Annotated in this window: 41 protein-coding genes and 6 pseudogenes; 23 read left to right on the forward strand and 24 right to left on the reverse strand. The window is 67.6% G+C overall.

The genetic code is table 11. The features are described 5' to 3' along the window. Positions 1–66: 66 nt before the first annotated feature. A pseudogene (locus AB0D14_RS38365) lies at positions 67–791 on the forward strand (IS5 family transposase); the annotation flags it as partial. Between the two features lie 766 nt (positions 792–1557). On the opposite strand, the gene AB0D14_RS38370 reads toward AB0D14_RS38365, so the two are convergent. After that, positions 1558–2181 (reverse strand): 2'-5' RNA ligase family protein, encoded by a 624-nt coding sequence (locus AB0D14_RS38370; protein WP_362788076.1) that lies wholly within the window; start codon positions 2179–2181, stop codon positions 1558–1560. A 14-nt stretch (positions 2182–2195) separates the two neighbouring features. Next, positions 2196–3677 (reverse strand): helix-turn-helix transcriptional regulator, encoded by a 1482-nt coding sequence (locus tag AB0D14_RS38375; protein WP_362788079.1) that lies wholly within the window; start codon positions 3675–3677, stop codon positions 2196–2198. Between the two features lie 270 nt (positions 3678–3947). Between AB0D14_RS38375 and AB0D14_RS38380 the strand changes: the two genes are divergently transcribed. The 8 genes from AB0D14_RS38380 (at position 3948) to AB0D14_RS38415 (ending at position 11806) form a co-directional block, all read left to right on the forward strand. Further along, complete coding sequence (locus AB0D14_RS38380) at positions 3948–4424, forward strand: ATP-binding protein (protein WP_362788081.1); 477 nt, start codon at positions 3948–3950, stop codon at positions 4422–4424. A 108-nt stretch (positions 4425–4532) separates the two neighbouring features. After that, on the forward strand, positions 4533–5078 hold the full coding sequence (locus tag AB0D14_RS38385) for a DUF6624 domain-containing protein (RefSeq protein WP_362788083.1): 546 nt from the start codon (positions 4533–4535) through the stop codon (positions 5076–5078). 144 nt (positions 5079–5222) lie between these two features. Then, entirely contained in the window at positions 5223–6224 is a 1002-nt protein-coding gene (locus AB0D14_RS38390) for a hypothetical protein (protein WP_362788087.1), read from the forward strand. Between the two features lie 178 nt (positions 6225–6402). Further along, complete coding sequence (locus tag AB0D14_RS38395) at positions 6403–7920, forward strand: amino acid permease (RefSeq protein WP_362788090.1); 1518 nt, start codon at positions 6403–6405, stop codon at positions 7918–7920. After that, entirely contained in the window at positions 7920–9296 is a 1377-nt protein-coding gene (locus tag AB0D14_RS38400; RefSeq protein ID WP_362788093.1) for a glutamine synthetase family protein, read from the forward strand. The genes AB0D14_RS38395 and AB0D14_RS38400 overlap by 1 nt, the downstream gene beginning before the upstream one ends. Next, positions 9289–10122, forward strand: coding sequence for an SAM-dependent methyltransferase (locus AB0D14_RS38405; RefSeq protein WP_362788096.1), 834 nt, complete (start codon positions 9289–9291; stop codon positions 10120–10122). Before AB0D14_RS38400 ends, AB0D14_RS38405 begins: the two co-directional genes overlap by 8 nt. 181 nt (positions 10123–10303) lie before the next feature. After that, entirely contained in the window at positions 10304–11005 is a 702-nt protein-coding gene (locus AB0D14_RS38410; protein ID WP_362788098.1) for a hypothetical protein, read from the forward strand. Between the two features lie 303 nt (positions 11006–11308). Next, positions 11309–11806, forward strand: coding sequence for a hypothetical protein (locus AB0D14_RS38415; RefSeq protein ID WP_362788101.1), 498 nt, complete (start codon positions 11309–11311; stop codon positions 11804–11806). A 69-nt stretch (positions 11807–11875) separates the two neighbouring features. Here AB0D14_RS38415 and AB0D14_RS38420 read toward each other — a convergent pair whose 3' ends face one another. From AB0D14_RS38420 to AB0D14_RS38445, 6 genes and pseudogenes are all read right to left on the reverse strand, one after another. Then, on the reverse strand, positions 11876–13078 hold the full coding sequence (locus AB0D14_RS38420) for an ISKra4 family transposase (protein ID WP_362788104.1): 1203 nt from the start codon (positions 13076–13078) through the stop codon (positions 11876–11878). Between the two features lie 370 nt (positions 13079–13448). Continuing rightward, entirely contained in the window at positions 13449–14024 is a 576-nt protein-coding gene (locus AB0D14_RS38425) for a hypothetical protein (RefSeq protein ID WP_362788107.1), read from the reverse strand. A gap of 193 nt (positions 14025–14217) precedes the next feature. Beyond that, positions 14218–15048 carry a M55 family metallopeptidase gene (locus tag AB0D14_RS38430; protein WP_362788110.1) on the reverse strand — a complete coding sequence of 277 codons (831 nt, stop codon included), beginning with the start codon at positions 15046–15048 and terminating at the stop codon, positions 14218–14220. A 148-nt stretch (positions 15049–15196) separates the two neighbouring features. Further along, on the reverse strand, positions 15197–15748 hold the full coding sequence (locus AB0D14_RS38435; protein ID WP_362788113.1) for a GNAT family N-acetyltransferase: 552 nt from the start codon (positions 15746–15748) through the stop codon (positions 15197–15199). Positions 15749–15992: 244 nt separating this feature from the next. Continuing rightward, a pseudogene (locus AB0D14_RS38440) lies at positions 15993–16319 on the reverse strand (aminoglycoside phosphotransferase family protein); the annotation flags it as partial. A 293-nt stretch (positions 16320–16612) separates the two neighbouring features. Continuing rightward, positions 16613–18421, reverse strand: a complete 1809-nt coding sequence (locus AB0D14_RS38445) for an IS481 family transposase (protein WP_362788115.1) — start codon at positions 18419–18421, stop codon at positions 16613–16615. Between the two features lie 129 nt (positions 18422–18550). Between AB0D14_RS38445 and AB0D14_RS38450 the strand changes: the two genes are divergently transcribed. Continuing rightward, entirely contained in the window at positions 18551–18982 is a 432-nt protein-coding gene (locus AB0D14_RS38450; RefSeq protein ID WP_362788118.1) for a hypothetical protein, read from the forward strand. A gap of 832 nt (positions 18983–19814) precedes the next feature. Then, positions 19815–20297 (forward strand): lamin tail domain-containing protein, encoded by a 483-nt coding sequence (locus tag AB0D14_RS38455; RefSeq protein ID WP_362788121.1) that lies wholly within the window; start codon positions 19815–19817, stop codon positions 20295–20297. Between the two features lie 233 nt (positions 20298–20530). Here the strand turns inward: AB0D14_RS38455 and AB0D14_RS38460 are convergent. Further along, a pseudogene (locus AB0D14_RS38460) lies at positions 20531–20833 on the reverse strand (transposase); the annotation flags it as partial. Positions 20834–20883: 50 nt separating this feature from the next. Here AB0D14_RS38460 and AB0D14_RS38465 point away from each other — a divergent pair. Beyond that, a pseudogene (locus AB0D14_RS38465) lies at positions 20884–21324 on the forward strand (helicase associated domain-containing protein); the annotation flags it as partial. A gap of 227 nt (positions 21325–21551) precedes the next feature. Further along, positions 21552–22736: a pentapeptide repeat-containing protein gene (locus AB0D14_RS38470; RefSeq protein ID WP_362788124.1), complete on the forward strand. Its 1185-nt coding sequence runs from the start codon at positions 21552–21554 to the stop codon at positions 22734–22736. A gap of 181 nt (positions 22737–22917) precedes the next feature. Here the strand turns inward: AB0D14_RS38470 and AB0D14_RS38475 are convergent, their stop codons facing one another. Continuing rightward, positions 22918–24237: an ATP-binding protein gene (locus AB0D14_RS38475; protein ID WP_362788126.1), complete on the reverse strand. Its 1320-nt coding sequence runs from the start codon at positions 24235–24237 to the stop codon at positions 22918–22920. Between the two features lie 164 nt (positions 24238–24401). Between AB0D14_RS38475 and AB0D14_RS38480 the strand changes: the two genes are divergently transcribed. Together AB0D14_RS38480 and AB0D14_RS38485 are read left to right on the forward strand one after the other, a co-directional pair. Then, positions 24402–24932, forward strand: a complete 531-nt coding sequence (locus AB0D14_RS38480; RefSeq protein WP_362788129.1) for a hypothetical protein — start codon at positions 24402–24404, stop codon at positions 24930–24932. Positions 24933–25040: 108 nt separating this feature from the next. Then, positions 25041–26603 carry a PIN domain-containing protein gene (locus tag AB0D14_RS38485; RefSeq protein ID WP_362788131.1) on the forward strand — a complete coding sequence of 521 codons (1563 nt, stop codon included), beginning with the start codon at positions 25041–25043 and terminating at the stop codon, positions 26601–26603. Between the two features lie 99 nt (positions 26604–26702). Here AB0D14_RS38485 and AB0D14_RS38490 read toward each other — a convergent pair whose 3' ends face one another. From AB0D14_RS38490 to AB0D14_RS38500, 3 genes are all read right to left on the reverse strand, one after another. Further along, the gene (locus AB0D14_RS38490) at positions 26703–27767 is read right to left on the reverse strand and encodes a PIN domain-containing protein (protein ID WP_362788134.1); all 1065 of its coding nucleotides are present in this window, start codon (positions 27765–27767) and stop codon (positions 26703–26705) included. A gap of 213 nt (positions 27768–27980) precedes the next feature. Beyond that, a complete protein-coding gene (locus AB0D14_RS38495; protein ID WP_362788137.1) occupies positions 27981–30026 on the reverse strand; it encodes an ATP-binding protein in 2046 nt (681 codons plus the stop codon). Between the two features lie 127 nt (positions 30027–30153). Next, positions 30154–31050 carry a hypothetical protein gene (locus AB0D14_RS38500; protein ID WP_362788140.1) on the reverse strand — a complete coding sequence of 299 codons (897 nt, stop codon included), beginning with the start codon at positions 31048–31050 and terminating at the stop codon, positions 30154–30156. Positions 31051–31113: 63 nt separating this feature from the next. On the opposite strand from AB0D14_RS38500, the gene AB0D14_RS38505 reads away from it, so the two are divergent. Next, positions 31114–32250, forward strand: a complete 1137-nt coding sequence (locus AB0D14_RS38505; protein WP_362788142.1) for an ATP-dependent DNA ligase — start codon at positions 31114–31116, stop codon at positions 32248–32250. Positions 32251–32627: 377 nt separating this feature from the next. Beyond that, positions 32628–34085 carry an NF041680 family putative transposase gene (locus AB0D14_RS38510; RefSeq protein WP_362788189.1) on the forward strand — a complete coding sequence of 486 codons (1458 nt, stop codon included), beginning with the start codon at positions 32628–32630 and terminating at the stop codon, positions 34083–34085. Positions 34086–34094: 9 nt separating this feature from the next. On the opposite strand, the pseudogene AB0D14_RS38515 reads toward AB0D14_RS38510, so the two are convergent. The 10 genes and pseudogenes from AB0D14_RS38515 to AB0D14_RS38560 form a co-directional block, all read right to left on the reverse strand. Next, positions 34095–34331 (reverse strand): annotated as a pseudogene (locus AB0D14_RS38515) (hypothetical protein). Between the two features lie 100 nt (positions 34332–34431). Beyond that, complete coding sequence (locus tag AB0D14_RS38520; RefSeq protein ID WP_362788145.1) at positions 34432–36396, reverse strand: pentapeptide repeat-containing protein; 1965 nt, start codon at positions 36394–36396, stop codon at positions 34432–34434. A gap of 242 nt (positions 36397–36638) precedes the next feature. After that, the gene (locus tag AB0D14_RS38525; protein ID WP_362788148.1) at positions 36639–37163 is read right to left on the reverse strand and encodes a hypothetical protein; all 525 of its coding nucleotides are present in this window, start codon (positions 37161–37163) and stop codon (positions 36639–36641) included. Between the two features lie 239 nt (positions 37164–37402). After that, the gene (locus tag AB0D14_RS38530; RefSeq protein ID WP_362788151.1) at positions 37403–38143 is read right to left on the reverse strand and encodes a GNAT family N-acetyltransferase; all 741 of its coding nucleotides are present in this window, start codon (positions 38141–38143) and stop codon (positions 37403–37405) included. Positions 38144–38323: 180 nt separating this feature from the next. After that, positions 38324–38542: a hypothetical protein gene (locus tag AB0D14_RS38535; protein ID WP_362788154.1), complete on the reverse strand. Its 219-nt coding sequence runs from the start codon at positions 38540–38542 to the stop codon at positions 38324–38326. A 62-nt stretch (positions 38543–38604) separates the two neighbouring features. Then, positions 38605–39111, reverse strand: a complete 507-nt coding sequence (locus tag AB0D14_RS38540; RefSeq protein ID WP_362788157.1) for a hypothetical protein — start codon at positions 39109–39111, stop codon at positions 38605–38607. Between the two features lie 47 nt (positions 39112–39158). After that, entirely contained in the window at positions 39159–39647 is a 489-nt protein-coding gene (locus AB0D14_RS38545) for a DUF6082 family protein (protein ID WP_362788159.1), read from the reverse strand. Between the two features lie 183 nt (positions 39648–39830). Further along, complete coding sequence (locus AB0D14_RS38550; protein WP_362788162.1) at positions 39831–40622, reverse strand: tetratricopeptide repeat protein; 792 nt, start codon at positions 40620–40622, stop codon at positions 39831–39833. Positions 40623–40847: 225 nt separating this feature from the next. Continuing rightward, positions 40848–41408 carry a GNAT family protein gene (locus AB0D14_RS38555; protein ID WP_362788165.1) on the reverse strand — a complete coding sequence of 187 codons (561 nt, stop codon included), beginning with the start codon at positions 41406–41408 and terminating at the stop codon, positions 40848–40850. Positions 41409–41418: 10 nt separating this feature from the next. Beyond that, positions 41419–42753 carry a hypothetical protein gene (locus AB0D14_RS38560; RefSeq protein ID WP_362788168.1) on the reverse strand — a complete coding sequence of 445 codons (1335 nt, stop codon included), beginning with the start codon at positions 42751–42753 and terminating at the stop codon, positions 41419–41421. A gap of 252 nt (positions 42754–43005) precedes the next feature. Here AB0D14_RS38560 and AB0D14_RS38565 point away from each other — a divergent pair, with 252 nt between their 5' ends. The 6 genes and pseudogenes from AB0D14_RS38565 to AB0D14_RS38590 form a co-directional block, all read left to right on the forward strand. After that, on the forward strand, positions 43006–43521 hold the full coding sequence (locus tag AB0D14_RS38565; protein ID WP_362788171.1) for an ATP-binding protein: 516 nt from the start codon (positions 43006–43008) through the stop codon (positions 43519–43521). 100 nt (positions 43522–43621) lie between these two features. Then, positions 43622–43843 (forward strand): hypothetical protein, encoded by a 222-nt coding sequence (locus AB0D14_RS38570; RefSeq protein ID WP_362788174.1) that lies wholly within the window; start codon positions 43622–43624, stop codon positions 43841–43843. Beyond that, complete coding sequence (locus tag AB0D14_RS38575) at positions 43840–45021, forward strand: phosphotransferase (RefSeq protein ID WP_362788177.1); 1182 nt, start codon at positions 43840–43842, stop codon at positions 45019–45021. Before AB0D14_RS38570 ends, AB0D14_RS38575 begins: the two co-directional genes overlap by 4 nt. Next, positions 45018–45920: an NAD(P)-binding domain-containing protein gene (locus AB0D14_RS38580; protein WP_362788180.1), complete on the forward strand. Its 903-nt coding sequence runs from the start codon at positions 45018–45020 to the stop codon at positions 45918–45920. The genes AB0D14_RS38575 and AB0D14_RS38580 overlap by 4 nt, the downstream gene beginning before the upstream one ends. Beyond that, entirely contained in the window at positions 45914–47050 is a 1137-nt protein-coding gene (locus AB0D14_RS38585) for a hypothetical protein (protein WP_362788183.1), read from the forward strand. The genes AB0D14_RS38580 and AB0D14_RS38585 overlap by 7 nt, the downstream gene beginning before the upstream one ends. 77 nt (positions 47051–47127) lie before the next feature. Beyond that, a pseudogene (locus tag AB0D14_RS38590) lies at positions 47128–47340 on the forward strand (radical SAM protein); the annotation flags it as partial. 74 nt (positions 47341–47414) lie between these two features. On the opposite strand, the gene AB0D14_RS38595 reads toward AB0D14_RS38590, so the two are convergent. Next, complete coding sequence (locus tag AB0D14_RS38595) at positions 47415–48878, reverse strand: transposase (RefSeq protein WP_362788186.1); 1464 nt, start codon at positions 48876–48878, stop codon at positions 47415–47417. Between the last annotated feature and the right edge of the window lie 129 nt (positions 48879–49007).

The following is a 49007-nucleotide window of genomic DNA, read 5'->3' on the forward strand; positions in this document are numbered from 1 at the left end:
GCGGAGTGACGAGAGATTGTCACGCTCCGTTCTGTGAGAGCCGAGGGGTGAGATTCCCCTCGGCTACTCGGCAGCGTGGACTCCACCACCGCCCGGGCCCACCACGACGCCGCCGGAATGCACCTCGACGAGGACACCATGCTCGCCCTGGAGAAGGCCACGGCTGAGGAGGAGAAAGCCCGTCAAAAGGGGGCAGCCCGCAGGAACAAGACAGGCAAGCCCCCGGAAACGACCCCGAGCAGGAGGAACGGCGACGCGTCCGGCACCGGCGCAGACTCCGGCTGAAGGCTGCCCTGCTCGGCCGGTCCAGGGGCGGGCAGACCAGCAAGGTCCACCTCGCCGCCGATCGGAAGTGCCGCCCCCTGGCCCTCCTCCTGACCGCGGGCCAGGCCGCAGACAGCCCGCAGTTCATCCCCGTCCTGGAAAAGGTACGGGTGCGCGGGCCTGTCGGCCGTCCCCGCACCCGGCCCGACTCGGTCGCCGGAGATAAGGCTTACTCGTCCCGCGGTAACCGCGCGTACCTGCGTAAACGCCGCATCAAGGCGGTGATCCCGGAGAAGAAGGACCAGACCGCCAACCGGAAGAAGAAGGGCAGCAGGGGCGGCAGGCCCCTCAGCCACGACACCGGGCTCTACAAGGAACGGAACACCGTCGAACGCGCGATCAACAGAATGAAGGCATGGCGGGGAATCGCAACCCGCTACGACAAGACCCCGGGAAGCTACCTCGCCGGCCTCCACCTTCGCGCCTCGATGATCTGGATCAAGGACCTCACACGAGCCACCCCTTGATCACAACCAAATACGCTCCCTAGCACACCGATCGTCGAGGACCAGGAGCCGGACACGCTCGCCTAGTTCCTGGCACACTCGGATGCCATGACGAACTGCTCCACTTGCCGCAAGGAATACGACGAGGCCGATACCGAGGCCGTCAAGCAGCACACGGAGGGGGTCGACTGCGGCCAGTCTTGTCGATGCAAAGGCAAGCCCCGTTGCAAGATGTGCTTCGGCTCCTTCTGCTTCTGCACTGTGCATTGATCCCAGGAGCCGCAACGCGGGCGCGGATCCCCGGACGGTAGAGACGGTGCTGTCCCTCCCCTCGTAGCGCGAAGACCGTGACTGCAGAGGAAGTGGGGGGTCATGGCGGAGAAGCGACGGAAGTTCGATCCGGAATCAGCCCGACAAGGCCGCCCGACGGCGCCACGGCAAGACCGACGCCATCGATGCCGAAGCAGCTGCCCGTGCCGTGTTGTCCGGTCGTGCCACCGCCGCGGCGAAGACTAGCGATGGACCGGTGGAGATGCTGCGTCTCTTCAAGCTGGCGAAGGGATCCGCGATCAAGTCCAAAACTCAGGCCATCAACCAGCTCAAGAGCGTCCTGGTCTACGCCGACGCCGAACTTCGCGAGTCCCTGGCAGGGCTGAGTAACCCGAAGCTGTTCCAACAGTGCGCCGCACCCGCGAAGCCGGATATTTCCGGGCCGGCTGACGCCACGCGTCACGCCACGGGGGCCTCACGGCCGCTGGGCGCAAGACCCGGCTTGGCAGAGGAACCCTCAGCCGAGGGGGACCTTTGCGAAGGACTCCCACTCGTACATCTGGTTGTCCCGGTGGATCACGATGAGCTCTGCGCTGGAGATGCGAGCCTGCGCCGGAGTGAGGTTGCGGTCGGCTAGGACTTGCGCGATCGGCTCTGCGGTCCCGTTTCCGGCGCTGTAGGCCACGGAGATGTGCGGGGTGAAGCCCTCAGCCTCTTCCGGGACCTCATCGAGGACGTCCCCGATGGCATCCCGGATAGCGTTCCGGACGGCTCGGACGGGGCCGTCAGGGTGGACCTGCAGGAGCACTGCCTCCGGGTCCAGCACTTCAGGCCCGATCTGGAGATCGAACGCTGGGATGGTGGCCAGCCGCGCGTGGGCTGCATCCACGATGGCGTGGATGTCCTGCTCTTTGGTTTCACCTACGAAGCCGATGCCCTGCATGGTCAGATGCAGCCACCGGTCGGGGATCGGGGTGAGGATGTCTCCGAGAGGTGCGAGCGCGGACCGGTACTCGGCGGCGAGCCGGTGCACATCGTCCTGGCTCTCGAACGTCAGATGCCACGTGTAGAAGCGGCGGCCGACACTCCAGCCGGGCCGCCACCACCAGTGGTTCCGCATGGTCTCGGGTTGCGTCGTCATAGCCAGGGATCAAATCAGGCCGAGCCCTCCCCTGGCGAGAGTGCGAGATGCCGCGGAGCGGAGTCCACGCAGAACTCTTCGATGGCTTGCCGCAGCCCAACGGCCGTGGTGCCGCTGACGTAGGGGCGGCCGATGCCGGCGCGCAGGTCGCTGAGGCGGCGGGTGACGGGCTCCAGACGGTGGTCAGGCGGAAGCGCGAGTACGGGTGCGAGGGCTTCGAGGGCGCCCTCCGTTTCGCCGGTGGCGAGATGGGCCGCGGCCTGGCTGATGTGGATCTGCGCCTCGGTACCGTAGGCCCTGACCGGCTGAACAGCCAGGAGCGCGAGGGCGTTGTCTGCGGCTCCCAAGGCATCGGCGGAGCGACCGATACGCAGTTGGACGGCCGCCGCGTAATTCTCCTGCCGCGCGGGCTGACAGGCGAAAATGCCCCCGATTTCGTCTTCGCCACTCATTGCGACACGCGCGTCTTCGGCATGGGCGAGCGCCGCCGAGGCCTCGTCATGAGCACCTAGTTCGGACCAGGCATCGGCTTCCTGGCAGGCGAGGAGTACTGCAACCGTGCCCGTTGTGTGGTACGAGGCGCCGTGCCGGGCGAAGTTGATTGCCTCTCGAAGGCGTCCATCCCAGAACGCCACCTTGGAGCGAGTTGAAAGCACCCAGGCACGTAGATTGTTGTGCCGGGCCAGCTCGGCGCACAGCCATGCCGTCCGGCCCTGGGTGTCTGCATCGCGCAGCTGTCCCAAGTCGGAGGACATCCACGTCAGGAGCCCACACAGATAGCCGGCCGCGACGTACAGGTCGGTCGACTGACGGGGGTACTGATGGCCTTCGAGGAGAGCGAAGACACGGTCGCGTAGTGCTCGGGTTCGGACGAAGAGCGCGACGGGGTCTGACGTGAGGTAGTCCGATGCGAGCGACCGAGTCTCAGCCATCAGTTGTTCCAGGGCGATATCGCCGACGTTTGAGGCCTCCGCCCATTGCGCCCAGGTTGCGGACTCGTCGGCGGCGAGACGCACGAGGTTGAAGCCGACCGGTTTAGGCACGGGATTGATGGGCGGCGACGTGGTTGGCGTGCTTGATGGTTCGGCGGCCGACGGGTGACGGGCGAGCAGATGCAGGTCTGCCTCGGGAAGCGCACGTCGGTCCTCCAAGTCCAGCAGGTCCTCCACGCGGCATGAGAGGGCCTCGGCCATGGAAAACAGGACCGGGAGGCTGGGACGACGCGATGAAGGGCCTGGCCATTTCTCCCACTTGCCCAGGAGAGAGGCGTCGGCGGCGACGGACTCGCCTAGGCGTCTGACACTGGCTTGGGTTATGCGGTCTGCTGTCTCCTGGAGTGTCCAGCCGTGGGCATGTCGCCAAGCTTCCCTGGGACGCATCTTGAAGCGGGTGCGCATCTCGACGGCGACATCCGCCAGTGCGCATCCTGCGTTGGCCATGTCCTGCCGGAGAGCTTCCCGGTCTGCCTTGGAACCGGGCTTCGACGGGGCGTTCATGGGCGTGCTCCCTGAGAGGTGTCGTGGACTCAAGGTAGCTGTGTCATTGCTCGACTAGGCAGGTGTGACCCGGGATACCGGGGAGATGCAGCCCAACCGGTCGTCCAAAAGAGAGATTGTTCCTGGTCAGTGCGCCGGTGCGTGTCCAGAAAACTTGGTCACGGTTGCCCGTGACGGCAACTGCCGGAATTGAAAGCGTAGGAGCTCCGTAGCCAGCACTCCGATGACACAGATGCTGATCGCCAACTGAGGACGCATGGAGAAAACCGCATGACACCGACTGCGACCATCGCGCGGACGCCCCCCAGCGCCTCCTTTGAGCTTATTCCGCGTAAAGGTTTTGACGTGGCTTTCGCTCGCAGTAACGGTTCCGGAAACGGCACCGTCGATCCTGCGGACGCGGCCTGGCCGCGAGAAATGCGTCGTACCGTACGGGCTGGGCTGGACCGCTGGCCGCCGCATCTCGTTGCGGCTGCTGAGCTCCTTGTTTCGGAGTTGGTCACCAACGCATTCAGACATGGCCGCGGCGATGTCCGTGTGCGCATGCTCTTCGACGACGGTCGCATGCAGTTGGAAGTTCGGGACGGCTCGCACGAGTTTCCCATACCACGCACTGCAACCGACTTGGACGAGGGCGGCCGCGGCCTCGCCATCGTCCAAGCCGTCGCTGACGACTGGGGCGTCAAGAACAACGGCACGACGACCTGGTGCTCCCTCGTCCTGCCGCCGCTCGACGGTACCCCCTAAACGCCGCCGGCCCGCAGCCATCAGCCCTGGCTCCCCCACAGGAACAGGTCCACGTCTGGCTGCGGGTCGGCGGCCCTCACCTCCCGGCCCTTGAGGATTCGACCCTCCATGACCAAGCAACCTCAGCCCTCCCGCCCGGACCTCGGTACGGATCTCTTGCGCTGCATGTGGCGTGCGGCGGAGGCCGAGTCGAGCATGCCCAAAACGGGCGCCGCGGCGCGCGTCATCGCCGACATATTCGCCAAGGAGGTAGCGCTTCTGCGGACGGTGCTGGAAGAGCACGGATGGCCGGGCTACCGGCTCGTGGGCGCGCGGGGCTCACGGGCCGCCTGGCAGATCGCCACGTACTGCGGGGATGGCGCGTTGCAGGCCCGTGCGTTCGGCCTGCTGGAGAAGGCGGTACGCGAACAGGACGCCGACCCCGAGCACTACGCCCTGCTGGCTGACCGCCTGTGCCTCAACCGTGGTGAGCCGCAGCGGTTCGGGACGCTGTACATCCCGACGCACAACGGCTCCCTGGTCCTCTACCGCGTCAGGGAACCCAGACAGCTCGACGACCGCCGTCACGCCCTGGGCCTTGGACCGCACGCCGAGTATGCGCGCAGGCTCCGCGCGGACGTGTTGCCGCTCGACGTCACAGCACCCCTCAGCTGACCTGCCCCCCATAGACACTGCCGGGCTGTGGCCCGGCGGCCCTCACCCCCTGCCTTGAGGATTTGACCCCCATGCTCCCCTTACGCGCACCAGGCCAGTGCGCTCCCGCGACCCGCCCAGCCCGTTCGATGCGGGGGTGCACCGATGTCCAGAAGTGACATGACCTTGACGATTCCTCACCCGGCCGGCCGGGACGAGGACTTGCGCCGCGCCTTGGAGGATCTGCGGCTGGGCCGGTGGCTCGAAACGAAGACGCTGCTCGACGCGACAGACACCTGGGAGCTGCGGTGCAGCCGCAGCCAGGCCCTGGGCCGCGGCGCAGTCGACACCCAGGCGATCGAGGCGTGGTGCGAGGAGGAGCCGGACAACTGGAACGCGTCGATGATGCGGGCCCGTGTGCTGGCCGAACGCGTGATCGTCGCCCATCACCGCGGAGTGCCGCAGCAGGAACTCATACAGGCCATCCTCAGGGCCCGGCACGCGTGCGGTATCGCCGCGCAGTGGTGGCCGCACGATCCGGTACCGCACCTGTGCCGTCTGGCTCTCGCGCAGGTCGACACCGACCAGGCGGCTCCGCACAGCAGGGTGAACTGGCTGGCGCGCAGGGACTTGCTGCCGCCGGGGCCCTGGAGGCTGCTGGAGGAGGTGCACCAGCGGGATCCGCACAACCGTGAGGCGTTCCACCGGATGCTCGCCGTCATTCACGCCCGTGGCATGGAGGGGATCACCTACGCGCAGTACGTGGCGTCCATCGTTCCCGGCGGCTCGCCGCTGAAGGTGTTGCCGCAGTACGCCTACGTCGAGCAGTACCGCAAGCGGTGGGCCACGAGGCAGACCACCAGCGTGCTCGCGTACTGGGTCACCGAGGACAAAGCCCACTACGCGCGTCGGGCCTTGTACGACTGGTTCGAGCAGACCCGGCCTGCGGACGGGCAACTCGACACTCGCTCGCTGCTCGATCTCAACTACCTCGCGCACGCACTCGTAGCCACCGGCGTGGGCCATGCGACCGCAGTGTTCGAGGCGATCGGCCCGCACGCGACCACCGCACCGTGGGCCCACGTCGCTCAGGAGCCGGCGTGGTGGCAGGAGGAGTTCCTCAAGTCCCGGCGTCCCGCGCTGAGCACCGGAGGCCGCCGCCGATGACCATCCGAGGCCCCCACCACACCAGCCGTCGTGTCCCCCTTCGATCCGGTCAAAGGACCCCCCTTGCATTTACCACGCGCCTTACGCCAGCCGACCAGCCCCCCGCCCCGCGCGCTCCCTGACAACGCTGCCGCGGCACCGCACCCGCTCACCCCTTCCTTCTCTCGCGAGGTATCCGATGTTGCACAGACGATCAACTAACGGCGTGTTGGACGACGACGAAACGCTGCGCCAACACGGATACAAGCCCGAGCTGACCCGCCGCATGGGCGCCTTCGGCAACTTTGCGATCAGCTTCTCCGTGATCTGCATCCTGGCCGGCGGAACGACGATGTACGGCTTCGGCCTGAACGCCGGTGGACCCGCCGTCATCATGGGCGGTTGGTTCGGCATCGGCTTCATGACGCTGATCCTCGCCCTGTGCCTGGCCGAGGTCACCTCCGCGTACCCCACCTCCGGCGGCCTCTACTACATGGCCTACCGGCTCGGCGGTGAGCGCGGCCAGGCCTGGTCATGGGTGACGGGCTGGCTCAACCTGCTGGGCCTCGTCGGAGCGATCTGCGGTATCGACTACGGGTGCGCCCTGGTCGTCGGGGCGTTCGCGAACCTCCAGTGGGGCCTGGTGCCCACGCCCGAGACGACGATGCTGATATTCGTCGGCATTCTGCTGCTGCACGGCACGCTCAACTCATTCAAGATAAGCCTGGTCAACGTGCTCAACTCGATCTCGGTGTGGTGGCAGCTCTTCGGCGTGGCGGGGATCGTCGGACTGCTCTTCTTCGCTCCTGGCGAGCGGCAGAACGCGGACTTTGTGTTCACGCACTTCAACAACGGCACGGGCTTCGACAGTCTCGTGTACGTGGTCGCTCTGGGCTGTCTGCCGGCCATGTACACGTTCTGTGGTTACGACGCCTCCTCCCACCTGTCGGAGGAGACCAAGCAGGCACAGATCGCGGCGCCGCTGGGCATGGTCCGCGCCGTCGCCTGGTCGCTGGTGGCCGGGGCCGTTCTGCTGGCCGGACTGTCGTCCGGCATCGTGGACTACGCGGGCACCCTGGCCACCAGCACCGGCTTCCCTCCGGCGCAGATCTTCATCGATGTCCTGGGCACGGGCGTGGCGAAGGTACTCCTGCTGGTCATCATCGTGGCGCAGGTGCTGTGTGGGAACGCCGAGACGGCCGCCGCGTCCCGCATGGCGTACGCGTTCTCACGGGACGGGGCGCTGCCGTTCTCCGCGACCTGGCGGCGCGTCAGCAGCCGTAACACCCCCGTTCCCGCGGTGTGGCTGTGCGTGGGCATCGCGCTGGTCCTGGCGCTGCCCAGCCTGTACTCACCGACCGCGTACGCAGCGGTCACCGCCATCAACGTCGTCGGGATCACACCCGCGTACGTGATCCCGGTCTACCTGCGGCGGCGGCACTCCGACAGGTTCGTGCCCGGGCCGTGGAGCCTCGGCCGCTGGAGCAAGCCGCTGGGCTGGATATCCGTCGGCTACGTGTGCGTCCTGACCGTCGTTGTCTGCCTGCCGCAGGCGTCACCGGTCACCGTGGTGACGTTCAACTACGCCCTTATCACCCTGGCAGCCGTCCTGCTCCTCGCATGGCTCATGTGGATCACCAAGGGCCGGCGCTCCTACAAGATCCCGACGCTCGGCACTGAAGCCGAGACGATCGCAATGTCCGAGGGAGTGGTGTGATGAGCGAGGAGACCATGACGCCCCCGCCCCGCCTGACGCCACCTGCTCTCAGCAAGCTCGTACAGGACGGCGAGATCCACTCGGTACTGGTCGGCGTCCCCGACATGCGGGGCGCGCTGAAGGGCAAAATCGTCAACGCCGCGCACTTCTTGGCCCAGCAGGGGTTCGGGCTGGAGATGTGCAAGTACGTCCTGGCCACGGACGTGGACATGAATCCGCAGCGGGGATACCCCCTCACGGGCTGGCATGAGGGATTCAGCGACCTGCGCGTCACACCTGACATGAGCACCCTTCGCCGCCTGAGCTACCTGCCGGGCACCGTCCTCGCGCTCGGCGACGCCTTCCACCCCGACGGGCGGCCTGTCGAGGTCGCACCGCGGCAGATTCTCAGCGATCAGCTCCAGCAGCTCGCCGACCTCGGACTGACGGCGAAAGTCGGCGTGGAGAGCGAGTTCATGCTCTACCAGGGCACCCCGGCGCAGGCCCGCCGCAGCGGATACCGGGAGCTGACGCCGGTGTCCCCCTACAACCTCGACTATGCGCTCGACCATCCGCCGGTGCTGAGCGCGTTCTTCAACGACCTTCAACGGGCCATGACCGTGGCCGACTGCCCGGTCGAGGCCATCAAAACGGAAGGGGCAGCCGGGCAGGTCGAGGTGACGTGGCCGTACGGCGACCCGGTGCGGGCCTGCGACACCTACGCCTTCCACAAACACGCCGTCCGTCCGCTCGCCGAGCAGCACGGCCTCGCCCCCACGTTCATGGCCGCCCCGCAGACCGGTGTGGGCAGCGGCATGCACCTCCACGTGTCCCTGTGGCGCGACGAGCAGCCGGTGTTTGCCGCACGGCGGCACGGTGAGCTGTCCGAGCTGATGCAGCACTCCATTGCCGGACTGCTCTGCGGGCTGCCGTTCATGGCCCCGCTGTACGCGCCCACCCGCAACTCGTACAGGCGCTTCACCCCGCACTCGTTTGCCCCCACGAGTTTCCTGTGGGGGCGGGACAACCGCAGCTGCGCCATCCGAGTCGCCGGCCACCATGCGAACACGCACCTGGAATCACGGCTCGCGGGCGCCGACGCCAACCCCTATCTCGCTCTGGCCGCGACGATCGCCTCCATCATCTATGGCATCCGCAACAAGCCGAAGCTGCCTTCGCCCTGCACAGGCGACGCCTACGAAACACTCGCCCCGCACAGGCGGATACCCAGCAGCCTCGACGAGGCACTGACCCCCTTCGTCGATAGTCCCATCGTGCGCGCGGCATTCGGATCCGATGTGGCAGGCCACTACTTGCACGCCGGTGAGATCGAATGCGCCGCGGCGGCAGACGAGGTCACGGACGTAGAGCTGCGGCGGGGGTTCGACCGTGCCTGAAAACCTGGGTTCTCCGAGCCCCCCGCACGGGATCGACTCGACGGTGCCGCACTCGGCCCGTATCTGGAACTACTGGCTGGGCGGGAAGGACAACTACGAGGTCGACCGGGTGGCGGGCGACGCTTACCGCGAGATCGCGCCGAACATCGAGACGATGGCCCGCGCCTCCCGCGCTTTTCTGGTCCGCGCGGTGGCGTTCGTCGCGAGTGAGCTGGGTGTCCGTCAGTTCCTGGACATCGGCACCGGCCTGCCTGCGGAGGACAACACTCATCAGGTCGCCCAGCGCGTGGCACCACGGTCGCGGATCGTGTATGTGGACAATGACCCGCTCGTCCTGAGCCATGCTGCCGCCCTGCTCAGGGGCGGGTCTGAGGGCGTCACCGACTACGTTGCCGCGGATCTGCACGAGCCCGAGAAGATCATCGAGGCGGCGCGCAAGATCCTCGACTTCGACAAGCCCGTCGCGCTGATGCTGATGGGCATCCTGGGCCACATCCAGGACTACGACGAGGCCAGGTCGATCGTGCGCCGCCTCCTGGCAGCCCTGCCGTCGGGCAGCTACTTCGTGCACTACGACGGCACCGACACCGACGCCGACCTCAAAAAGGCCCAGCAGGGCTACGACGACACCGGCGCCGTCCCGTACGTACTGCGCAGCCCTCAGCAGATCGAAGCCTTTTACCAGGGGCTCTACCTGATGGAGCCGGGCCTCGTCTCCTGCCCCCTGTGGCGCCCCGAACCGGGCACCAACCCGCAGCCGACGGACGTATACGGAGGCGTCGCCCGTCTACCGCCCGCGATCAAGGACACCGACGGTGCGCCCTGACCATCCCGCGTTCCTCCACCATCTTGGAGCTGTCGAGCCCATGTACCACCTTGTACTCCAGGACGCCGGCCCCGAATTCGGCGACCTCGGGAACCGTCTGTCGGCCATTGCCGAGGTGACCGGTCCCCTGGTCGAGACAGTCACGGGGTTACGGCTGCCCCATCGCGCAGTCATCCGCCTCATGGCGGTCGACGACTGGAAGAAGGCGCATAAAAAGCGCTCACTGCAGCGGCTCCGCGACGAAGTCGAACAGCTCAGTATCTTCCCCTGGGGCAGCGTGAAAGCCCGAGGCAAGCGCAAGGTCATACTCTCCACGCGGTTCGCGTTCTGGCCGATGATGCTCGGCGAGGCCGTCGACCTCGTCGCCGGCCATCCCGAGCTGGTCATCGTGCCTGAAGCACTCCGGCACGCGGGTGTACTCGGCAACGGGCCCCTCCTGCACAAGCTGTTGGCCCACGAGATGACGCATCTGGCGCAGTACGCGGCCAACGGCAAGCTGTGGGACGACCAAGAGACCTTTTTCCCGATGCGGCGCGGAGTCGCAGACCGGGCCTACAGCTTCCTGCTCGAAGGGCACGCCTACTGGGCAGACCGGCAGATCACGACCGAGATCTTCGGTGCGCCGGTGACGACCGACGAGACATCCCCGGACGCCTCCGAGCTGTGGCGCAAACTCGCCAGCTCCCCTGTACCGAAGAAGATCAAACCGGTCCTTAAACGAAGCACCGACGCCGTGACGCAGCTCATCGGCGACGTAGGGCTCCACGTGTTCAACGAGGTATGGACCCGGCCCGATCTCATGCCGACGACGGCGGAGAGCGAGCAGCCGGAAATTTGGCGTCGACGCTTCGAAGACAGCCCCCGGCAGGCCTCGTCCCCGTAGACCACGGTGCGGCGGCTCGTGGCCACCGCACCCCACAAGCACCCCCGCGTCACCTGTCGGCAGGTGACGCGGGGCCCCGGCAGCCGACCGGCCGCCGGGACCACCCAGAGATCCGACACCATCGGAGGGCACCACGGATGACCTGCTTCTGAAGCCACCGAACCATCAGGCGGGAGCTCAGCGCCTTCCCGCCTGACCCGGTCGGGCCGCTCTGCGGAGAGGAGGCTCCGACCACCCTGGTGGGCCCATGACTGGGAGGGTGCGGGCCCGCCCACTGCCTCGTCAAGGCGAAGGGAAAGCACCATGCACGAGCTTGTTGCCACTCCGTACCGCGACCGGCACCTGGTCCTGCGGCCCGGAAGTCCGAAGGCCGTTCAACTGTCCGCGGCCAGGTTTGCCGAGCTGCAGGCCGCCGCCGCTGACGATCAGCAAGTGCCCGTATGGCTAAGGAACGCTGCCCGACAGCAATGGAGCATCAACCTGAGCGGCACGTCGGCCGCAGCCGCGGTGCTGCTGCGCGAGGCGGGCCCCTACGAGTTCAGCCGCGCCACATACGAGATCAACCTCGGCTGTGACTTCGACTGCGAGATGTGCTATCTCGGGGAGAAGCGGTTCGAGGGTCTGGACCTGACCGGCAAGCGGCAGCTGCTGCACGTGATGCGGGACGCCGGTGTGATCTGGCTGCAGATCACGGGCGGTTGTCGCCGCGAACTCCGTGTCCCTCGCAGGTCACGTCTCTTTGGCGGCGGGCGGAACCGTCAGCCCGTGCCGCTGTTCGCAGGGTGCTCGGTGTCGCTTTGAGTGCCGGGCGGGAGCGTATCAGGTGATGAGAGTCACATGGGTGCGGCTCTTCTGGAGTGAGCCCGTCGGTCAGGCCAGGAGTTCGTAGTTGTGCTGGTCGGGCCGGGGGTAGAGGCGTTCGCGCTCTCTGCGGGTGTGGAAGATCCAGTACTGCGGGAAGTCGCCGTTGCTGATGAGGGCCCGGAGGGTCAGGACGGCTTCGGCTCCGGGGACGGTCCACCTGCTGCCGGTGATATCGAGTTGGTCGGCCACCAGATGACGTGCGGCGCCTTCGACGATGCCGCTGGCGATTGGCCATCCGGCCGCGAGTGCCTTGTCGTAGTGGAGATAGGCGGCGTTGTTCTCCAGGTAGCGGCAGGCCCTGTTCGCTGCGGCCCGCTGGTCTGCGGACAGGCCCAGCCGGTCGGCTTGTGCACGGATGCTGCTGACGGCGCCGAGGGCGTCGCCGGCCAGGATCCGGGCGGCCTTGGCCCCGACCCATGTCTCGGCGTCCGGATCGGTGGCGGTGTGGAAACACCGCGAGGCCGCCCACAACTTCTCGATCACGTGGACGACGTCGAGAACGACATGGATGGTGACGCCCCGTCGGGCGGCCTCCACATGGATCAACTCGAGCTGATACTCAGCGCCGTCGACCAGGACCACCCAGCACCGGTGGTGCTGCGGGTCACGGGCTTGTGCCTCGTCGAACGCGGCGGCAATGACCTGGTCCGCGCCGTGTTGAACCGAGGCGGTTAGCCATTTCGCGCGGGCCTTGGGCCCCTTGCGCGGAGCGCGGCGGGTGGTGCGGCCGCCGGGCGGGGCAATGATGTCGTGCGGCCGGCGCACAGCCGGATCTGCGTCGTGGACGACAGCCAGCGTGGCCATCCGCTTGCGGCAGGTCTTCTCTCCGGTGGACAGACGGGTCCGGAACGTGCGCGTCGCCCGTTCCGCCGCCTTCCGCGTCGCCTCCCGCAGATGCCCCGGGCGCATCACGATCCCCTTGCCGTCGACACTGAGCACCAGCAGCGTCGTGCTCGCTGCCGGGTCAGGGGTGCGGGCGGCATAGAAAGCCGCGATGTCCACCGCGGCTGCGCGCACGAGCTGTTCGGCCTGGCGTTTGCCCACGGCCCGCGCCCCGCAACGGCGTTCGATCGCCTCCAGGGCGTGATCGTAGGAGCCGCGGACCGCTTCCAGCACGACCAGACGCCGAAGTCCCAGGCTGTGCCGCTCGCGCGGCAGCCCCAGCACCTGGTCGGCCGGATAGCAATTGGGCAGTCCCGCAGCGCGCACCGGGTGACGGTCACCGGCCCGACCACGGTCACCAGTTGGCGCCGGTGCTCCTTCTCCAGCCGGGTCCGGCCCGCGGCGAGTGCGGCCCGCCCGCCCGCGTCGAGGGCCGCCAGTTCGGCCTCCTCCCGGCGGGCGCGCAGGTCGAAGTGGCCCTGCAGGAGGAGACGGGCCAGCTCCCTTGCCCCGTTCTCGGCGTCTTCCTCCACCCGTTCATGGGACAGGAGCAGAGCTTCGGGACGGGAGAGGGAATCTATGAGACAAGTGAGGAAAGAAGCGGCTTGGTCAAAGGGGTCAGCCGACGCGGCGTCCGCATAGCCTGCGGTCATCGGGCTCTCGCTTCCGGGCAGACGAATGGGTGGCACCTTCGACGCTAGGGACGAGAGCCCGACCCCACATCGGCGCGGCGGCGCACGGCCGAAGCCCCGGCCTGCTCCGGCGCATCCCCGGCCGCCGCCAGACCTTGGCACAGCGTGAACAGTCCCGGTTCCTCCTCCACCAACCAGCCCCGCTCGACCAGCCGTTTCAGCTTCGCCCGGAAACCTTCCACCTTGCTCTTGTCCGTCGACAGACCCAGCGCGGCACACAGGTGGTGCGCCCGCATCGGATGCACCGCGTCCTGGAGGACCTCGACGACGTCCCGGTACGAACCCGGCAGCACCTCCACGGCCAGCTCGGGCGTCCAGTGCGGAACCAGCCGCACCCCGACCGGCGATCTCGCCGGCAACCGGTGCTTCTCCATCTCCGCCTCGCCCGCGTCCGCTTCCGCCCCGGCGACCGAGACCGCCTCGTCGCCGGACAGGATCTCGGTCATCGTCTCCCGCGTGATCTGCAGCCGGGACAACACGTCCTCCCGCTCAGCGAGACGCCTGGTCAACTCCTCAATCTGGTCCCGCAGTTCGGCGATCTCCACCCGCGCGGCAGCCTCTCGCCGATCGAGCTCCTCCAACCACGACACCATCGCCGCCTCCAAGACCACGTCCTGAGACACGACGATCCGCCGTCCGACCACGAACGGCAACGGCGCACGGCATCACCAGCTCACTGCAGAAGAGCCGCACCCGAGTCACATCCGGGGCATGGCTCCGAACGAGCCTCGACGAGGGTGAGACTCAATAGCCGCCCAGCGGTTGTCGTGGCGGTCAGCAATACGGTTGCTGGTTGGTCAGGGAGGCAGCCACTCGCGTCCACACGCCGAAGAGCCGATAGAGGCTGGGCAGGGCGCCCTGCGCCTGGACGGTCCGCGTGTCTGCCAATGTGACCCCCGGAATTCCCAGGAGCGTCGAGGCCACTGAAGCCGACTGCCAGCGGACTGTGAGGACGGACAGGTCCCCAGAGACCTCTGACGCCTTCGGCACTGTGGAGAGACTGACAGCGACCGCTTTCTCGATTGCCGCACGTGCTTCTTCCGCTGGCCGTAGATCTGCCGCGAATCGGTCCCGCGCGTACTTCACGGCCACGGTCGTCACCGACGCGTCCCATTCCGTCATCTCTGCGCAGGCACAGTCGTCACCGGTGAGGACTGCCACCGGAACGCCGATGGCGGCCGCGGTGGCGTGGGCCAGGCCGATCTCGCCCACGGGCCGGCCGTCCAGCCACATGTCCTCGATCTCGTGCCCCATGAAGCTGTGACTCAGCACACCGAGCTCGCCGGCCCGCGAGTGGTAGCCGACGCAGATCACGGCGTCGTGCTCGAAGGTGAGGCCTTCGAGCATAAGCATCTGCTTGGGCTTGCCACGGATGAGGCGGGCTGCCGGATGCAGCGACTCGGGCACGATGTTGCGCATCGGACCATGTGCATCGTTGACGGTGATCTCTGTGGCACCGGCCGCGACGGCGCCACGAACGGCGGCGTTGACGTCCTCCGCCATCATCAGCCGTCCACGCTCATAGTCCCGGCCGCCGGGCTGGACATCATCAGCGTCCACGAGCCCTGTGATGCCTTCCATATCCACACTGATGTAGATCCGCACTGCACAGTCTCCTCAAGCTTGATCGCTTAGGAGATGTCCGCCGCCCCTCCTCCGGTTCCTTCACCAGCTTGCGACCAACTACTTCCGGCCGAGGCTTTCCAAGCTCATGGCCTGGCACTGAAGTGCTAGTCGATGTGTCAAGCGAGACTCAGACACAGCGTCTCAGCTCAGGCGTGACCGGGGATCGCAGGCCGAGCCATTGCTCGGCGTCCCAGGCATGGAACCGCTCCACCTCGGTGAACCCCAGCTTTGCCGCGAGGCGCATCGAGCCGATGTTGGCGGTCTGGGTGGCGAGGACCACCGGCTCGCCGGGAAGGACGCCGTCGAACCAGTCGAGTGCGGCCGTGCACGCCTCGGCGGCGTATCCGAATCCCCACGCTCGCGGCAGGAACAGGTAGCCGAGATCGGCCTTCCCGGCGGCAGCCGGGAGATGGTGCTCCGGTGCTCTCCTGAGCAGGATCTGGCCGATCATCGCCCCGTCGAGATCAACGGCGAAACTCCCGGGCCACCGCTCGGGCGCCCCGGGCATCTCGCGCTCAAGCTCGTCACGCGGCCGGGGGCCGCCGAGGTAGGTGTGCACCTCTGGCGACGCCAGCAGCTCGATGAACGCCGCCCGGTCCCGGGCCTCGGGCTCACGGAGTACGAGCCTCTCGGTCCTGATCGGGGCAGGGGGCCAGGCAACGGGTCCGAGCTCAGTCATGCCGGCCAGCCAATCAGCCGGCTCGGCAGCGATCAAGAATCGCGGACCGATCAACCCACCGGCCCGGGCCCCACCTTCGCCGACACGACAGTGCCATCCGCACTCAACGACAAACGACATCGCGACTCGGGTCTGGCACAGATCTTGGGGAGTGGTCACGGCGGGTGATGCCGCTGTTCGAATCGAGGTAGGGCACGGGCAGCGGCGGCTCGCTGCCCGTGCCCGCGCCCCGGCCCGCCTTGGCTCAGCCCAGCGCGTCCATCAGGGCGGTGACGTAGGCATCCAGCCGCTCCTCCACGGCTCGCGTCGTCAGTTCTGTCCTCCCTGCCTCCCGCCATGGCTGCGCCACCAACTGCACTTCTTCTGAGAACGCCAGCCCGTCCCGAACCTGCCAGTACAGCCGCTCGCTCGCGGCCGCTGCCAGCACCCCGCCGGCCTCCTCATACGCCTCAGCGAACCGCAGACCCCACGCCGGGCCGTGCAGCAGTGCGAGATTGGTGGAGCAGTGCGCGACATCGAGGTCCGCTGGGCCCCAGGATGTCGCCGCCCAGTCAACGACGCCGGTGATCCGGGGACCTGCCGAACACGATGCTGACCCGCCGTGACCACTCCCCAAGATCTGTGCCAGACCCCGCGACTCACCGACAGAGCCACATCGGGCTGCCGCCTGGGCCAAGCATCGGCAATGACCGGATACCTACCGCCTGTCGCGGCCGCAAAACCGAACAGCCAGTCATCGGAAGTGCACGCCCAATTCACCCAAAGCACCCCGCGTCACCTGTCGGCAGGTGGCGCGGGGTCCCGGCAGCCGACCGGCCGCCGGGGTGTGATGTGAGGTCTCACGAGTTCATTGACGTGATGTTCTCAGGACTTCGTTGACGCCCCGTTGGTGCTGTCCCTGGCTGCGTAGGCTCGGAAGCGGGTGACGGGCTGCTTGCTGTCGCGGGGGTGGAGGCAGAGTTCCTCGCCGTCGAGCAGGACGCGGAAGTGCGTGTCCTCGACGATGACGTGCACGGTCTTCCCGGCGTGGGTGCGGCCGATCCGGAGCCGCTGGCGTGTGATCATGACGACGCCGTCGCGGGGAACGCGGCGCGTGACGCTGATCGGCCCGGGGGCCGGAGCGGGCAGCGGGTCGGCGGCGGTACGGGCGCCACGCAGGCGGGTGCGTTCCTCGGGAGCGATAGGCGAGGGCAGAGTCTTGGCGAGAACGCCGTCGGCGACGATGTGGGCCAGGTGTCCGTCCAGGCGGATCGTGACCTGGCGGCGGGCCAGCGGGGTGCCGACTTTCAGGGCCTGGCCGCCGAGTTGGCAGAAGCCGGCGCCGTCGACGGCGCGGGTCAGCTCCACCACTGCGTCGGCGGCGGGCTTCTTGCCGCGTGCCGCGCTGGTCGCGGCCGGGGGCGGTCCCGCCGGGTGGGCTCCGCGCAGGCGAAGTTCTTCCAAGTCGGTGGCGGTCAGGTTGGACGCGGCAGTGCGGACGTGTTCGCCGCCGATCTGCACGTGGATGCTGAACTCGTCGGCCCACACGTGCGCGGGGTGTCCTGCGTACTTCGGGGCCATGCGCAGGCGTTGGATGCGGGGCAGGACGTTGAGGACACCGGTGGAGGCGATCACGGTGTCGAACTCCACCGCGTTCTGGCTGAAGGGCAGCACCGCCTTGGCGGCCGGTAGTGCTGCCGGGGCCGGCTCGGCGGGGGCTGTCGGCGTGACCTGGGGCACGGCCGGAGCACCGACCGAGGGCGCGGGATCACCGGGCTGGCGCCGGATGGGGCGGAACAGGCTGGCCGGGGTGGCCATGTTCAGGGCCTGGTGGGGCCGCCTGTGGTTATAGGCGTGAACCCAGGATTCGATGGCCGCCTGGGCGGCGGGAAGATCAGCGAACGGCCCTGAATCGTCGAGGAGTTCGCGCCGCAGGGTGGCATGGAACCGTTCGATTTTCCCGGTCGTGGTGGGTGAACGGGGCTTCGTCAGCCTTGCGGTGATGCCGTTCTCCCGGCAGATGCGTTCGAAGAGGACCTCGGCCGGCCGCGGCTTGGTGAACCGTCCGGTGAACTGCTTTCCGTTGTCCGTGAGCACTTCGGACGGGATCCCGTACCGGCGCATCGCCGCGGCGAACGCTTCACAGACCGCCCGTCCCGACGGGGCGGCGGACACGACCAGGAACCGTGAGTGGTCGTCGATACCGGTGAGCATCTTGCACTCGCGCCCGTCGGCCAGGAAGATCCCGCCGACCAGATCCATCTGCCACAGGTGCATCGGGGCCTCGCGCTGCCAGCGCCGGTACTTGCGGCGGTGGTTCTGATCTTGAGGAACGATCAGGCTGTTGCGTGTCAACACCCGGTGCACGGTGGCCTTCGAGGGCACCAGCTTCACACCGCGCTCTCCCAACTCGAAGGAGATCCGGCGAGCACCCCAGCGCGGATGGGCCCGCCGGAGCCCGCATATCTCGGCCTCGACCTCGGCCGCCACCCGATGCGGACTGCGATGCGGGCGGCGCGAGACCTCGTCCAGGCCGGGCATGCCGCCTGCTTCATAGCGGCGCCGCCAGTTGTGCACGGTCTGCCGCGAAACTCCGTAACGGACCGCGACCTCCGTGATCGGCGAGCCTGCCCGCACCTCGCGCACCGCCTGGAACCGCTGCTCAGCCAGCCATGCCCGATCGGATCCCCCCATGCCCCCACCGAAGATCGACAACAGGGAGGAGGAGATCACCAACAGGCCGCCAGCGTCAAGGATGTACTGAATACACCACGTCAAAGATCTCCCGAGACCTCACAAAACCCGCCCCACCTGGGGAATTTCATGATCGCTCACAGGCCCGACGAGATCCGCTCCCCCAAGGAGCTGGCCCCCGGCGCCGTGGACGTGTCGGACGATGAGATCGAGGGCGCCCGCGCGCTCATCGACCACATGAGCTGCGACAGCCTGGAAGGCAGCGAGTTCGAGGACCACTACACGGACGCCCTCGCCGAAGTCATCAAAGCCAAGCGGGAAGGAACCGCCCCTCCCCAGATGCCGGAGCAGGAGGCATCGGCCGGGAAAGTCGTCGACCTGATGGCCGCGCTGGAAGCGTCCGTGAAGAAGGCCAAGTCCTCCTGCGGCGAGGACGACGCCGCCGTCCATGAACTCCCGAAGAAGAAGGCCACGTCCAAGAGCACAGCAAAGAAGACACCCGCCAAGACCACTACGAAGAAGACCGCCAAGAAGACAGCGACGAGGAAACGCAGCGCGTGACGGGTGACCGAGGCCTGGCCGGTTGTCGGACAGCCAGGCCTTCATCGCGCGGCGGTCGGCACGCTCAGGGCCGCCCGCCCCGTAGGCGAGCGAGGCGTGGGGGCAGTAGCCGTCGGCGGGGATCCGTGGGAAGCGCCCGCCGGTGACGTCGGCGTCGACGCGGGTGGTCAGCTCCCACAGACGGCGGGCCGGCACGCCGGGCCGCGCCGCGCACTCCACCGCGACCGAGCCGACCGACGGCCGGTCGTAGAGCAGATCGAACGGCGCGATCGTGACACAGGCCCCGCCGACCCGGTCGACGACGGCGGTGATCTCCGCGTCCGTGGACTGGTCGACCGGGCCGCCGTGCATGACCGTGGTGTGGACCCACCGGGCGGCAACCGGCCCGAGGCACGGGCGGCGGGTCAACTTCCGGTACGGGAGTACGAGCTGTTCCTCCACCAGCGCGGTGTCGGGAATCGAACCTTCCGCGCGTGGTGGAACAGCAGAGCGAAGCCGCGGGCCCCTGCCCTGTTACGAGTCCGCGAGAACTTTGCCCAGGGGCGCGAAGGGAGCGCGGTGAAGGCGCGGCGGGAGCTGGAAACCGCTTTCACGGCACTCTCCGGGCGTGGATGCACCGGACACCGAACTGCCCGCGCCCGTCCGCCGGATAGATGAGGGTCTCATCTGACAGTCACTGAAATGTCCACATACAGCAACATCAAGCGGGACACCTGCCGTGTGGGGTGGGGCGCGGCCAAGCTGTGGGTCCTCGGCACTCGCCGGGAACGCAACACCGTCTTCGGTGGCCGGTCAGGGCCGGCCAACGGGGGCTCACAGTTGGGGGACGTCCATGCCTTCTCGCTCCACCCGCCGTATCACCGCGGCAGTACTCACTGTCGGCGCCGCGCTCGGCGCGACCGCCCTGCCCGCCACCGCGGACAGCAGTCACCAGCAGGCCCGACGCTCCCACGTCGAAATCAGCGCCGTGCAGTACGACTCGCCGGGCTACGACAGCCGCTCCAACCGCTCCCTGAACAAGGAATGGGTCGACATCACCAACACCGGCCGGCGCGCCGTCAACCTCCAGGGCTGGACGCTGTCGGATGAGGACGGCCGCACCTACACCTTCCGCCACTACCGCCTGGACGGCCACGCAACCGTGCGTGTCCACACCGGTGAAGGCCGCGACAACCACCACCACCTCTACCAGGACCGCAGTCACTACGTGTGGGACAACCGCTCCGACACCGCCACCCTGCGCAACGACAACGGCCGCCGCATCGACGACGAGTCCTGGGGCCGGGGCCACGGCGGCGGCCACCACCACCGCTGACCCCACCCCACCGGGCCGAGACCATAAACCTCATCGGCACGGCCTGGCATGACCCGCGGCGGCGTCCCGGCGGCTTCACCAAGCCCCCGGGACGCCGCCAGTCTTCTGCGCCAGGAACACTGTTCCGAAAACTGACGACGCGTTCAAGGATCTCGTCTGACGGTCTTCGCCCAGACCTGCTGTCTGACGGTGTTCCGGGGGGCGGGGCCGCTAGGGCGCATATTGAGTCGTGATCAATTGGTGGTCCGGGTGAGGTCTTCGATCCAGATGATCGAGGCTCGTAGGTGGAGGCCGGCGAGGTAGCTGTCCGGGGTCTTGTCGTATCGGGTAGCGATGCCTCGCCAGGCCTTGAGCCTGTTGATCAGGCGCTCGGCGGTGTTCCTCTCCTTGTAGAGGGCGGCGTCGTGGCTGACGGGGCGACCGCCCCCGGAGCCCTTCTTCTTCTTCCGGTTGGAGGCCTGGTCCTTCTTCTCGGGAATCACTGCCTTGATGCCGCGTTGACGCAGGTGGGCCCGGTTGCCGCGGGACGAGTAGGCCTAATGGGAAGCGAAGGCCCGCAGAAGTTGGCCTTCTGGGCGCGGGGGCGGCCGACGGGGTCCTGCCCTACATCGCCCCGGGTGTCGTGTTCGAGGGTGATGACGTGGGCAAGTGGCGTTGGCGGCAGCAGGAGCCGGGCACCTGGAAGCAGCTGTCCACCGAACAGCAGGAGCGGCTGGCCGCACTGGGCGTGCAGCCCGCTGAGACTCCGTCTCCCGCCCCAGCGGCGGCGGTCGGTGCGGCGAAGGGGTCCGCCAAGGCGCAGCAGGCGTTCCAGCGGGGCCTGGCGGCCCTCGCGCAGTGGGTGGAGCGGGAGGGCGCCGACCGGCCGGTGCCGAGGGGGCACGGCGAAGAGACCGTGGTCGACGGCGAGGCGGAGCCGGTGACCGTGAAGCTGGGTGTGTGGATTTCGAACACCAAATCGAGGCGGGACAAACTCACCGCCGACCAGCAGGACGCGCTGCGGGAGCTGGGGGTTGCGTGGGCGTGACGCCGGTCGTCCGCAGGCGTTGCTGTGCACGACGTCGCGCACCACCGGCATCCCACACGCTGATCACTGGGGTCCAACCCGTACAACAGGGGCCCGCCGGGGCCCGCCATCTGCCGAGCCTGCCCCTTCCCGCAGTCGGCTGCGCGCACAGGGCACGCTACTCAACTCCACCTCTGAAACGGGCAATCACTGCATGCCGCTACGACGGCACGGACATCATGCCGAGCATGAACCCCGCAAGCCTCGTCGGCTGGATCGAGTCGCGCGACCTGCCCGCCACCGCGCTCACAGTCGCGGCTGCAGTCCTCATCGCCGACCTCGCCTGGGCCTACCTCGACCGAGCCAAGCCCGATGCGGACAACGAAGACGCAGTGAAAGTCCACGCCCAGCACCGCCGCGCCCGCTTCGTCGTGGGCGGAACAGCTGGCTCCATCGCCTTCACCGTGCTCCTCATCTGGGGACCCTGGTGGATCGAAGGCCACCACCTGCGAGACAAGAACCACGAGCTCGTCTCCAGCGCCGGCATCATCATCACCGGCTTCCGAACCATGCTCATCGCTCTCGCCGCAGGCGGCTTCACCGCAGCAGGCCTCTACTACACCCGCGAAAAGCACCGGCTTGAACGCGACCAGTTCAAACACACCCAAGAGCAGTTCACCGAGAACCAAAAGCAGTTCGAGACCATTCTGCGAGAGACGCAGCAACGAGACCAGGAACAGGTCGAACTCGCACGCGAAGGCCAAGTCACGGGACGCTACGTCGAAGCAATCAAGCTCATGGCGTCGAAGGAACTCGCCGAACGACTCGGCGGCATCTACGCCCTCGAACGCATCATGAAGGACAGCGAAAAAGACCACGAGGCGATCGTTGAAGTACTTGCCGCCTTCATCCGGCTCATGCCGAAGGAAGACAGAACAGGCCAGCCTGAAGCCCGCATCAGGGACGACGCGCAAGCCGCCCTGTCAGTCCTAGGTCGACGCCCAGAAAGACCTGAGCGCATCAGGATTGATCTTAGCGGCGCCAACCTCAAGCATGCGAACCTCGAAAGAGCCTGCCTCTCGAGGGCGGACTTTTCTAACGCCGACCTGAGCAACGCTAGGGCAGATGGGGCTAACTTCGACAAAGCTTACTGCGTCAAAGCTAATCTCACCCACATACTCCTCCGAGACGCATCCGTGCAGGAGGTGAATTTTCTCGGAAGCAACCTGACCCAAGCCAAGCTCAGCCGGACAGACCTACGGAAATCCGGATTCATTACGGCCAAACTTCAGAGCACCAACCTCGAAGGATCGAACCTCATAGGAGCTGTATACCTAACAGTCGACATGCTGCTCGATTGCAATATAACCGAAAGGACACAGCTTCCCGACAGACTGGCAAGCGACCCGGAAATCCAGCACCGCCAAAGCTGACCCGAGACTCATCCTGCAGGCCACGGCCGCCAAATCGAGGCGGGACAGGCTCACCCCGGAACAGCTCGACGCCCTACGGGAACTGGGCCTGAAGTGGGCGTGAAGTAGTTGTGGTGAGCCGCTGAGCCGGATCCTGCAAAGTCCGGGGACGGACGGGTCCCGGGACTTTGTGCTGTCGGCGTTAGCTGATCCAGCCAGTGAGCTGATGGCGGAAGTCACCAAGCCGGTCGAGCAGGACATCGCCGTCGGGGGTCAGGGCATGAGGCTGGTGGGTGCCCATGTCCGCCAGCAGGTCGGAGGCGAGGGCATAGGCCGCGACGACAGCTTCTCGTTTGTCATTGATGATCGCTGCGAGATTCGCTGTGGTCTGGGCTGGGGTCGCCGGGAGCGGTGTCGGGAGGCCGTGGTGGAAGGCGTGCTCCGACACCAGCAGGTGTACCGGAGCGTTGTTGTCGTCGAAGCGGTGGAAGGCCGCTGAGACAATGAGGTCCCCGGCTGCGCCGGTCTCCGCTGCCCAGGCCGCCGATGTCTGCACTAGGGCTACGAGATCGAGTTCCAGGCCGCGCTGGTACAGAATTTCGGGGCCGTCGGGGTCCTGCCGGCTGCTTCGGATGTTGAGGGGCCGTGCCGCGAAGAAGCTGCCGTCCTGGTGGAGCTGGCCGGTCGGGACGCCCTCGAAGCGGACTTGGCGGCGGCCGACCAGAACGGGCTGCTTCGGTTGAATATTGGTCGTGATCGCTTCCCCTGCAAGTGTGAAGAAGCGGTTGAGCGCCGCGTCTCGCTCCGCCTTTGTGATCAGGGAATAGACCCCGCGGACGGCGGGGACCGCGGCCAAGCTGACCCAGCCTGGGTAGTAGTCCACCTTGGGCTTGCCACCATGCTCGGTGCTGATCAGGTGGGTCGACAGGTAGCCGAGACCGGAGTCGGCAACCTGATGCAGACGATCGACGTCATCGGAGGCCGCCTGGAAGCGGTCGCGGTAGCGCTGGGCGATCTCGGATTCGGTGAGGGTGCGGGTGGTAGTGCCGTTCCGAACATGCACCCGGAAGTTGTAGTCGTTGCCCGGTGCGGCGACAGCGTGCGGAGATTGCGTGCTTGGGGGCACGGTCAGCAGCCAGTAGACCTTGCCGCCTTCGGCGCCTGATTTCACAGTGCGCACGCCTACGTGGGGCACGACAGGCTGGGCCCAGTTCGCGAGCACCGAGCGGATCCACTCTTCACCCCGTCCCTGGATCGGCTCAGAAGGGGCGAGGGCGCGCGCATGATCCTGCTTGCCGTCGTCGACACCGATGACGACCATGCCGCCGACGGTGTTGGCCATGGCGCACACATCCTTGGCGAGCTCCTTCTTCCCCGCGTCAGTGCCCTGGTAGAAATCCTTCTTCCAGTCGAGATCGACGCCCTCGGGCACCTGGCTGTCGACCGCCCGCTTGAGATCGTCCTCAGTCAGGTCATCAGGGTGGCGCCCCAGGGCGGCAACAAGCCGTGCAGGCAGAGCCATCGATACTCCAGTGCGTGTCCATTAGCAGCGTGCTGGCAGTCGCCAACCCGATCACGCTAAACGAGCTGACCGGCGTGACACTACGGATTTCCACGGAACGCGAGAGGTCCCGGCTCAAGGAGTTCTGGCACAGGCTGCGGACAAGTGAGCTCTAAGGTGATGGAGTGGAGGAACTCACCGACGTCAAAGGGCTGATGGCGCGTCGTAGCAATGACGACCGTAGCTTCCAGGACTACTGCGCTGATCCTGCGGTGGCCGCCACCGGGTGGCCGCCCGATGTCCTCGAACAATGGCCCTTCGATCACTGGAGACACTCGCCCTTCGAGGATGACTACGGGGCCATCGATCCGCGGGATGTCGTGTGGCGCCTTGAGATGGTCACGGCTCAAGAACTCAGCAAGATGCCAACCGGAGAAACCGACGCCGGCCGCATCGAGGAGGTCGCCGAACATCCGGACCACTATTCCGGAAACCGTGGCCTTGTCAGCCGCCGCTGGGAAACCGACGGGACTTGGGTGCGCGCGCCGATCTTGATCGACCGACGCCTGCTGAACCCGCTGGGCAGCGGACTGCAAGTGGTGGAGGGCCGGACACGCGTCGGTGTTTTACGAGGGCGCCTGCTCCTCGGCAAGTTCGTTGCGCCCAAGCACGGTGCCTGGATCGGACGCCCCGCTGTGGCGCTGGCACGCGGTTGAACTGCGCCCATCCCGCCTCAGCTCTTGGTGGGACCGGGCGGCCGAGCGGCAGCATCGGATCGTCGGCGACTTTCTGTTCCATGAATCAGTTGAGACGGAGGACCTAGGTTGATCATCTTCGATACGAACGCACTGCACCTTATCGAGGCCGACAGCGTGCCAGCCGACATTGTCCGGAAGCTGAGGGCGTCAGGTATCCAGGTGGCGGTGCCATGGATGGTGATGGAAGAACTTGCCGCGCACAAGGCGCGGATGTACCCCACCAAGCACAAGTCGGCTGTCGACGTGCTGGCGAAGCTGGACAAACTTCTCCCCTGGGAGCTGAAGAGCTCGCTAGAGCCACTTGACCCTGAGCGGCTTCTGAATCACTGGCGGGGGGCTTACGGGGCGGTCTTCGACGTTATCGAGACCAGCGGTGAGGCAGCGCGGCGGGCGCTGTCTCGCGAGTCGATGGGGCTTCTTCCGGCGAAGCCGCGGCAGCCCGATAAGTACGACGCTCCGGTGGGAGGCCGGGACGCCGCAATCTGGTTCTCCGTCCTGGAATTTCTGGAGACCAATCCTGAACAGGAGGTTCATTTTGTCACGAACAACACCAAGGACTTCGGGGACGGGAAGACCTACCCGTACCCGTTGAACGAGGACGTGCGGGGACTGGAGGGCCGGCTCAAACGGCTTGCTGACTTCGCGGAGGTCGTCTCGACGTTCACCGAGGAAGTGTCCGGGGAGGACGCGAAGGACGCTGCGAACGAGCTCCTTCGGTCACGTCCCGTGCGGTCGCGGGTCGCACAGACCGCGATGGAGCATCTCAGTTCCCCGGTCGATTTCGACGGACTGGGTGCCGACGAGACCCTGGTGTCGTGGTCTGCGTGGGTGAGTCCTCCCGAAGCTGATCTGCTCAGCGTCGACGACGTCACGGGGCACAAGATCGGGGACGACGTCTGGTACACGGCGAACGCACAATGGCTGCTGTACGGCATCGCCAGTGACAGTGACGGCTCAGAGGCCCAGTTCATCGCGTGCACGTGGGAGATGAAGATTCTCTTCTCGTCAGGCGAAGCCGAGAGCCTCACGGCGCTCGAGACTGCCGCGCCCTGCCCACCGGACACCTCCGACGCAGCGAGCCTCGAAATACTCCAGCGCCTCAAGAAGCGGGTACAGACTGCGTCCCGGCGAGCCGTACGGAATGCGCTGAGCGGCACCTCCTCAGCCGAGGAGGCCGTGGCCCAGCACCTGTCCAGGTCCCTGCCGAAGATCGGTGCTATCGGCCAGGTGCAGCGCAGCCTGATCGCCGACCAGGTCTCGGCGGCCCTGCCGAAATTCAACCCCGGCGTCCTCGGTCTCCTCAGGGACGCCGGCCTGGCGCGGCAAGCGGCCCTCGGCATCCCCGGCCTGAATCTGGCCGTCGGCAACATCAGCGACCTCTTCCCACCGAACACATTCGGCGCCGCCGCCGGGATCACCGCGATTCTCAAGAATTCCGGTTTCACCAATCCGGCACTGGCCCCGCCCATGATCGATTACGGGCTCGGCAAGAACCTTGGCCTCGGCGCGTTTCCACCCAGTCTGTTCGCCGGCCTCTCCCGATCCTTGGCTGACTCGGCCGACGAGGACGACGGTGGTCTGCCGCAGGAAGACGATGCGGAGGACCCGGACGAACCCGATCAGTCCTGAATGCCGACTGCGGCCGGCGGCGCGACAGCGAGCACCCGGGCCGGAAAGACAGCACCGCAAAGTCCTGCGGGCGGGTGAGCGGAGGAACGGCGCAAGACTCTAAAGGTCACTCAATTCCTGTACCGGGCGGCCGACTGTCCACAGGTCGCCAGGGGCACGGACGAAAGCGCGGTGGGCGCGTAGGTGCCGCTGCAGTTGCGCGGCCGGGATGGTGTGGCCCTGGCGGTCAAGCGCGTCGCGCAACTCGCCGGGGGTCAGGGGGCGGCCGCAGCGGGCAAGGTAGCGGGCTGCCAGCTGCTCGGGGTTGGGATAGGCCGGCGGCTGGACCACCAGGAGCGAGTCGCTGATCGCCCGGTGTTCGAGCATCGCGGCGTTGCCGCGCTCCAGCAGCGGCAGCGCCACTTCCCCCAGGCGCGAGATGCGCTGCCGCCAGTCGCCGCGCGACAGGTAGCCGCTGCGATAGCCCCATAGCAGCAGCCCGCCCACGGCGGCCGCCGTGGGCAGCGGGTTGCGCGCTGCCAGGGACACCAGGCGCTGCGCGCCCGCACCGGACGCCCGCAGCATCACGTCGATGACGAGCAGGCCATTGGCGGCGGTAGCTTCGAGGCCGGCCAGGCGCAGCAGACTTTGGGCGACGGGGATCCAGTCGATGACGGCGAAGCCGAAGCGGGAGAAGACACTGTCCTGGGTGACGATGACGCATGGGCTGAGGAACTCCGCGAGTGCCATCGTGGGTGCGTCGTCGGGGTCTCCGCGGTGCCGGAGGTCCCTCCCCGGGTCGACTTGGATGATGTGCCGGGTCTGCGGGGCCAAGTGGTCGCGGATCTCTAGTTCCACGACGCGAACGGCGGGGAGGATCTGTTGTCGGAGCAGGCGGCGTACCCGACGTTCCGGCACTTGGTAGTGGTCCGCCAGCTTGGTCAGGTGTTCGTCGATCTCGCCGGGCACGTGGGCAGCAACGTAGGGGTTGGCGCGGCCGGTGCCGGCCAGCGCGGTGACCTTGTCCTGCTGGTAGTCGTGCTTCACGAGGTAGCAGGCTTCGGTCAGCAGCGCGTTGGTGTCGAGAATGGGCAGCAGCATCGGCCCCGGCAGCACCATCGGATTGATCGCCGACACGGACGGACGCGGCAGCGGCGATACCGAAGGAACACGGTCAAGCGTCATGGATCGAGTGTGGCGGCCTACGTTGACGCCCACACCGCATTTTCTGGATCAGGCTCTCCTACATAGGAGCCGCGCCCCCGGCCCCGGGCTCGGGGCTGCCCTCCCGACGGCTATCGCATGCTCGGTGCAACCCGCTCCGGGGTGGGCGTGGCCTCCAGACGGTCCAGGACCACCCAAGCCCCTGGTACCCGGTGATTCCGGGACCTCGTCTTTTCACTGTTCGTCTTGCGAGGTGCCAGCGGGATCGGTTTCCTCGGTCTGGGTGCGCGGCTGTGTCAGGGCGTCGGGAATGAAGTGGGAGTAGCTCTCTCGGAGGTGCTGGGTGACGCGGTCGTCGGTCGCCTCGTAGTTCAGCTGATCCTGGAAGAACCGCAACTTCTTCTCCGCAGCGTCGAGGATCTCGCCCCAGTTCTTGACCCAGACCTCATAGTTGTCCTGTACGTCGGCGAGACCGGCGGGACGGTCCTTCTGCCGGATGTCGCGACGGATCTTGTCCGAGTATTCGTAGGTGACGAGGAAAAAGCGCCACTTGGATCCCACCCCGCTGTACTGGGGGTCATCGATGATGGCGTGCGCGTAGCCCTTGATCTGGCCAAGCTCTTTCGGACCGACCTTAACGGTGGGTCGCTTGAGCTCGATGACGAGGCGCTCGGTGCTGTTGTCGTCCTTGCGGCTGCGGAACAGCAGGATGTCGACGCGGCCGCTGCGCCCGTCGGGCTGGGTGACGGCTTCGAGTTCGTGCTCCAGGACGACGTCTTCACCAAGGTGGTCGTCCAGGTGGGCCTGGAGAACATTGGTGAGTCCCAGTTCGCTCCTGGTCATGTGCCAGTCCTCGCCGAACAGCCACAGGTTCTTGGCGATCATGGGATGGAGCTGGTCGACCTCGCGGAGGTTCTTGCGGAGGTGTTCGTCGGCGAGGAGCTTGCGCAGCGCCTGGATGAAGTTCAGGCGGTTGGTGACGGTGGTCGCTGCGCCGATGACGTGGGTCAGGTCGGTGCTGTCGAGGAGGTTCTTCAGGTGTCGGCGGTCGTCGTCGCTGAGCGCCAGGACCTTGTCGAGGATGGTGTGGAGGTCGCCGGGGTTGCTCTCCAGGGCGGTGCGGATGAGATTGACGGAGAGGTTGCGGGCGGCCCTTTTGTTGGGAAGCGCGTGGCGGGCGGCGGTGACGACGACGTCGAAGGTCTGACGCTCTATGGCGAGCGCACCGGACGCCGGCTGGTCGTCGTAGGGGTAGATCCCTTCGGTCTTCAGCTGCCGCACGACCTCTGCCGAGATCTGGGCCCCGCGAACGGCCAGGTGCTTCTGCACAGCCTTGACGGCCGCGCCCAGGAGTCCGGAGTGGGACATGGTCAGTCCGTGCAGGTCGTCGACGGAGAGGCCGTTGAACAGGTTGGCGCGCAGGTAGGGAGTGAAGCTGATGATGCCGTCGGACCAGTCGCTGCCGTGCTCTCCCAGAGCGATGCCCTCGGCGTTACAGATGAGCATCTTGCGGTCGCCCATCCGCTTGTTCCACTCGACAAAGGTCACGACCGGGGGCGGGTCCTCGCCGACGTACTCCTGCGGCAGGTCCAGATCCAGGTCGACGGGTTCGCCGACGATGATGTCGCTAGGGTCGAGCCGCTTGCCGTCGAACGTGACGACTACGTGCGGGTAGGCCCGCAGGTAGAACGCCAGCTTTGCGGTGAGGTTCGCGCTGGCATCGTCTCGCTCCAGGCTGCTCAGGGGCTTGCCCTGGGGAACAGAGATGCGGACGGTCGTGCCGGGCTTCTCCCGGACCGGCTCTCTCTCCTCAACCTGCCAGATGGTGGCGTGGTCGGCGTTCCCGCGGATTCGGACCCCGCCCAGATCGTCGCCCACCTTGGCAGTGGACTCCCAGGCAAGCCGGTCGCCCAGGGCGAAGGCGAAGAGCCGGCCTTCGCCGTTGCGGCCGTGCAGAATGCGCTCCCCGCCCTCGGTGTGCGTCCTGGTCGTCTTCCAGGTGGTGCCATATGCCTGGAACGCACTGCGCGCTCGCTCGGGCGTCATGCCATGACCGTTGTCGGTCACCACGACATCGGTGATGGCCTTCATGCTGGAGCGGTGCAGTTCGACGTGGACCTCGGTGGCGTTGGCGTCCAGGGCATTCCACACCAGTTCGGCGACCGCCGTGATTTGGGGTTTCCTCTTGAACTGGAGAATCTTGCGCTCACCGACCGAGAGCTCGAACTCCGTCAGCGGCGGTCCGCTCTGCGCCGGCAGCCCGGCGCTGACCGCAGCCACGCCAACTCCCCTGCGTGCAGCGCCTTCTGTGTTGTGATCCCCAGACATGCGGTGACCGTACCGGTTTCACACAGTGCGGTACACATCGCCGTACGTAAAGGAGCTATGCGTCCTGGGGCTGCCAAAATCATTTGTTCATGACCCACGCGAGATGCTCGGCAAACGCTTCGTCCTCGGCTGCATCGGGAGTGCGCGTGTAAGTACACACCAGGCACTGCCCATACCCGACCCGGCCGAAGGTAGGAGCCATACCCTCCACACAGAACGTGTCGTGTCCGCAGACAGGACAGGCGTCAAGGTCGTGTCCGTCCGGATTGTGCTTCGGGTGGTAGGCGTTGGGGTTCACCACGTGCTCGGCGCGTCGCGCTGCTTCCTCCTCACCAATCCGTTCGAGGTACTCGGCAGCGCGCTCCTGGGAGGCTGAGTCTTCCCTTTGAGCGGTCTCCTGGATCCGGTCCTGTTGTTGCTCTCCCATCACCCCAAGGCTCTCGTGTTCATCGAGGGCCAGCAGGGCCTCGATGTGACGGCGCTGGAGGCCTCCGGCACCACGGCCGTGCCGGGCCGTCTGGCTGGCCTCGATCCCATTCTGAAGCGTGCGCACATCGACCCGGGTATGCGTCGACAGGCGACGCGGCTGGAAAAGAGAGTCTGGGTCAGCCTGAGGTATCTCCGGCAGGGGGTGCTTGTCAGGGATGAGGACGATGCCGTCCTCTGCATGCACGTGTCCTTCGATCACCTTGAGCAGTGCGCTGGCCGGCAGGACGCGCCCCTTGTGGGACTCCTCCCCCGACCACTCGAAGGCGACGATCGCGGCCAGCCCGTTGGACAGTGCCTGATCGAAAATGCCTTCCCGGCCCGCCATGGACGGAGCGAAGAGGTCATCGCCCGTTGGAGCAGCGACGGCAAAGGGGTTCTCGGGGTCGGCGGCTGGCGCGCCGTCGTTACCTGCTTCGTGCAGCTCTGCGGCCAGCACTACGGCGCACCGGGCGAATTCTTTAGCTCGCTGATCCCTCATGCTGAGCATGGTGCCGTGTGCTAGCCGCCCAGGACAGATGTTGCGGCGAGTGTTCCGTGGAAGGGATCAGGTATGACCTGGACGTTTCCCATGCCGATGCTCAGTTCCCCCACCCCCGAGCCCGAGCTGCGGCCGGGCTTCGCGGGTGAGCCGAAGTGGGACGGATTTCGGGCGCTGCTCTCCGTAGACGGTGGCCGGGTTGCGCTGCGTTCCCGGCGTGGGACCGAGATGGGTCCGGCGTTCCCCGAGGTGGTGGCCGGGGCCGGACAGCTCCCGGACGCCACGGCGCTGGACGGTGAACTCATCGTGTGGGACGCGGCGGGCCGGCTCGCGTTCGAGCGGCTGCAGAACCGGCTTTCCCGCCGCGGCGCCAAGGCAACGGCGGGTGCACAGCAATGGCCGGCGCACTTCGTCGCCTTCGACGTGCTGCGGCTGTCCGGAACAGATACAGCCTCGTGGCCCTACCGGCGTCGGAGGGGAGCCCTGGAGGCGCTGTTCACCGACAGAGCGCTGACAGCCCCCTGGGCGCTGTGCCCGTCAACCACCGACCCCGACACCCTGCGCGACTACCTCACCTGGACGGCCGTCGGCCTGGAGGGAGTCGTCTTCAAACGGCTCGATGCCCCCTACCGTCCGTCGGTGCGCGGATGGCAGAAGTACAAGATCCGCGAGACGAGCGAGGCGATCGTCGGCGCGTTCACCGGCCCCCGCGCCGCCCCTCGCACACTGTTGTTGGGCCGGTACGACACCGAAGACCGTCTCCAGTACGCCGGCCGCACCACCACCCTGCCCCGGAGCGCCGCCACCGCGCTCGCCGACCTCCTGCCTGCAGATCAAGCCGATCATCCCTGGACGGGGTGGTCGTTCTCCGCCGGGTGGGACAGCCACGAGACGCTCGCGGTAACGCTGGTGAAACCCGAGCTGGTGGTGGAGGTGGGTGTTGACGTCGCCCGCGACGCTTCCGGCCGGTGGCGGCACCCCGCACGTTGGCACCGCCCTCGCCCCGACATCGCATCTAAGCTTGTCTTTTATCCTCTGTCCGTGTCGTACGGCGGTGACGGTCGGTTCCAGACGTCATCGAACCTGCTGATGATCTGGCGGAGTTCGCGGGCGGTTCGAGGCGACACGGCCTGCGTCACGGTGTCGAGAAGAACGCGTGCTTCAAGGGGATTACCGCAGCAGTACCAGTGCACGTTGCCCCACTCGTAGTCGTGCCACAGCTCGCGCTCGGGACGACGAACGTAGTCCTTCCACAAGCGCACGGCTGCGCTGACGTCGCCCGGCTGGAGATAAGTCCGGGTGCACTCAAGACGGTAGACCTCAGACAGCGCACGCGAGGAGAGGCCGTCGATGACGGGGGTTGCGTCTGGTGTCCGGCGGCGGGAGATGCCGGCCCGGATGTGTCCTGGCCGTCTACGCGGCATGGACCTTTCGGTTCGTCGTCATGCCGGACATGGTGCCACGACTCCGAACAACACCTCGAACAGGTTCGCTCGTCCGGGAGTCCGCCGGGCAGGCGGACGGCCCCCGCATGAGCATGCGTTCCGTCACAGAACCGCGTTCATACGAAGGCCGCAGGGGTGAGTCTGCTGGACCACGATGCCCGGCACGAGGCATTCGACTTCACGTCCCACTTTCGGGAGGACTTCTACGGATGCCTGACCCGACGAGGTGACACGTTGTTCGAACTCTGCGACGCGATGCTCTGCGAGGACGGGCCGGTGACCTCGCCGGTCGACCTGACGCTGCTGGCTGAACACCGGCGTGGGCACGGCGCGTTGTACGACGCGCTCAACCAGGGCCGCATCGACTCGGACAGGCTGCGGAAGGCACTGGCCGTGCTGCCGCAGCCCAAGGCCGCCGACGAGCGCCTGGTCCTGGCCGTCGATGTCTCGCCGTGGCTGCGTCCGGACGCGCCGACCAGCCCGGACCGCCTGTTCTGCCATGTCTACGGACGCTCGGGACGGTCCAGTGACCAGTTCATTCCCGGCTGGCCCTACTCCTTCGTCGCCGCGCTGGAGACGGGCCGCACCTCGTGGTGCCAGGTGCTGGACGCGGTCCGCCTCGGCCCCGACGATGATGTCGCCGAGGTCACCGCCCGGCAGGTCCGCCGCGTCGTGAACGATTTGATCGGCCAGGGCCAGTGGGAGGTGGGCGACCCGGACATCCTGATCGTCTTCGACGCCGGATACGACGCCCCTCGCATGGCCTACCTCCTCCATGGTCTTCCCATCGAGGTGCTGGGACGGATGCGCTCGGACCGTGTCATGCGCCGGCCGACACCCTCACTCAAGGAGTACGCCCTGGCCTATCCCCAGGGCGGGCGACCGCCGAAGCACGGCAAGGAGTTCCGCTTCGCCAAGCCCGATACCTGGGGCGAGCCCGACGCGGAGACAGTGCAGGTCACCGACCGCTACGGCACCGCCCAGGCCATGGCCTGGGACCGCATCCACCCCCGGCTCACCACCCGCAGCGCGTGGATCGACCACGACGGCGAACTCCCCATCATCGAAGGCACCCTCATCCGGCTCCAGGTGGACCACCTGCCCGGCGGAGGCGACCCACTACCCGTCTGGCTGTGGTCCTCCAAGACCGGCATGACCAGCGAGGACGTCGACCTGCGGTGGCAAGCGTTCCTGCGGCGCTTCGACCTTGAACATACTTTCCGTTTTGTAAAGCAGACGCTCGGCTGGACCCGTCCCAGACTCCGTAGCCCCGAGGCCGCGGACCGGTGGACATGGCTCGTGATCGCGGCACACACCCAGCTGCGGCTCACCCGCGAGGCCGCGGCCGATCTCCGCCGCCCCTGGGAGAAGCGGGCCGAGCCCGCCCGGCTCACCCCGGCCCGTGTCCGCCGGGGGTTCAGGAACCTCCGCCCTCACCTGCACAGTCCGGCCCGTGCACCCAAACTCTCAACACCCGGACCTGGACGCCCACTTGGCTCGAAGAACCGGCAACCCGCTACCCGTTACGACGTGGGCAAATCGACCAGACGCCCAGAAAGCATCGCTGAACGTAATCACCTCAAAGCTCATAAACCATAAAAAACAAGCTCATGCGGCGCGTGACGCTTCCCGCGTGCGGACCAGCTGTCGCAGCTCGGTGCGCGCTGCCGGCACCGAAGGGGCAGTGATCCAGTGCGGGTGCCGCCACAGGCGTACAGACAGCCGAAGGAGGCGGCGGCGCAGGGCCGTGGTGTCGCGGGGCCGCGGCGCGGCGAGCGCTTCGTAGGCGGCGTTGAAGGCGTGCTGTGTCTACACCAGGTCGTCAGGGAAGTCGGTGGAATCCATACCGGCATTAGATCGCTTGTTCGAATTCTCTGTCATTCCGGACGCGCCGCTGTGACGCGCAGAGTGTCCTGTGCCACCGAAGTTTGAGCGGCTGGTGGGTTCAGCGTTTGACGCGGCCTCGGATGGCAAGGGCAGCGAGGGTCAGGAGAACAGGTTCGAGGAAGCGACTGGTCATCTCGATGTAGGTGCCGGCAGTGGTGAGGTTTTGTCCGCTGGAGCGGAACACGACCGAGTTGAGGACGACGCGTACGGCTTTCTCGGCACGTTTTCCGGTGAGGTGGTCGTGGGTAATGCCGGTGAGGGTGGGGTCGCCGTTGTCGACGGTCAGGTTCACGGTCTGTCCTGCGGCGGGCAGTGTGCCCGTGACCTTCGGTTTGGGGTCTTCGGTGGGCAGTCCCCAGAGCATCATGGCGAGGATGGTGGCGGCTACGGCGAGGCCGAGCCAGGCGAGGGAGCGGGAAGCGCGGAGTCCGTAGCCGGACAGGGCCCAGTAGGCGGTGAGGAGTTGGTGTTCGGCGCGGTTGCGGCCGGGGCGGCGGACCAGGCGGCGCATTTCCATCTCGCCCATGTAGAAGTCTGCGGCACCAGGTTCGTCCTTGCCGTCCTCGAAAGCCTTGCGGAGCTGCCGGTAGAGCGCGGCGAGCGCGGGCGGCCCGGGAGGACTCGCCGCAGGGGCCGGTTGTGGCGTGGCGGGGGTCCATCCCGCGCGCAGGCGGGGGCGGCCGGGGACAATGGCGCGCCAGTGGTGTTCCTCGGCCAGGGCCAGGCGATCGGTCCAGCGCAGCGGGATACCCCGTCGTAGGTCGATTCCAGTAGGGGTACGGGCGAAGGTGGTCTCGCCGCCCAGGCGGAGCTGGTCGAGGTGGACGGCTCCGAAGAAGCGGCATGCGCTCAGGTCGGTGTCGGTAAGGACCAGCTGCGTGGCATCCACGCCGCGCAGCGACAGGACACTGACGCCTGGGGCACCCGTCAGTCCGCTCTCGCCCACGGCATGCCCCATGGCGTCTTGGAAGCGGGTGGGGTGGGCGGTGATGGCGAGGGGTTGGGTGACGATGGCCTCGGTCAAGTCGAGGCTGGCGTGGCGCAGGCGGAGGATCGCGGTTGCATCCCACCGGGTGCGCGCGCACGACAGGTGGGTGGCGGCGGCCTCGATCACCACCGGCACGCCGAACACCGCCCGGGACAGGTCGAGAACTCCCACGCATGCGAGAGGACCCAGCTTCGGTGCAGCGGTGAACGTCGCGTCGCTGAACCGGGCGTCAGCGGTGAACAGCGCGCAGTCGAACCGGGCGTCGGCGGAGAATGTCGCATGGTCGAACAAGGCGTCGGCGGCGAACGTCGCACCGCCGAACACGGCGTCGGCGGCGAACGTCGAGTTCTCGAACCGGGCGTCGGCGGCAAACCTCGCGCCGTCGAACCGGACGTTTGCCGTGAACGTCGCGCCGTCGAACCGGGCGGGTAACGTGAACTCCGCACGGTCGAACCAAGCTTTGGCGGTGAACGTCGCCCTGGCGAACATGGCGTCGGTCGTGAACGTCGCACTGCTGAAAGTGGCGTTTCCGGTGAACGTCGCATGGTCGAACCGTGCATCGTCGGAGAACGTCGCGCCGTCGAACCAGGCTTTGGCGATGAAGGTTGCGCCCCCGAACACGGCGTGTGCGGTGAACGTCGCACCGATGAAACCGGCTTCGGCGGTGAACGTCGCGTTCTCGAATACGGCGTAGGTGGTGAACGTCGTACCGTCGAACCGGGCGTCGGCGGTGAACGTCGCGCTGTCGAACCGGGCGGTCCCGAGGTGGGGGCTGGTAGTGATCGGGTCCCGGACAGCATGGAGGAGCGCGGCCAGGAGAGGGTCATCGAAGGTGGTGCCGCGGTGATCGACGTCGGCGCCGGGGCTCAGACCTGCGAGGTAAACGGCGCGATCGGAGGAGTCGAGGTGGGCCAGACAGCAAGCGTGTCCGGTGACGTGGACGCCACGGCAGCCAATCGGGTCGGCCGTGCTTGCTCCCTGAGCGCAGTACTGCCATGACGGAGGTACGGGCGAAAGCGCCGGAGGCGACGTCATGTTCTCGGAGACGACCGAGCGTGCCCAGTGGTTGCGGACGACGCGTGCGTGCGAGGTCGTCGGCGCATTAGCCCCCTTGCCGCACAACCCGCGACGAGCCCCTGAACTACGCGCTCAGCCCTCGGTGGCACCGAGTCGCGTCCGTCAAGGTTCGATGGCACGCGCTCAGAGTTCGACGGCGCAGGACACAGAGATAGACGGCCAGTCGCAGCCGTACCTGGCCGCTTCGCTCCTAGCCTGCTTCAGGGCCGCATTTCCCGGCGGATGACCTCTTCAAGGTGCCGATGGGCTTCTCGCACAGTCTCCGCAGCAGAACCTAGGGACATCCGCTGCGTTATCGCCAGGCCATCCTCTCCCGAGCCCTCCCCGCGGTCGGCAGCCTCGCGAAGGCGTCGGTGATGGGGCTGGGCGTCCGCGTACAGTCGGTTGAAGTCGCGAACGGCGTCCTCCAGCGTGCGGACCTCTTTGTACACGCCTGGAGTGGCGGTCACTCTGACCAGGCTAAACACGCGGTTCAGCTCCTCATCCTCGGTCTCCGCCAGCTCTTCAAGCGGAGCCACCGCCCAAGTCTGTGTATTATCGGCGAACCGTGCGGTGGCCCGCAACAGGTCCGCATAGACCACGAGACGCTGTGCCGAGAACTGCTCAGCACGCACGCTGTTGCGGCGCATGCACTCGGATAGAACCGGGCCCAGCAGCGCGCCGAGAAGTGTCCCGGCAATGCCCGCGATGGCGAGCCAGAACGTCGCGTCAAACTTCGCGTCCACCTGCTCATCGCCTCCCGGGCCCGTCGGCCCTAGCCGATCCATGATCCATTGCTTGCGGGCGCGCCCCTTCATCCACCACCGTCTTGGTCCTACGGACGCTCCACTGGTCAACTATCGGTGCGAGATCAGGCTAAGCGGCCTTGAGCACCTCCGCACCGCCTGCGGCGTTTCGGATGCACCGGGCCGATCTGGAGGCCGCTGCCGGAGGGCTGCGGATACGGCTACCCCGGGCACACCCGTTACGCGTCTTGCGGCCGCCACCGGTGGAACAAGGTCAGGCCCGGGCCGGCTCCGAGATGAAACGGGCTGCCAGTGAGCAGGGTGCCGACATCGATGCCCTGCCCGGGTTGCAGCACGCTGAAGCCCTGCCGCGTGTAGTACGGCCCCAGATCTCGCTCGGCGTCGAACTCGCCGAACAGCAGCGTGTAGTCCAGCTGCCAGTACACCTGCACGCACCGCGCGAGCAGTGCCGCCCCGATCCCGTGTCGACGGGCGTCCTCGGATACGGCAACCGCTTTGATCTTCGCGTACGTCAGCATCGACAGCAGGACGTTCTGCCTGCTGCCCGGCAGCTGGCCAAGCGCGGAGATGACCGTGCCCGAGGGCACCCCGAGCAGCGCGCCGACGACGTGGCCCTCCCTGTCCCTCGCGACCAGCGGCAGGGACAACTCCCCCGCCGCCCGCTGAAGCTCCCCGGCTGCCGCTGCCCGCACGAGCAGTTCTCCAAGGTCGGCGCCGTCCAGGGCGTCCCGCAGCCACGTCCCGCACTGTCCACGGGCGAGTGCTTCGAGGTGACCGGTCTCCAGATCGTCGGCGGCCGCCTTCAGCAGGGCGGTCACGGTGCCGGCCTCCCCCGGTTCCGCAAACCCGATCCGCACGCCGTCGGGCCCGGGCACACCGTCGAGCGGCTGCTTGCGTGCCGGCTGGGCCGGCCCCGTTAAGGAGCCCGGCTTCGTCCTCTTTTTCTTCTTCTTCGCCATCCCCGGGATCTACCCCGCCGCAGCCGCCCAGGACCCGGCGCGGCCCGGGTGATTGCGGGCGTGACGCTGCCCGCATCTACGCGCGGATGCCGGATGCCCGGCTGGGTCACGGGGTCGGGGCACAGCAGCCCCAGCGGCTCACAGCCTCTTGGCGCGGATCAGGGGGATCAGGTCGTGCCGTCACCCCGCGAGCGGCACTTCGGCAACCGGGTCCCACATGATGTGCCCGCCATCGTGCCACTGGGCCACCAGGTGCAGACGGTCGACGGCCATCCCCACGGTGATGTGGCCCTCGATGTCCGCCAGTTGCGCCTTCAATCCGGCCCGGTCGACGGCTTCGGCGCCTTCGCCTAATGGTGGAGTCGGGTATCGGAACGCGCTGAATAGCTCGGACGGCACAGTGCTCCCTTTGGTTACTCTCAACAGGAATGGGATGGCCCGCTCTGTGCTGGCTGAGCGGATCAGGATTTGCCGAGCGTGGGCAGACCGCCCGACACGGCCCGCACGCTGTGCCCGCGACGGATTGCCCGCTTGGCCATCAGGAGTTGACGGGCCAGCGCTCTCCATTGAGCGGCCTCGTCTGGATGCCCAGAGACTTTCCGCGTCTGGCCGACCGCGAGCATGGCCGCCCGGGTCTTTCCGTACAGCGCGTCCGTTGCCGATGACACGGTTCCGCGGATCCGGACCGAGCCTTCCGTTCCCCGGGGGCAGAGCACCAGGCGTCGGTCCTCGCTTCCTGGGACCAGGCGGGTGGCATACAGAGAGGCGCGGCTGCCGCCGAGCGAGATCCTCCCCAGCTGTATCAAGATCTCCGGGGCGCACGGCAGCAGGATCTGGTCAGCCTGGGCACCGCGGGCGGGGGCGAACGACACGACGTCGACGCGCTCGCCGTCCCACCGAACCCACAGGCGGAGCGTGGGCCAGGAGACTTCCTGGTCGAGAGCGGGATGGTGGGGCACTGCGTCCACGCGCTGGCCTGGTCTCCGTGGTCTCGGAACTCCGTCGCCGGAATCTCTTACGAATGTGTGCCAGGCGCCACGGGGTTCATGGTTCCGGCTTCGTACGCGGTCTCGAAGATCGTGTGCAGCTCCGCCAGCTTCGGGTCCCCTTCGAGGATCCGCTGGCGGGCCTCACGAGCGCGTTCCCAGTAGCGGCGCCCCGCCTCACTGCCCACGACGTACTCGGCGGACAGCTTGAGGTGGTCACGGGTGAACATCCCGGCGCGCCACTGGGCCTCGATCGACAGCATCCAGGCGTTGATCCAGAAGTGCTGGCGGACCTCGTCGTCGGGCGCGTCGGCGAACCGGGGACCGGTCATCGCCCGGCCCAGTTCCGCGTCCTTCGCACCGGCCATCATCATCTGGAAATGCTTGTCGATCGCCGCGAGCCGGGTGTCTTCCTTGCGTGAGGCGACGAGCCGGACGAACGAGACGGCGGCCACGACCGCGCCGCCGGCGAGTATCAGGGCGGCGATGTCCCACACGATCATGCTGGCTGTTCTCATGTACCCCTCCATGCAACGCGGTTGATACGCGCATTTGTGACGAGCCCGAGCTATGCGGCGCCGGGGCGAATGTCGATTTCAGCAGCTCGGCGGTGTGATGCCAGAGCCTTTGAAACGGCGCTGTCCGGCAAGGGGAACGCCTGGACGACGGGGAGTTGCGCGCACCGTTTCGTCAAACGCCAGCTACACGGCGATCATCTCTCGATCGGTCTTGCAGCGGGTGGTGTACGGGTGCTCCGGGCCCAGTGCCCGGGTGCTCAGGTCGAGCACTTCCTCGATCAGGTTCAGTGCCTCGGAGGTCTGGCCGGCCGCGTGGAGGACCAGGGCGAGATCGGCCCGGGCCCGGAGCGTGTGCGGGTGGCTGGCACCCTGGTGCTGTTCTCGGGTGGCAATGACGTCGTGTGCCTCGGCCGCTGCCTCCTCATGTCGACCCGAGTCCCTGAGCGTTTCGATCAGGAGATGGTGAGTGGCCCAGCTGTCCCGGTGGTTGCGTCCCAGGACGGAGTCGATGATCTGCGCTGTTTCGCGGATGAAGGGTTCTGCATCTTCGTGCCCGGTGCGGTACAGGACCCAGGCCAAGGTGAGACGGCTACTCAGGGTGGCCTCGTGCTCGGCCCCGAGGGCCAGTGTGCCGCGGCGGACGGCTTCGTGGGCGAGGGCGTGTGCCTCCAGCCACCGCTGCTGTTCGCCGAGTGCGTCAGCAAGCCGGGCCAGGGCGACCAGCGTGGAGGGGTGATCCGGGCCGAGGAGCCTTTCCTGGCCTGCTACCGCTTGGTGCAGCTGGGCCTCGCCTGCCGTGTAGTCGGCCAGGCCGTAGAGGGCGAGCGCGTACTTCTGGCGGATGGCCAGGGTTTGGGTGTCCTCGTCGTTCGCGTGGTCCAGGAACTGGGAGAAGAGTTGTGCGGAGCGTGCGAAGTCGCCTTCGTTCAGGGCGGCTTCTGCTTCGTTCCGCTCGTCATCTATCAGAGTTTCCACCGTGCTGATCCTCTCTCGTCCGGGGATTGTGCTCTCGGTTGTCCGCTCACTGGCTCAATCCTTGGTTCCGCTCAGAGGGCGGACCATGGTGGCGTAGATCGAGGCGTCGGGGAACTCCTGCTGGGCGCCGATGTTCCGGTACCCCCACGACTCGTAGAGCGCCTCGAAGGTGGCGTGTTCGGGGTCGACGAGGAGCGGGACACGTTCCTCGTCGCGGCCTGTGGACTAGGTCCCGGCGGTGGGCGCTGCCCACTCACGTTCGAGGATTGAGTGGACGATGGAGTCGCGCCACTGCCCGGCCTTCTGGATGTGCTCGCGGATGACGCCTTCCTCGGTCATGCCGGCCGCGGTCATGGTTTTCGCGGAGGCTTCGTTGAGCGGTGAGCGGGCGCCCCAGATGCGGTGCAGTCCGAGGCCGTCGAATCCGAGGCTGAGCAGGAGTCGTACGGTCTCGACGCCGTAGCCGACGCCCCAGGCGTCCGGGCGCAGCGCGAACCCGAAGGTGGCTGCCTGCGGTTGGTGGGGGTCCAGGGCCAGGCGGCCGAATCCGATCATGTCGGCGGTGTCCCGCTCCACGACGGCGAGCGCGTACTCGCTGCGTGGCTCCGCTGTGGCGGAGCCGATCGACCGGGCAACGATCTGGCCGACCTGTTCCCGTGTGCGCGGCTCGAACGACAGGTGTTCTGTCGCCTCGCTGTTGCCGTAGATGGCGAACACCGCGTCGACGTCTTCGACGGTGAGTTCGCGCAGGAGCAGGCGCTGGCCGGATTGTTGGACCGGATGCATGGGCGGAACCCTATCGCTGGGACCCCGCGGGCAGCGCCGCCCTGCGAGGGGCGTACACGGCGATCTCCTCCCGCAGGGTGCGGGCGGTGACGGCGGTGCGGGCCGGGCTGGTCATGAGCGCCTGACGAACGCGCTGAGCCGACACCACAATGCCGCCGTTGCGGAAGCTGGACGGCAGATCCAGCACGGGGCGGATCGCCTGCGCGGCCCCGTCCACCTCGCCGGCATTGAGCAGGATCAGCGCCTGGTTGCACTGGGCGCCCGCGAGATCCCCGAAGGCCCAGTTCGGGTCCTCGGGACTCCTGAACCCTTGGACAGCCTGCTCCGCCTGAGCGGTCAGGCCCGCGCTGGCGTGGCCGAGGAGGGCCTCGGCCTCCACCGAGTAGTACGACTGCTTCACGGCCGAGTAGGTGAGCAGCCCGCCCAGCTCATCAAGATCGTCGGGGGCGACGTTCGCACGCCGGTCGAGGGCCTTGAGGTTCACGGCGCGTACGGTCTCCGCGTCGCCAAGGACCGCGGCGGCCCGGGCCTGCAGACCGAACAGCCACAGGCCCACGGTGCCGTTGAGGTTCGAGGCGAGCGCCGCGCCCTTCTGCGCGTAGAACAGGGCGTCGCCGGGCCGGTCCGCCCAGTATTCAATGAGGGACTGCAGACCGTTGACGAGCGCCATCAGCCCCGGGTGCTCCGCGTCCTTGGCGAACGCCCCGGCGAGCAGGCTCATCGTGCGGGCCTGCTCCCGGTCCTCCATGTCGTTGAAGCCCTTGGCGACGAGGAACGCGAGCACGCCCGCCATGAAGTTGAGGTCACTGAGCTGGGAGGGCCGGTGCTTGCCGGTCTCCAGATTGTGGATCACCTGGTCCTGTGCGTCGAGGAGATCGTCCCAGATCGACGACAACGGTACGCGCGGGTATTCGGTCACCAGGCGCGCCATCTGGTCGTGCAGCAGCGGGAGTGTGTTGTCTCCCAGTCGGTCACGGTCCGTCTGCAGGACGTAGTTCCGGGCACGTCGAACGGCCATCGCGCCGCTCCTTTTCATCTCGCTCATGTCCACGCCGGGATCGACGTGGGGTGCAATGGGCGACGTGCCGACCAGCGGGACGAATGCGGGAGTGGTCCCTGCGGGGACATCCGTCCACAGGTCGTCGAGGCTGTAGCCGAGCATCTCTATGAGGATTGGGCGGAACGGCCGCTGCGGGCGGCGCCCGTCGTAGAACCATCCCTCGAAGGTCTTCGGGGCGGGTTCCGCGTCGAGTCCCAAACGGCCCGCCGCCACTCTGTACGGCGGCAGGAATTCCTCCGCACTCTTGATGCCGCGTTCCTCAAGCAGGAGCCGGAAGAACAGCACGGTTGCCTCCCCATCCCATTCGCCTGGCACGTCACTGCTTCGACGGTAGAGCTGTCTGCCTATCAAGTTGCCCTATGCAGACAGAAGTTGGCTACTCCGAGGTGAATCCGAGGAGAACCCGAGGAACGCGGTCAACTGAAGGAACCCGTTCCGGGGCGGGTTTGGGGGTAGAGCCGTCCGCTGCCCGTTGCCACGCTCGTAAGGCCCTCGCTGAGAGTGCCCGAGCGTGCACACGGATCAGGGAGTTCTCCCATGCACCCCACCGACGTAAGACCGGCGGCAGACCGGCGACTGCTGGCCGAGGATGTCGCCCGGAGCGCGCCGCTGCCGCACGCCTACGCCCCGGAACCCTGCGAGCCGGCCACCGTGCAAGGTGAGATCACCCGCGCCTACGCGATGAACGTGTCGGCGCCGCGCCTGGCCCGCGCCGACACCCGCATGCTCGTGCCCGCGTTCGGCTGGGACGGCGACGTCGAGGACGCGGCGCTGGCCGTCAGTGAACTCGTCACCAACGCGTGCCGGTACACGAACGCCGCGGGGCCTGAGGTGCGGGTGCGGCTGGCCGTCCTGGACGCCGACGTGCTCCTGGTCGAGGTGTCCGACCCGCTCGCAGGGTTCGCACCGAGCACGCCCCACCCCGAGCGCGGCCGTGGTCTGCCCCTGCTGGAGGAACTCGCCACTCATGTCGACTGGTATCTGCACGGAGACGGCACCGGTAAGACCGTACGTGCCTGGCTGTCCGTCCTCACGCCTGGATGCGAGTCATGACGCGGCTTCTCACGCGCCGAAGCCACCCGTCCGGTACATCACCGTGGCCCGGCCGGGTGGGCGCGCTGGATCCGGCGCCGTTGGACGAGGAGGCACCGCAGTGATCACCCATGCCACTCCACAGGGCAGAGGCATCACCTACGACCCGCGTACGCAGGAGTTCCGATGGCCGATCACCGTGCACCAGCTGGACGCGTCCACCGAGAACACTGCGCTCGTGCTGGATCCGGACCAGTTCGCGGTACTGATGGTGCAGGTCGAGCAGGCCACAGCCCGGCGCGAGAAGCACCTGGCGAACCCCGGCGCGCAGGAGGACCGGTGATCCCCGTCGTCGACACCGAGGCGCTGAGCGGCTACTGCGCCGGACAGATAGAGCATGCGGCGGCCTCGCTGTGGCCCGGCCAGGACACCGTGCTGGGCGGGCACGCGCCGAGCGTCACCGGCTACGTCCAGCAGATCGCGGTCGGCGGGCGCCCGCTGTTCGCCAAGCACAGCCTGCTCGGCGTCTCGCTCGTTTCCGTGATGCGGGGCTCCTGCGGCAGTTGGGAGAAGGTGAAGACGGAGCAGCGTGCCTACGGCACCTCACCCACCTCACTCCTTGCCCGGGAGGCCGCCCAGCTTGACGCCCTGGCGGCCGGTGGTCTCGCGGTCGCCCGCGCGGTCGGATGCGGCGACGGGGTGCTGTTCACCGCGCCGGTCACCGGCCCGACCCTGGCCGATCTTGTCTTCAAGTCGCCGGAGCGAACCGGTGAGTTACTGACTCGGACGCTCGGTGCGCTGGAGGTGCTGCAGCGTCCTGTGGTGGCCGAGCAGGCGGACCGGTCCGCGATCACCGAGCGCGGCATCGACGCGACCTTCCGCCGCAAGTTCAACGGCATCTCCGGCCGGGCCTACCTCGACCAGCTCGGCGATGCCCGCCTGGACGACCGCACCCGGCGCGGAGTCGCGATCGTGCTCCGCCAGGTCGTCGCCCGCCTCCTCAAGCTCCGCCTCGCCCCGCCGCTCGGCGCCGCCCAGGTCCTGTACGGCGACCTCAAGCCCGAGCACGTCCTCTTCCCCGACGGGCCGGATGAGCTGCCGGTGTTCATCGACCCTGGCCTGCAGCGCGGCCCGGAGCACGCGGACACCGCCAAGCTCGTCTCCCGCACCGTCCTGGCCCTGATCGCGGCGCCCCCGCTGTCCTCCGGGCCGGCAGCCGTTCTCGACGGTGTCGAGGCCGTCGTGCATGAGCAGCTGCGGCCGATGGGGCGCGCGCTGCGCGGCCTGTATCTGCGGCGCCTGCTGGTGACGTGGCTGATGGACACGACCAACATCACCACGACTTACCTGTCCGCTCCTGCCGGTCTGCCGCTGCCCGAGCACGCCGGGGCCCTGGTCGAGCGGGTCGAGGCGGTGTGCACCCTGCTGGACCGGGTCAGCGCGCTGCTGCTGGCCGACGCGGATGCCGCGGCGGCCTGGCGGCTCGCCCTGCACCAGGCGGCGAAGGCGGCCCTGCGGTGAGCGGGTACACGGTCGGTGTGATCGGCGCCGGGGCTGTCGGGCAGAGCGTGGCCGCCGTCCTTGTCCAAGAGCGCTGGTGTACCCGGGTGATGATCGCGGCCCGCACTCAGGAGTCCGCGGCCGGACTCGTCACCGATCTTGAGGACATGCAGGAGATCACCGGGTCCTCCGTACGGATGGACCACGCCAAGGCTGCCGAGATGCGGGAAGCGCAGGCCCTGGTCGTGTGCCCGCGCGCGGTGTTCACGAACACCGCCCACCGCGACATCCGGATGGCGGGACTGGCCGCGAACGCCCCGCTGATCAGCGGTCTGGCCCGCGAGTTGGCCGGCTACACCGGCATCGTCATCGTGGTCACCAACCCCGTCGACGTCCTCTCGCGCGTCTTCGCGACCACGGTCGGCGAGCACGCGCGGGTGTACGGCATCGGCTCCAGCACGGACAGTGCCCGCTACCGCCTGGCGCTGGCCACCCATCACCGTGTTCCACCGGGCGCCGTGCGCGGCTGGGTGATCGGCGAGCACGGCGACGCCGCGGTGATCTGCGCGTCGGCCACCACGGTCAACGGCCGCCCCGTCGACGTGCCGCTGGAGTACGTGCGCGGCCAGCTTGCCGCCCGGCCGCGCCGGATCAACCAAGGGATCGGCCGCACCCGCTGCGGCCCGGCCGGCGCGGTGGTGAGCGCGCTCCGAAAGACCCTTGGTATCAGTGACGGCACCGAGGTGCTGTCCGTCAACCACCACGGTGTGTGGCTCGGAATTCCGTTGCGGTTCGCCGCGGGCCACTCCACCGTGTGCCTGCCCGACCTCGACCCCGATGAACAGCGGCAGTTCGCCGCCGCCCGTACCAAACTCGACTCCGCCTTCGAGCAGATTCCTCAAGGAGACCCCTCGTGCTGAGCGCCACCCGAATCCACGCCGATCAGGCGGCCGTCACGGTCGTCAGTGAGACCAAGGAGATCACCGACTGGGCTCTGCGCTACTTCGGCGACTGGTGGAACGCCACCACTGTGGACGTCCCGGCGCCGGACAGCGGCAGCATGACCGAGGAAGGTGCCCTGCTCCTCGCCGACGTCGACAGCAGGCGCATGGCCGACATCGAGAGGCTGGTCGGCGACTACGACTACGACGAGGTCGACTACGCGAACGCCCGCACCCTGGTGGCCCGGCACGAGGACGGCGCGATCTACGCCGCGCAGCCCCCCCAGCGCCTCGCCTACCACTACGAGCCGGCCACCGGCCGGCTCGTCATCGTCGGTGCCCGTGCCCAGCAGGTCGCGGTCGCCGCCTCCCGCCTCGCCCGCGAACTCGTCCGCGGCCAGCTGCTGCGCGCCGGATTCCACATCCTGCACTCCTCCTGCGTCGTCCTCGACGGCAAGGCCGTCCTGGCCTTCGGCCCCAAGGGCGCAGGCAAGACCACCACCGCACTCCTGTTGGCGCGCGAAGGCTACGAACTCCTCGCCAACGACCGCGTGTTCGTCCGCCCCGAGCCCGGAGGGCTGCGGATCCTGCCCTGGCCGTCGGCCGCCGCGATCGGCTTCGGCCTGCTCGAATCGACCGGCCTGTACGAACCCGTCCGCGCCCGCGTCCTGGCCGGTGAACAGATGCACCCCACCCAGGACCAGCGCGTCACCGACGCACTGCACGCCGGCAGCACCAAGCCGATCTGGAACGCCAAAGGCAAGGAACTCAAGCCGCAGTTCTTCCCCGACCAGCTCTCCTCGCTGCTGCGCATGACGCTCGCCACCGAGGCGCACGCCGCCGCCCTGCTGTTCCCGACAGTCGAGGCGGACGCCGAGCCGCATGTCGCCGATGCCCCGCGCGGCCTGGGCGAGGAGGACTTCTTCACCGGCAAGACCGAGGACCGCTACCCGGACATCTTCCGGCTCGCCCCCGAGAACACTGCCCCGGCCACCGACTTGGCCGACCGGCTCGCGCAGTTGCCGCGCCGCGCCCTGGTGCTCAACCACGACAGCAGTACGTCCGCCGGACTCCTGGCCAAGACCGCCGAGGGACTCCTCTCCGAATAGCACCGAAGAATTGGCCGGGCTCTTTCCCCGAAGAGTTCGGCTGATCCACCGTGGAACCCCACCGAAGGGAACGGTTCGTGACGATCGCACCCGGATGCCCGACAATCCCTCTTATCCCCGGCTTCCTTGAGCTGGAGATCACCCGGCGCTGTCAGCTCACGTGCGGGCTGCACTGCTACGCGGAAGCGGGCCCGACCCAGGGGCATGGCGTCATGACCGGCGACGACTGGAAGAGGGTCATCAGCGAGGCCGCGGCACTCGGCGTCAAGAAGATCCAGCTGATCGGCGGTTGTGTCAGCAGACACCGTGTCCCTCGCAGGTCGTGTCGCTTTGCACGAGGCCAGGACTCTGCTGCGCAATTCGTTCAGGCGGAGAGTCGGTAGCTGAGTCGTTCGAGCCTGCTGATGCGGGGGCGGTCGAGAGGGCCCGTGGTCCAGTGGGCGTCGAGCCTGATCACGTTGAGTGCGGTGGCGGAGAAGGCGTGTTGGAGGCGGACTTTCGGCAGGCCGCGGTAGCGGGCCCGGCGGATGCCGGTGATGTCGAGGGCCTGGTTGATGGTGCCCTCGACTCCGGCGCGCAGGGCGTACTTGTTCTTCCAGGTGTCGGTCCTCTGCTCGGCGCGGGCCCGGGCGAGGTTCTCGTGGAGTTCCTCGGGCCGCAGGGTGAGCATGCGGCGCCCGGTCTTCGAGGTGGTGCACTGCTTCTGGAGAGGGCAGTTGCGGCAGGTCAGGACGCTGAAGGTGATGACGATCGCGTCTGTGCCGTGCTGCTTCACCGGGTTCCAGTGGGAGCTGGTCCTGCCGGCGGGGCAGCGGACCTGGCGGGTCTTCCAGTTGATGGTGAAGGCATTCTTGTCGAAGCCTTCGGCGGCCTCGGCCTGGGCAGAGTGGTCCAGGAGGACCGGGGTGACCATGCGGATGCCCTGTTTTAGGGCCTTGGTGATCAGGTCGGCGGACGGGTAGCCGGAGTCGAGGTAGTGCTCGCCGGGCTTGACTCCGTGCTCGGCGAGCTTGCGCTGGATCGGGGCGGTCGCCTTCACATCCGGCACGGTCGCGTCGGTGGTGTGCACGTCGGTGATCAGATTCGGCATCGCCCCTGCCCCTGCCCCCGCGTCGGCGTCGGCGTCGGCGTCGGCGTCGGCGTCGGCGTCGGCGTCGGCGTCGGCGTCGGCGTCGGCGTCGGCGTCGGCGTCGGGGAGGGTGGTGCAGGTTTCCGTGAGATGGATCTTGTAGCCCATCCAGAACAGGTCGTCGCCCTTGGCCGCCCAGCGTGCGTCGGAGTCGTAGGGGGAGGCCAGGCGGAGTTGACCGGGCGGGACGCCGTCGTCGGCGTTCCGCTTCTTGATCACCTGCCGTCCCCGGGCATCGATCCGGACGATGTAGGTCTGCACGAGGACCTGCCGCAACAAGCCCACGGCCTCGATCTCGCGAATCCAGGCCGGAGCGTCATCGGCCCAAGCCGCCCGGCACAAGGCGAGGGCGTCCTGCCCGAAGACCTGGGCGAGACGGTCACGTTTCGTCTGCGAGGGCGGCATGCGCCAGCCGTCGACCCGCGGCCCGTACCGCTCGGCGAACTCCGTCACGTTGATGTGTCCGGCCAGCCAGGCCGGGGCCGCGACCGCGAGGGCCTTCAGGGCCGCCCGCACACTCTCCCCGGCCAGCTCCAGACGGTTCAAGTCCCTCACCGCACTGATCACATGGGTGGAATCCGTGCGCTGCTTGCCCCCGGCCGCCACCAGGCCGGCCTCCTTGCAGTGATCGAGGAGCCGGTCGAAGACCACCCGCTCCATACCGTTGTCCGCGAGCCGGGCCCGGAACCTGCACAGCACGCTGGCATCGAAACCGGTATCCGTGAGCTCCGCCCCGTGAAGTCGGCCCGGAGCGCGGTTCCGGCCTTTCGGCCGGTCCGTTTCTCCGGACCGCTTCCCGCACCCGCCGTGCGCCTCTCAACGCAACGG

This window comes from Streptomyces sp. NPDC048484, from assembly GCF_040651415.1.
Classification (GTDB): domain Bacteria; phylum Actinomycetota; class Actinomycetes; order Streptomycetales; family Streptomycetaceae; genus Streptomyces.

Bases quoted from the DNA above. Each gene is read 5' to 3' on its own strand.
- AB0D14_RS38370 (WP_362788076.1), bottom strand. From the start codon at position 2,181: ATGACGACGCAACCCGAGACCATGCGGAACCACTGGTGGTGGCGGCCC.
- AB0D14_RS38375 (WP_362788079.1), bottom strand. From the start codon at position 3,677: ATGAACGCCCCGTCGAAGCCCGGTTCCAAGGCAGACCGGGAAGCTCTC.
- AB0D14_RS38380 (WP_362788081.1), top strand. From the start codon at position 3,948: ATGACACCGACTGCGACCATCGCGCGGACGCCCCCCAGCGCCTCCTTT.
- AB0D14_RS38385 (WP_362788083.1), top strand. From the start codon at position 4,533: ATGACCAAGCAACCTCAGCCCTCCCGCCCGGACCTCGGTACGGATCTC.
- AB0D14_RS38390 (WP_362788087.1), top strand. From the start codon at position 5,223: ATGTCCAGAAGTGACATGACCTTGACGATTCCTCACCCGGCCGGCCGG.
- AB0D14_RS38395 (WP_362788090.1), top strand. From the start codon at position 6,403: ATGTTGCACAGACGATCAACTAACGGCGTGTTGGACGACGACGAAACG.
- AB0D14_RS38400 (WP_362788093.1), top strand. From the start codon at position 7,920: ATGAGCGAGGAGACCATGACGCCCCCGCCCCGCCTGACGCCACCTGCT.
- AB0D14_RS38410 (WP_362788098.1), top strand. From the start codon at position 10,304: ATGGCGGTCGACGACTGGAAGAAGGCGCATAAAAAGCGCTCACTGCAG.
- AB0D14_RS38415 (WP_362788101.1), top strand. From the start codon at position 11,309: ATGCACGAGCTTGTTGCCACTCCGTACCGCGACCGGCACCTGGTCCTG.
- AB0D14_RS38435 (WP_362788113.1), bottom strand. From the start codon at position 15,748: ATGACTGAGCTCGGACCCGTTGCCTGGCCCCCTGCCCCGATCAGGACC.
- AB0D14_RS38445 (WP_362788115.1), bottom strand. From the start codon at position 18,421: ATGGGGGGATCCGATCGGGCATGGCTGGCTGAGCAGCGGTTCCAGGCG.
- AB0D14_RS38450 (WP_362788118.1), top strand. From the start codon at position 18,551: ATGATCGCTCACAGGCCCGACGAGATCCGCTCCCCCAAGGAGCTGGCC.
- AB0D14_RS38455 (WP_362788121.1), top strand. From the start codon at position 19,815: ATGCCTTCTCGCTCCACCCGCCGTATCACCGCGGCAGTACTCACTGTC.
- AB0D14_RS38470 (WP_362788124.1), top strand. From the start codon at position 21,552: ATGAACCCCGCAAGCCTCGTCGGCTGGATCGAGTCGCGCGACCTGCCC.
- AB0D14_RS38475 (WP_362788126.1), bottom strand. From the start codon at position 24,237: ATGGCTCTGCCTGCACGGCTTGTTGCCGCCCTGGGGCGCCACCCTGAT.
- AB0D14_RS38490 (WP_362788134.1), bottom strand. From the start codon at position 27,767: ATGACGCTTGACCGTGTTCCTTCGGTATCGCCGCTGCCGCGTCCGTCC.
- AB0D14_RS38500 (WP_362788140.1), bottom strand. From the start codon at position 31,050: ATGCTCAGCATGAGGGATCAGCGAGCTAAAGAATTCGCCCGGTGCGCC.
- AB0D14_RS38505 (WP_362788142.1), top strand. From the start codon at position 31,114: ATGACCTGGACGTTTCCCATGCCGATGCTCAGTTCCCCCACCCCCGAG.
- AB0D14_RS38520 (WP_362788145.1), bottom strand. From the start codon at position 36,396: ATGACGTCGCCTCCGGCGCTTTCGCCCGTACCTCCGTCATGGCAGTAC.
- AB0D14_RS38530 (WP_362788151.1), bottom strand. From the start codon at position 38,143: ATGGCGAAGAAGAAGAAAAAGAGGACGAAGCCGGGCTCCTTAACGGGG.
- AB0D14_RS38545 (WP_362788159.1), bottom strand. From the start codon at position 39,647: ATGAGAACAGCCAGCATGATCGTGTGGGACATCGCCGCCCTGATACTC.
- AB0D14_RS38555 (WP_362788165.1), bottom strand. From the start codon at position 41,408: ATGCATCCGGTCCAACAATCCGGCCAGCGCCTGCTCCTGCGCGAACTC.
- AB0D14_RS38565 (WP_362788171.1), top strand. From the start codon at position 43,006: ATGCACCCCACCGACGTAAGACCGGCGGCAGACCGGCGACTGCTGGCC.